A 55565-nucleotide genomic window follows, 5' to 3' on the forward strand; every position below is an offset into this window, starting at 1 on the left:
AGCTGGTGGGCCACCGAACCGGCCAGCCGGGCGCCCGAGGCACCGAGCGGGTGCCCGATCGCGATGGCCCCGCCGCGCGGGTTGACCACGGCCGGATCCAGCTCGGGCCAGGCGGCCAGGCACCCCAACGCCTGCGCCGCGAAAGCCTCGTTGAGTTCGAAGGCGGCGAGATCGGCGAAACCGCGGCCGGCCTTGGCGAGCGCCCGCTCGACGGCGTCCACCGGCCCCAGGCCGAAGAGCTGGGGCTCGATCCCGGTGACGGCCGAAGCGCTGATCCGGGCCAGCGGCTCCCGCCCGGTGGCGGCGAGGCCCTCCTCGTCCGTCAACAGCAGTGCGGCGGCACCGTCGTTGAGCGGCGAGGCGTTGCCCGCCGTGACCGTGCCGGTGCCGTCGCTGCGGAAGGCGGGCTTCAGACGGGCGAGCGCCTCCGGGCCGGAACCCTCGCGGATGCACTCGTCGCGCAGCAGATCCACGCCCGCGTACGGGACCACCTCGGCGTCGTACCGGCCTGCGGCCCAGGCGGCCGCGGCCTTGCGGTGGCTCTCCAGCGCGAAGGCGTCCTGCGCCTCGCGGGTGATGCCGTGCTTGTCGGCGACGAGCTCGGCGCCCTCACCGAGGGACCCGGCCCACTCCGCGGGCATCCGGGGGTTGGTCATCCGCCAGCCGAGCGTGGTGGACCACATCTGCTGGTGCCCGGCCGGGAAGGCGCGCTCCGGCTTCTGCACCACCCAGGGGGCCCGGCTCATGGACTCGACACCGCCCGCGATGGCGACGGAGGCGTCGCCGAGCGCGATGGCGCGGGCCGCCTGGACGACGGCTTCGAGCCCGGAGCCGCAGAGGCGGTTGACGGTGACCCCCGGAACGGTCACGGGGAGCCCGGCGAGCAGCACCGCCATGCGGGCCACGTCGCGGTTGTCCTCGCCCGCGCCGTTGGCGTCCCCGAAGACGACGTCGTCGATGCGGGCCGGGTCCAGTGCGGGCGTACGGTCCACGAGCGCGCGCACCACGTGGGCGGCCAGGTCGTCGGGGCGGACCCCGGCGAGGGCGCCGCCGAACTTCCCGATCGGGGTGCGGACGGCGTCGACGACATAGACGTCGCGGACGGTACGGATGCTCATGGAGTCCCTCCGGAGCGAACGGGAGGCGGCGCGGCACACCGACACCGCTGTCCGGTCCGGCGCACGCTCCGCCCGCGCCCGGGTGGGGCGCGCCCGAAGTCTCCGTCGCCCCGACCTCGCTGTCAACGGCCCCCGGCCCTCACCGGGGCCCGGACCTGCGCCTGCCGTACGTCCGAGCCGGCGGGCCGGATTGCCCGTCGGGCCATTTCAGCCCCGCCGGCCTTGGAGGCGCGGGGTCCGGGGCGGAGCCCCAGCAGCCCGGGCGCAGCCCCGGGCCGTCACCCGCGCGACGAGCCGGCAGCCGGGTCAGATCCGCAGCCCGCCGGAGCAGAGCGGCACGGCAGGCTCAGGTCGAGTCCCGCGGCACCGCCACCGCCGCCATCAGGTCGTGCCTGCGCACCGCCGCCGCGGGCTCCCGTACCGCCTCGTCCACCAGCGCCGCCAGCCGCTCGCCCGTCGGCATCTCGATCTGCACCGTGCTGAGCCTCGGCCGCAGCAGCCGTCCGATGAGCAGATCGTCCGCGCCCATGACGGCCACGTCCTGCGGCACCCGCAGGCCCACGTCCTGGAAGGCCCGCATCAGCAGCATCGCGTACTCGTCGTTGTAGGCGAACGCCGCGTCCAGGCCCAGGGGCCCCCACCGTTCCGCCAGCTCCGCCGCCGACTCCTCCGAGTAGGCCATCCGCAGGGGCACGATCTCCGCTTCCGCCACGGACCGCGCGCCCTCCAGCCGGGGCGTGGAGAAGAGACCCAGCCCCTCCTCCTGCGGAACGACCACGCCGATCCGCCGCCGGCCCCGCGCCACCAGGTGCTCGGCCGCCCGCGCGCCGACCTCGGCCTGGTCCATGAGCAGCGCGTGCGCCCCCGGAACGGCTTGCGGCCCCATCGTCAGCACCGCGCGCGCCCCGGCCCGCTTGAGCGTGGCCACGTTGTGCGCGGACAGGGCGATCTCCCCGAGGGAGAGCACCGCGACCGGACGCAGTTCGGCCCAGGCCCGCGCGGCCTCGTCACCGGTGAGACCGAGGCTGCCGTACTGGACCACCGTGTAGTCCAGGCCGCGCAGCGCCCACTGGAGCTCGTTGAGGAAGGTGCTGTACAGCGGGCCGATCGGCACGTGCGAGGTGGGCAGCAGCACGATGCGCGTGTGCCCGGCGCGCAGACTGCGGGCGGCCGCGTGGGGGACGTAGCCGAGCTCCTCGGCGGCCTCGCGCACCTTGCGGCGGGTCGGCTCGCTGATGCGTACGGCCTCCGCGTTGTTCAGGACGTACGAGACCGTCGCGCGCGACACTCCGGCGAGACGGGCCACGTCCGCGCTGGTCGGGACGGGCACCGGCGACGGGGACGGCGGCGTGGGAGGCTTCGGCGGCTTCGATGACTGAGACATTGCCGTGGCATCTTTCCAGACCGTTTGTACCCAGGGGCTAGCGGATGGCCGGAAACCAATGCTACACAGTGGTTACACGATTCACTGACACGTGTAACCACGGCGTCACCCGAGCTTCATCAAAGGTGTCTCCCCACGTGCCCGTGCCGTGCCCCGTCGTGCCGCCGCCCTGCCGTGTTCCGTCGCACCCCCGCCGTCGCGACAGGGCGGCGCGCACTCCTCCCCACACCCCTCAGTGCACCCCTCCGTCTCCCTCGCCCCTTACCAAACTGCCCAGGAGGGCACCGTGGCCCTTTCCTCCCCCGGCACCGGCACCGCCGCCGCCACCACCGACGCTCCCGCCCCCCGGCGCGGCCTGCTCCCCTTGCTGCTCGTCGGCAACGGCGCCATGTACGCCCTCTACATCGGCGTCGCCGGCGTACTCCTCGCCCTCCAGGTCGAAGACATCGACGCCGCGAACAAGGTCGCCAATTTCGGCCTGATCGCGGGGGTCTCCGCGATCTTCGCGACGGTCTTCAACCCGGTCGCCGGCGCCCTGTCCGACCGCAGCGGACGGCGCAACCCCTGGATCCTGGGCGGTGGACTCGCCGCGATACCGGCGATGTTCCTGCTCGGCGCCGCGGACACGATCCTCCTCATCACCATCGCCTGGTGCCTCGGCCAGGCCGTGATGAACATCTACCAGGCCGCCATCACCTCCGTGGTCCCCGACCGGGTGCCCATGAGCGCCCGCGGCAAGGCCTCCGCGGCCGTCGGCCTCGGCCTGCCGCTGGGCTCGACCGTCGGCGCCCTGATCGGCGCGGCCTTCTCGGACGACTACCGCACCGGGTACCTGGTCTTCGGCGCGATCGTCGCCGGCGCCGCCGTCCTGTTCACCACCTGCACCCGCGAGGAACGGCGCCCGGCCAAGCCCTCCATGCCGGTCAAGGCGCAGCTGGCCGCGTTCGCCAGCGCCCTGAAGGACCACGACTTCCGCTGGGCGTTCATCGGGCGGGCCCTGCTGGTCCTCGGCTACTTCGCGGTGAGCGGCTACCAGCTGTACATCCTCCAGGACCACACCGTGCTGCCCGAGGGCATGAAGCCGGAGGCGGCGGTGGCCATCATGATGCCGCTGACGAGCGTGGCGATGGTCGTCTCCACCGTCCTCGGCGGCTGGCTCTCGGACAAGTACGACCGCCGCAAGCTCTTCGTCGGCGCCTCCGCCCTGCTGTCCGCCGTCGCGCTGGTGATCCCGGCCCTGTCGACCAGCTGGACGGCCATGCTGGCCTTCGCCGTGATCAACGGCCTCGCGTTCGGCTGCTACATGGCCGTGGACACCGCGCTGGTGACGATGGTGCTCCCCAAGGCCGAGGACGCCGCCCGCGACATGGGCGTGCTCAACATCGCCAACGCCGGCCCGCAGATCGTCGCCCCCTTCATCGCCTCGGTGATCGTGTCCCTGAGCGGCGGCTACACGGCCCTGTTCATCGTGGCCGCCGTCCTGGCGGTGGCCGGCGCCCTGGCGGTCAAGCCGATCCGCAGCGTCCGCTAGCCGAGGCGGTGGCCGCACCCCGAGCTCCCTCCCCTTCCTCACCCCTGACACCGAAAGGCACCACCGTGCAGCTCCACACCCACACCTGGGGCGAAGGCGACCGCATCGCCCTCCTGATCCACGGGATCATGGCCGACCACCGGACCTGGCGCCGGGTCGGTCCCGCCCTCGCCGAGCGCGGCTACCGCGCCATCGCCGTGGACCTGCGCGGCCACGGCGCCAGCGGCCGGGGCGAGTACAGCCCGGAAGCCTTCGCCGACGACGTGGTCGAAACGCTCCCGGCCGGCGCCGAACTCGCCATCGGTCACTCCCTCGGCGGCCTGACCCTCTCGAAGGCCGTCGACCGCCTGAAGCCGAAGCGCGCCGTGTTCTCCGACCCGGCCTGGCACCTGGCGGAGCTCGGCGAGGGCTTCGGGCCCGAGATGTTCGCCCAGTTCAAGTCCGCGCCCAAGGAGCAGATCCAGGCGATGAACCCGCGCTGGGAGGAGGCCGACGTGGACGTCGAACTGGCCACCCTGGCCGTCTGGGACGAAGCGACCGCCCTGAGCCTGACTCCGCTGATGGGCACGGACCTGCTGCCGGCCGCGCCGGTGGTCCCGTCCCTCGTGCAGCTGGCGGACCCGAGCTTCCTGATCTCGCCGGAGCGCGCGACGGTCCTCAAGGAGCGCGGCTTCGAGGTCCGCTCGGTGACCGGCGCCGGCCACACCATCCACCGCGACGACTTCGACGGCTTCATGGCATCGCTGGAGGGCTGGATCTGAGGTCCGGCGCAGACCTCCCGCCCTCGCGGCTGAGCCCTCCGTTCAGCCGGGAGGGCGGGAGGCTCGGCCTCGGCAGCACGAGCAGGGCGCGACCACAACACCCCTTACTGCTTAACTCGGTTGCATGATCATCAGGACACTCATCGACCACACAGGACGACTCCTGACGCACGAGCGGCGGCAGTTGGCGAGCCTCGGCTTATGGATGACTCGGCGCACACACGGGGTGAGGGGCCCGGACGTCGCCGTCGGCTATGCGCGGGCCCAGGCGCCGACGGCGTACGGATTGGTGTTCTTCTTCGTGGTCGAGACGGTCGGCGTGTCCATCATGCTCGCCCCGTATCCGGTCGCCCACATGATCATGCTGCCCGTAGATCTCTACACGGTGCTGCTCGCACTCGGGCTGCACGCCGCCGCCGTTACGCGGCCTCACGTCGTGGGACCGGGTGCGGTGCGGATACGCCGCGGCGCACGGCTCGACCTGCTCATACCGTTGGAGCACATCTCGTCCGCCCGGTACGACCTTCGTTTCCCGAACGGGAACAAGACCGAGGACGGCGTGTTGGACGTGGCCATCGCTTCGCAGACCTCGATCACCGTCGAACTGTCCCGCCCGGTCACCCACGTGAGCTTCTTGGGTCGGCGCAGGACGATTCACGCGGTCCACTGGCACGCCGACGACCCCCGGGCCGCCGTCGCGGCGATCAAGGACCTCCTGCCGAGCGACCGGTGACCTCAACCCACCGTCCCCCCAAATCCGCCGTCGCCCGCGTCAGTCGAGGACTGCCGTGGCTTCGACCTCGACCAGGAGATCGGGCTCCGCCAGGGCCGCGACACCCAGCAGGGTGATCGGCTTGACGGGGTCGACGCCCAGCTTGGCAGCGGCCCGCGTCACGCCCTCGCCCAGGAGCGGCATCTTCTCAGGGCTCCAGTCGACGACGTAGACGGTCAACTTCGCCACGTCGTCGAAGGATCCGCCGATCTCGGCCAGGGCGGTCCCGATGTTGAGGTAGCACTGCTCGACCTGAGCGGCGAGATCCCCTGCACCCACCTGGCCTCCCTCCGCATCGCGCGCGACCTGACCTGCGAGGAACACCAGCTGCGACCCGCTCGCTATCGACAGTTGGCGGTACACGTCGGGCTTCGGCAGTCCGTTGGGATTGACCAGCTTCACGGTCATGACAGCTCCTTGTCGTCGGGGCGCAGGTTCCGGCGCCTCCTCAAACCATAGCGCTGCTATGTATTGTGTGGGCATGGCACGAACGAAAGACTCGGCGATCCGCTCCCTCCTGATCGAGCGGGCCGCGATGATGCTGCGCACCCGTCAGCCGGTCACCCTCCGTTCGCTCGTGGCCGGTACCGGCGTATCGACGATGGCCGTCTACACCTACTTCGGAGGCATGGACGGCCTGTGGACGGCCATGCGCCAGGAAGGCTTCAAGCTGCTGGCAGCCAGGCTCGACGCGGTGTCGATGTCCGCGGATCCGGTACGGGACCTGGCCGCCCTCGGAGCCGCCTACGTGGCCAACGCCCTCGCCGCCCCCGACCTCTACCGGGTCATGTTCGACGCCGGTTTCGCGCTCGAAGACGCCAAGGCCGCGGACGAGACGCTGCATTGCCTGGTCCGCGCCGTCGAACGCGCCAAGGCGGACGGCCGCTTCCACCTCGACGTCGACCCCCTGACCCTGGCGACGAACAGCTGGGTGATCGGCCACGGGCTCGCGTCCCTGGTCGCGACCGGCCCGCTGCCCCACCAGGTCCTCGCCCAGGGCGTACCCATGCTGACCGCACTGTTCACGAGCTCCGGCGACACGGCCGAGCGGTGCCGCCGCTCCGTGGAGCAGGGCTGGCACACGACGCTCGCCCCCACCCCGGACGGCCTCTAGGCCGTCGCGCCCACCGGTCCCCAAGGGCCCGTCACCCGGTAACCTCGCCCGAATGACGGCACTTTCCCACCACAGCAATGGTCACGTCGAGCAGCCGGGCCGCGACGGGCACACCGCGACCGCCGAGGCCGATCCGCACGCCATCGGGCCGGTGCAGACCTCGTACGCTCCCGATCGCGACGGGGATCCCGACCCCGGCGAGATCGTGTGGACCTGGGTTCCCTACGAGGAGAACGACGGGCGGGGCAAGGACCGGCCGGTGCTGGTCGTCGCCCGGGAAGAGGGCGGCACCCTCCTGGCCGTGCAGCTGTCCAGCAAGCGGCACGACCAGGACCGGGAGTGGGTCCCGATCGGGACCGGTCCGTGGGACAGCGCGGGACGGGAGTCCTGGGTGGACGTGGACCGGGTGCTGCGCGTGCACGAGGACGGCATGCGGCGGGAGGCGTGCGCACTGGACCTGGGGCGCTTCCGGCTCGTCGTGGACCGGCTGCGCGAGCGGTACGGCTGGCGCTGAGCCACCGGGACCGGGCGTACGCCTAGGGGGTCGGCAGCGGCAGTCGGTCCGCGAGCAGGGCCAGGCCCCTTCTCAGGCGGCGGAAGTACGTGGCGCGGCTGACGTGCACCTCGCGGGCCGCCTGGTGGTGCGTACGGGGCCGGCCGCTCAGGTAGTAGGCGCGCAGGATGGCCCCCGCCTCCGCGTCGGCGGGGGCGTCGGCCAGCGCCAGTTCCAGGACGGCGTTGTCCAGCCAGTCGCGCAGGGCCTGCGCGGTGGCCAGGCCCGGCCGGGCCAGCAGCGGGCTGCGGGCCAGGGCGCGGGGGTCGCGGACGCGGGCCAGCGCCCAGGCGACGGCGTCCGGGGCGCCCGCTTCCGTCCGGTCCGCAGGGCGCCCGCCGGGGGCGAGGGTCCGCATCCAGGCGGGGAGCCCGGCGGGGGTGAAGTCGTGGCTGTAGACCTCGGGCCGGCGCCCACAGCGGTAGACGTCGTCGCGGATGCCGCCGTGCGGGCGGAAGCTCAGCGCGCGCAGCAGCGTCTGGTAGTCGGGGCTGGCCGTGGACACCACCAGGTGCCCGGCGAGCACCGCCCGGCCCAGGATGTCCCGCAGGATCTGCGCGTGGGCGACCGGGTCCGCGGCGTACGCGGCTCCGAGGAACAGCCCGCCGGGGTGGTCGCGGTCGCCGTCCAGGAGGCCGGTGGCGTGCTGCTGGAGGAGGGGTTCGATGCCGGCCTGCGTGCCCTGCACGACGGGCAGCAGCGCGGCCAGTCCCACGGGCCGGCCGTCCCGGTCGCGGGCCAGCCGGAAGGCGGCGGGGCCGGCGGCGTCCAGCCACTGGCCGGTGATCCGCTCGCAGCGCCGTACGTCGAAACCCCCGCGCACCGCCCACTCGCGCATCAGCCGGCCGATGTCCTCGGTCTCCCCGGCGCGGGCGGGTCCGATCGCGGCGGATTCCTCGGCGGGCGGGAACAGCGAGCCGCGCAGGGTCGGGTCGCCTGACAGGAACAGGCCCTGTTCCACCAGCCGGGCCCGCTCCTGCGGGTCGCGGCGTTCGGTCAGCAGGGCCCGCCGGTAGTCGGCGGCGCGGGCGCGGAGCCCTTCGTGGTGCTGCGGTCGCCGCCACTGGTAGGCGAGCTCGAACAGGGTGCGGAAGGGTTCGCGGACCGCCAGCCCGAGCCGTTCCCTGCGGACGAGGCTGAGCCCGGCCAGCGCCGAGAACAGTTCCGGGCCGCCGCTCAGCAGCCGCTCGTCCCCCGCCCGTACGGTCGCCAGCAGGCGCAGCGCGTGCCGCCAGCGCCCGCTCCCCGGGGCGGCCCCCGGGCGTTCGCGGTCGAGGCGGAGCAGCACCTCCTCGGTCATGGCGTCGGCTACGGCCCCGGGGGCGTCGGCCGGGGTGCCCGCGAGCAGCGTCCGGGCGGCCAGCTGTGCCAGCAGCGGGTTCCCGCCGGCCAGCCGGACCGCGAGGGCCACCGCCTCGGGGTCCTCGAGGCCGCTCGCGCGGACCTGGGCCTCGACGTCCCGGGCCCGTGCGGGTCCGAGGGTCAGGGTGGTCAGGGGCCGGTCCGTCCAGTCGGCGACGGCCCGCAGGGGGCGCCGGCCGACCAGCAGCAGCGGCCTGCCGGGTCCGTCCGTCCCGGCCCGGTGTCCTTCGAGGGCGGCGGCGACGGCTTCGGCCTGCCCGGGCCCGTCCACGCTGTCGACGAGCAGCAGTCCCCCGCCCGACCCGGCCGCCAGCGCGGCGCGGATCCGGGAGGCCGCCTCCCCGGCCCGTAGCCCGGCCAGGTCGACGGCGTCCGCAACGGGCAGCCGCCGGGCCAGCCGGGACTTGCCGCTGCCGAGCCCCCCGCCGAGATGGACGGGCGGTCCCGCGGCCAGGGCGGCCCGCAGCGCCGCGAGCTCCTCGGTTCTCTCCACGGTCCCGGGACGATACCGACCCGGCGTCCTGCCTGGTCAGCAGGCAACCGGCCGTTCTCTGGCCGGAGTTGACACCACGGTGAGACTGTCCGGCCGCGCCGCGTGGCTACTGTCGAACCGACCGCGGGCCCGGCGGCACGTTCCTTGTCCGTCCTCCTCCATCCTTCTCCGCCCTTCTCCGCCCTTTCCATCCTTCTGCGTTCGACCACCGAACCCCTCTCCCGAAAGGAGCCACGCGTGAAGCTGGCTCGATGGATGTCGGCCGCCGCCGCCGCGCTGTTCACCGTCACGGCGCTGTTCGCCTCCCCGGCGGGCGCCGCTCCGGCCGCCACCCCGGCCGCCGCGCCCGCCGCCGTCTCGGCGGCCCTGGCCCCGACCGCCCCCAAGTACTTCGCCGGCCTGGGCTACGGCCCGTACAACATCGCCGTCGAAGGCGCCTGGAGCAGTGCCTACGGCGCGGCCGTGAACGAGGGCTACGAGACGTTCCGCTGCTCCAAGAGCAACGGTCCGCGGGCCATGGAGATCGGCAGCGGGTACTACCAGGTCGCCGTGGAGATCTACTGCAACCCGGCGCCGCCGGCCGGATCGGGTCAGATCGTCGGCGTGCACTCCGGCAAGTGCCTGGACGTCAAGGCCGCGGGTACCAAGGACGGCACGCCGATCCAGATCTACCAGTGCAACGGCACGGACGCGCAGGCCTGGAAGCTGGAGAGCGACGGCACCGTCCGCGCGCTCGGCCGGTGCATGGACGTCCAGTTCGCCAAGACCGAGAACGGCTCGCTGATCGGGCTCAACTCCTGCCACCAGGGCCTGAACCAGAAGTGGGAGGCGATCCCGGGCGGTCTGCTGCGCAGCGTCCACTCGGGCAAGTGCCTCGACGCCCTGGGCTGGGCCACCGCCAACGGCGCCCGGGTCGGGCTGTGGGACTGCATGCCCACGGCCACCAACCAGCAGTGGCGGGGCGGGGCGCTCGGCACCTGATCCGCGCTCGGCACCTGATCCGGTGCGGGGGCCGGGGCCTGAGCCCTGGCCCCCGCACCGCCATGTGCCCTCACCCACGACGGGACGACGCCGTCCGGTGCCGGCTGGTTACTCCGGGGTAGGCCTGCTCCGTGCGGGTGTTGTACGGTCCCTCCCGTCGGGAGAACGTCAACGGAACGTCTCCCGATCGTCAGTGGAAGAGCGGAAGAGCGGTGCCGTGCGTCGCGCGTCGTCCCTCGCGTGCGCCACGGCCGATGAGTGAGGCGGTCGCCCATGACGGACCATGACCTGTCGGGCTTCGAACACGACGCGTTCACCCACGGGGGCAGCACGCGTCCGGTCCTGCGGCGCGGCAGCGGGCCCGCGGTCATCGTGATCGCGGAGATTCCCGGGATCACCCCGAAGGTGCTGGAGTTCGCCGAGCGGGTGGCCGCGCTGGGCTGCACCGCCGTACTCCCGGTGCTCTTCGGCACGCCCGGCCACGACCCCCACCCCACGGCCCACGGCCTGCTGCGGGGCGCGCTCTACACCGCGTCGAGCATGTGGAACGTGTGCGTGAGCCGGGAGTTCACCGTCCTGGCCACCGGCCGGAGTTCGCCCGTCGTGAGCTGGCTGCGCGCACTGTCCGCGTACGAGCACAAGCGCTGCGGGGGCCCGGGCGTGGGCGCCGTCGGCATGTGCCTGACCGGCGGCTTCGCCCTCGCCATGGCCGTCGACGAGCACCTCCTCGTGCCCGTCCTGTCGCAGCCGTCCCTCCCCCTGGGCCTCACCGCCCGCCGGCGGGACGGCATCGACATCTCCCCCGCGGACCTCGCCACCGTCCGGGGACGCTGCGAGCGCGAGGGCCTGCAGGTGCTGGGGCTGCGCTTCAAGAGCGACCGGCTCACCCCCGGCGCCCGTTTCGCGTTCCTGCGCCGTGAGCTCGGCGACGCCTTCGTCGCCGTCGAGCTGGAGGACGAGGACGCCCATCCCGAAGCCGTGCTGCCGCCGCACTCCGTCCTCACCGAGCACCTCGTCGACCGGCCCGGGCAGGCCACCCGTGCGGCGCTGGACCAGGTGCTCGACCTCTTGCATGCCCGCCTGCTCCCGGACGCGGCCTAGGTGTATTGCCCTGTGAGGTTGGGGACGCGGCTGGCGGGTGGTTTGCCTGCGAGTGCGGTGTGTCCGCGGTGGTGATTGTAGGTGTGGAGCCATCGGGGGAATGCGTCGCGTCGTTCCTGCTCTGAGCGGTAGGGGCGGGCGTAGGCCCACTCCTCGGCGAGGGTGCGGTTGAGGCGTTCGACCTTGCCATTGGTCTGGGGTCGGTAGGGCCGGGTTCGCTTGTGGGTGATCCCGGCTGCTGCCAGGGCGTCCCGCCAGAGGTGGGATTTGTAGCAGGAGCCGTTGTCGGTCAGGACGCGCTCGACGGTGATCCCGACGCTGGTGAAGTAGGCGTGTGCCCGCTGCCAGAAGGCGGTCGCGGTTTCCTTCTTCTCGTCGGTGAGGATCTCGCTGTAGGCGAGGCGGGAGTGGTCGTCGACGGCGGTGTGGATGTAGCTGTAGCCCAGGCGGGGCCGCTTTCTGCGGCCGGCCTGGCGGCCGAGGGTCTTGTGGCCGCCGCCGTCGGGGATGTTGCCGAGCTTCTTGATGTCCACGTGGACGAGCTCGCCGGGCTTGGCGCGTTCGTAGCGGCGGATGACACGGCCGGTGGCCCGGTCCAGGTGGGACAGGCGGGCCAGCCCGAACCGGGTCAGCACGCGGTGGACGGTCGAGGGCACCAGGCCCAGCAGGTGGGCGATACGGGCCGGTCCCCACCGCCGGGTGAGTCGGACCTTGATGATCCGGCGTTCAGTGCGGGTCGGGGTCCGGCGTGGGCTGTGGTGCGGGCGCGAGGACCGGTCGCTCATGCCTGCTTCAGCGTGGGAGCGGTAGCGGTCGGCCCACCGCTGGGCGGTCGTCGGCGAGACCTGGAAACGCTCGGCGGCCCGCCGAAGCGGCCAGCCGTCCACGACCACACAGCGGGCAAGGCGCAACCGTCCGGTCTCGGTCAGGGGTGCATTACGGTGGGGCATGAGGGCCTTCTGTCGTTCGGTGTAGACGTCGCAATCCACACCAAACCCGGAAGGCCCTCACCCGTTCAAGATCCCTCAGCCGAGACCTGCATCACCCGTCCACAATCTCCCGGGACAGAACACCTAGGCCACCCCCGCCAGCACCCGCTCGAAGGTCTCCCGCGTCTCCGGCTTCCGGTCGAGCACGCCGAACACCACCCGCTCGAACACGCCGGCGAACCGTCCCGCCAGCAGCCCGCGGAAGGCCTCCGCCACCTGGGCGGGGTCGTTCTGGAAGACCCCGCACCCCCAGGCGCCCAGTACCAGCCCCCGGTACCCGTGCAGCGCGGCCACCTCCAGGACCAGCTCCGCGCGGCGCGCGAGGGCGGCGGGGATCTCCGGCACGCGGTCCGGCTCCTGGCGGCGGATGGTGCCCGCGTTCGGGGCCGGTGAGGTGAGGAATCCGGCCCGGAAGGGGGTGTCCAGCAGGTTGCCCCGGTCGTCGCGGAAGACGGGCACCCCGGGCGAGTGAATCACCCGGTCGGTGTAGAAGGTGCTGACCTCGGCGCGGTGGATCTCGTAGTACTCCGGGGCCTCCAGCAGGGTCTCGTACAGCGCCGAGGCGCGGCAGAGGGCCTCCTCCTGAGCCTTGGCGCCGCGGACGTAGCCGCCCCCGGGATTCCGGGCCGAGGCGAAGTTCAGGACGGCCACGGAGAGGGTCCCGGGGTGTTCCCCGGGCTCGCCGACGAGCCTGCGGGCGGCGACCGTGCTGCTCTCCCCGGTGACCTCGACGGCGGTCCGGAGGGCGTCCCGCCCGTCCGGGTCGCCTGGAATGACCCGGTTTGGGCCATATATCCTGGTTCCTGCCTTGGCCTCCGCCACGGCGGCGGCAAGCGAGACCTGCCGTCCCGACCGCGTCCGGTACCCGCCGGCCGCCACGATCTCCGCGTTCTCCCGCGCGATCTCGCGCAATCTGCCGCTCATGGTGTGATCTTCGGCGCTCCGGCACGGCGCCCGCAATGGATTTGTGCCCCAACGGACGGGTAGGCACGGGTGATGTCACAGCCGACGACAGGAGACGAGGGCCCCGTCATGCCCCAGGACTCACTCACCCGACTGACCGAAGCCACCGCCGAGGAGCTGATCCACGGCATCTGCTTCAAGACCGGCCCGCCCCGGCTGCTGGGCGCGGAGCTCGAATGGCTGGTGTTCGACGCCGAACAGCCCGGCCGGCCCGTTTCCCCCGACCGCCTGGCCGCCGCGCACGACGCGGCCCGCGTCCTCCCCCTCGGTTCCGGCGTCACGGTCGAGCCCGGCGGCCAGCTGGAGCTCAGCTCGGCCCCCGCGACCTCCCTGACCGGCTGCGTCGACGGCCTCCAAGCCGATCTGACCGCCGTCCGGGGCGCCCTGCGCGACCAGGGGCTGGTACTGCGCGGACTCGGCCAGGACCCGCGCCGGCCGCTGCGGCGGATGCTGTCCAGCCCGCGGTACGAGGCCATGGAGACCTACTTCGACCGCACCGGGCCGGCCGGGCGCGCCATGATGTGCGCCTCGGCCTCCGTCCAGGTCTGCGTGGACGCCGGTCACGAGGAGCCCGGCCCGCTGGGCCACGGCCGGCGCTGGCGCCTCGCACACCTCCTCGGTGCGGTGCTGGTCGCCGCCTTCGCCAACTCCCCCGCCCGCGAAGGCCCGTACGCCGGCTGGCGGTGCGCCCGCCAAGGTGTCTGGGCCGACCTCGACACCCGGCGCGCCCTCGCCCCGCCGCTGGAGGCGGAGCCGCGCGGTGCGTGGACCCGGCAGGCGCTGGACACCGAGGTGATGTGCGTGCGGGCGGACGAGGAGGACGCGCCCTGGGCGGTACCGCGCGGGCTGACCTTCCGCGACTGGCTGCGCTCCGGCGGCGGCCACCGGCCGCCGACCGCCGCCGACCTGGACTACCACCTGACCACGCTCTTCCCGCCGGTACGGCCCCGGGGCCATCTGGAGCTGCGGATGATCGACGCCCAGCCCGGCGAGGACGGCTGGCTGGTCCCGGTGGCCGTCGTGCACGCGCTGTTCGACGACCCGGAGGCCGCGGAGACCGCGTACCGGGTGGCGAAGGGGCTGGCCGACACCTACGGCGCCGGGCCCGCGCCGCGCAACCCGCTGTGGCGGTCCGCCGCCCGCGACGCCCTGTCCGATCCGGAGCTGCGGTCCGCGGCCCGCGCCTGCTTCCGGGCCGCCGTCTCGGCGCTGCCCCGACTGGGAGCGAGCGGCCGTGTCGTCGACACCGTCGGCGAGTTCACCGAACGCTACGTGTCCCGCGGCCGCTGCCCGGCCGACGACCGGAACGGACCGCAGCAGCCGCACGGGCAGGCCCCGGCGCGCCCGCACCCGCGAACCCGGCCCCAGCCGGCCGGCGAGGAGGCACGCTCATGACCGCCGACCCGGAGCTCCTGCGCGAGCGGGCCGCCGCCGCCCTGACCGCGGCGCGCGTCCGCACGGCCGGACTCACCGACGCCGTCACCGAAGCGGAACTGACCGCCCAGCACTCCCCCTTGATGTCCCCGCTGGTCTGGGACCTCGCGCACATCGGGAACATGGAGGAGCTCTGGCTGCTGCGCAACGTGGCGGGCCGCGAGTCCATGCACCCCGAGATGGACCCGCTCTACGACGCGTTCGAGCATCCCCGTGCGGAGCGCCCGAAGTTGCCGCTGCTGAGCCCTGACGAGGCCCGCCGGTACGCGGCCGAGGTGCGCGGCCGGGTCTTCGACCTGCTCGACCGCACCCCACTGGAGGGCACGGCCCTGCTGGACGGCGGCTACGTCTTCGGGATGATCGCCCAGCACGAACAGCAGCACGACGAGACGATGCTGATCACCCATCAGCTGCGCCAGGGCGCGCCGGTGCTGACGGCTCCCGACCCGGATCCTCCGCAGGGACCTCCACCGGCGGCGGCCGAAGTGCTCATACCGGCGGGCCCGTTCACCATGGGAACCTCCGCGGAGCCCTGGTCGCTGGACAACGAGCGGCCGGCGCACCGGCGCGAGGTCGAGGCGTTCTGGATCGACACCGTTCCGGTGACCAATGCCGCGTACCAGGAGTTCATGGCGGACGGCGGGTACCACGAGGAGCGGTGGTGGGAGGCGCCCGGCTGGTCGGAGATACGCCGGCACGGGATCGAGGCCCCGCTGTTCTGGCACCGCGAGGGCGGCACCTGGCTGCGCCGCCGCTTCGGGGTCACCGAGCCGGTACCCGCGGACGAGCCGGTGCTGCACGTGAGCTGGTACGAGGCCGACGCGTACGCCCGCTGGGCGGGGCGGCGGCTGCCCACCGAGGCGGAGTGGGAGAAGGCCGCCCGCCACGACCCGGCGGCCGGGCGCTCCACCCGCTACCCGTGGGGCGACGCGGACCCCACGCCCGCGCACGCCAATCTCGGCCAGCGCCACCTGCGGCCGGCCGCGGCGGGCGCCTATCCCGCCGGGGCCTCCCCGCTCGGGGTGCGCCAGCTCATCGGCGACGTGTGGGAGTGGACGGCTTCGGACTTCCTCCCCTACCCCGGCTTCCGGGCGTTCCCCTACCGCGAGTACTCGGAGGTGTTCTTCGGCCCCGAGCACAAGGTGCTGCGCGGCGGCTCCTTCGCCGTGGACGCCGTGGCCTGCCGGGGCACCTTCCGCAACTGGGACCTGCCGGTGCGCCGGCAGATCTTCTCGGGGTTCCGCACCGCACGCGGCGCCGCCCCCGCGGGCTCCGCCGCCGGGCAGGCCTGATGTGCCGTCACCTCGTCTACCTCGGGGCGCCCGTGAGCCTCGGCCGGGTGCTGAGCGAGCCCGAGCACTCGCTGGTCCGCCAGTCGTGGGAGCCGCGCCGCCAGCGCTCCGGCACGGTCAACGCCGACGGCTTCGGCGTCGGCTGGTACGCGGAGGGGGACCCGGTGCCCGCCCGTTACCGGCGGGCCGGGCCGATCTGGGGCGACCTGGCCTTCAGCGACCTCGCCCGGGTGGTCCGCAGCGGGGCCGTACTGGCCGCCGTACGGGACGCCACGCGTCCGGGGGCGGACGGGGAGGCGGCGGCCGCGCCCTTCGCGGAGGGGCGGTGGCTGTTCAGCCACAACGGTTCGGTGCGGGACTGGCCGGACGCCGCGGCCCCGGTTGCCGCCCGCCTGCCGCCCCAGGAACTGCTGTCGCTGGCCGCCCGCACGGATTCGGCGCTGATCTGGGCGCTGGTCCTGCACCGGCTGCGGGCGGATCCGGACCTCGGCGCGGCGCTGGCCGGGACGGTACGGGAGCTGGCCGGGGCCGCGCCCGGATCCCGGCTGAACCTGCTGCTGACCGACGGCCGGGCCGTCGCGGCGACGGCCTGGGGGGATTCCCTGTGGTACCTGGCCGATGCCTCGGCGCAGCGCACGGTGGTGGCCTCGGAGCCCTACGACGACGATGCGCGCTGGTGCGAGGTCCCGGACGGGACCCTGCTGACCGCCACCCGCACCCGGGTCGACCTCGTCTCCCTGAAGGAGCCCCGCACCGGCGCACCGCACGCACGGCACGCACCGCACGTACACCACGCACCGCACGCACACCACGCACCGCAGCAAGGAGACGAAGGCAAGTGAACGACTTCCAGCTGACCCGCACCCTCGACGAGCACGCCGCCGAGACGGCGCTGCGTACGGATGTGCACGACGGGCTGACCCGGTCCCCCAAGTCGCTGCCGCCCAAGTGGTTCTACGATGCCCGGGGCAGTGAACTCTTCGAGGAGATCACCCGGTTGCCCGAGTACTACCCGACGCGCGCCGAGCGGGAGATCCTGCTCGAACGGGCCCGGGAGATCGCCTCGGTGAGCGGGGCCCGCACCTTGGTGGAGCTGGGTTCCGGCTCCTCGGAGAAGACCCGGCACCTGATCGAGGCGCTGCCCGCGCTGGACACGTACGTCCCGGTGGACGTGAGCGAGAGCGCGCTGACCGGGGCGGCGAAGATCCTGCTGGAGGAGCATCCGGGGCTGCGCGTCCACGCGTTGCTGGCCGACTTCACGCGCGCGCTGCGGCTGCCGGACTCCCCCGGACCCCGGCTGGTGGTGTTCCTGGGCGGCACGATCGGGAACCTGCTGCCGCCGGAGCGGGCCGTGTTCCTGGCGGACGTACGGGCGATGCTGTCACCCGGGGACGCGCTGCTGATGGGGACGGACCTGGTGAAGGACCCGGCCGTCCTGGTGTCGGCGTACGACGACGCGCAGGGGGTGACGGCCGAGTTCAACGCGAACGTGCTGTCCGTGGTGAACCGGGAGCTGGGCGCGGATTTCCACACCGCCGACTTCGCGCACGTGGCGGTGTGGAACCGGGAGCACGAGTGGATCGAGATGCGGCTGCGGGCCCGCAGGCCGTTGGTGGTGAAGGTCCGGGCGCTGGATCTGGAGGTGCCCTTCGAGTCGGGTGAGGAGATCCTGACGGAGATCTCGGCGAAGTTCCGTCAGGACGGCGTCCGCAAGGAACTCGCAGCTGCCGGGCTCGAGTTGACCCATTGGTGGACGGACGCCGCGGGCCGCTTCGCCCTGTCGCTGTCGGTGGCGGACGGCATCGGAGCCGACGGCTGGGAGGGTACGCCGGGCAGCAGCGGCGCCGCCGGTCGGGACACGGGTACCGGTTCGGCGAGCACGGCGGCCTGAGCCGCGGCCGCGAGGTCCCGCCGGTGCGCGTACCGGCCCGGCGGGATCCGCGGCAGCAGCCGGACCTCGGCGCGCACCCCGCGGGCCCGCGCGATCCGCCACAGCGAGGCGGTCAGCGGATCGTCCCCGACGAAGGCGGGCGCCCCGGCCGGCCCCCCGTCATCGAGCAGGTAGCTGATCCGTACGGGCTGTACGGGCACCCGCGCGTCCAGCGCGGCCTGGAACGCGGCCCGGCGAAAGGGGCCTTGGGCGCGCCCGCACCAGGTGGAGCCCTCGGGGTAGACGGTGACCCGGTCACCGGCGAGCAGGGCCCGGGTGAGCTGGTCGACGGTGCCGGGCAGGCTGCGGATCCGGTCGCGTTCGATGTAGAGGGTGCCGGCCTGCCGGGAGAGCGGTCCGAGGACCGGCCAGCCGCGGATGTCGCTCTTGGCCAGCATCCGGGAGGGCAGGACGGCGGCGACGAGCGGGATGTCCAGCCAGGAGATGTGGTTGGCGACGATCAGCCGGCCGCGGCCGGGGCCGGGTGTCCCGTGCACGGTGATCCGCAGGCCGAAGGCGCCCAGCAGGGCGGCCGCCCAGGCCCGTACCAGCACGTGCCGGGGCCGCTCCGGCAGCAGCCGCAGCGGCGGGGCACCCACGATCCCGAGCAGGACCAGGGCGATGGCCGCGGCGAGCCGCAGGACCGCACGCGGCACGCTCGCGGTGCGCCCCTCGTGGCCGGCGCAGTCCGCGGGCGTACAGGGCGAGGTCGGGAGCCAGGCGCTCATGCGGACGGGGCGAGCGACAGGAAGTGCTTGAGGTAGCGGGGGTTGGTGCGCCGCAGGGAGAGCAGGACGTACAGGTCGGCGCAGCCGAACTCGGCGTCCAGGGCGGGCTCGCCGCAGACCCAGGCGCCCAGGCGCAGGTAGCCGCGCAGCAGCGGGGGCAGTTCCATCCGGCCGGGGAAGTCGATGCCTTCGGGGCTCCAGGGAAGGTGCGGGGTGACCCGGTACTCGACGGGGGCGAGGCTGCGGGTGAGGACGTTCTCCCGGGTGGCGGCGGCCAGCACCCCGCCGTCGGAGAGCGGTACGGAGCAGCAGCCGGCGAGCCAGTTGTGCCCGGAGCGGTCCATGTAGCGGGCGAGGCCGGCCCAGATGAGGGCGATGACGGCGCCGTTGCGGTGGTCGGGGTGGACGCAGGAGCGGCCCACCTCGACCAGGTCGGGGCGGATGGGGGCGAGGGCGGAGAGGTCGAACTCTCCCTCCGAGTAGAGGCGTCCGGCAATGGCGGCGCGTTCGGGGGGCAGCAGCCGGTAGGTGCCGACGACCTGCTCGGTCTCCTCGTCCACGACGAGGAGGTGGTCGCAGTAGGCGTCGAAGGGGTCGGCGTCCAGGCCCGGCTCCGGGCCGTCGAGACGGGCGCCGAGCTCGCCGGCGAAGACCTGGTGGCGCAGCCGCTGCGCGGCGCGCACCTCGTCCTCGTCGCGGGCGAGGCGGACGGCGTAGCGGGGTGCGGGGGCGTCCGGGGCGTCCGCCGGGCGCCGGGCGGGCGCCGGAGCGGGGAGGAGGGTGGGGGACGCGGACGGGGACAGGGCGGACGGGGACAGGGGGGCGATGGTCATGACGGCTCCTGGTCCGGCACGGGAAGCCAGGCCGGCAGGTGTGTGGCCTGGCTTCTTTACTTCTTCCGTGACCGGCTGGATTCGACATGGCCGCTTCGCGGCCCTTGGATGTGCGGACGCTGAACTTGGCGGGCGGACCCCTCCGGGATCCTCTCCCGCGTCCTCCTGGATCTTCTCCCGCGCTCCCCGGGATCCTCGCCCGCGCTCCCCGGGCCCTCTCGCGCGCTCTCCGCCCCCGCCCGCCCGGTTGCCCGCTCGCTCGCCCCGGGGTCAGCGGTCGGAGCTGAGGACCTTGCTGATGGTGTCGGAGGCCGCCTTCGCCGCCGTCCGGGGGTCCTGGCCGGTGAGGACGGCCGTCATGAACGGCTTGATCGGGTTCTTGGCCTCCACCTCGGCCCAGCGGGGGGACTGCGGGGTGGCGCGGCCCTGGGCCGCGCCGGGGGCCATCGCCGTGGCGCCGTCGTTGCCCTCGACCACGTGCGCGAGGGTGGTCTTGTTGGGTACGTAGCTCATCGTGCGGGCGAGCTCGGTCTGCCACTTCTCGCTGACCAGGGCCGTGATCACGTCGACGGCGTGCTTACGCTGCTTCGTCTTCTCGGGGATGATCAGGTCCGAGCCGCCGGTGAAGACGGAGCCCACCTTCTCGGCGGTCTTGCCGGGGATCGGGAAGAAGCCGAGCTTGCCCTTGAGCTCCGGGTTCGCGGCCTCGATGGCGGCGGCCTGGCCGGGCGGGGCGATGATCTGGGCGATCCCGCCCTGGGCGAAGACGTCGGACTGCGGGGGCGTCTCCTCGTCGGCGTCCTTGGGGCCGTCGCCGAGGGCCTGGAGCTGCTTGTAGAACTCCATTCCCGCCAGGGCCTTCTCCTCGTCGAGGGTGCCGAGCCACTGGCCGCTGCTCTCGACGGCGAGTTCGCCGCCCTCGTCCCAGACGAACCCGGCGAGGACGTACCAGTTCTGCCCGGCGAGGTAGATGCCCTGCTGGGTGCCCTTGTCGAGCTTCTGCGTGGCCTGGATCCATTCCTGGCGGGTCTTGATCGGCGCCTTGACCCCGGCGTTCGCGAAGAGGTCCTTGTTGTAGATCACCACACGGTTGGCGGCGTACCACGGGACGCCGAACTGGGCGCCGTTGACCTTGCCCGGTTCGGAGAGACCTTTCAGCCAGTCCTTGCCGTCCCACTCGCGCAGGGCTTCCAGGGTGAGTTCGGAGACCCCGCCGCCCTCGACATACTGGGCGACCTGGGTGTTTCCGACCTCGATGACGTCGGCGCTCTCCTCGCTCTTGCCGGACAGGACGGCATTGACCTTGTCGCCGATGCCCTTCCACTCCTGGATCTTCACTTCGAGGTCCACGCCCGGGTGTTCCTTCTCGAAGCTGCTGGTGAACTGGCCTATGAAATCCTCGGAGGCGCTGCCCTTCATCAGCCAGAGCGTCACCTTCTGCGTACCTCCGCCCGACCCGGCGAGGCTGCAGCCGGTGAGGGCGGTCGCGGCCGCGAGAGCGGTGGACACGGCAAGGAAGCGCATCTTCACGAAGGTCACCTTCTGGGGGATGGATCGCAGATGGCTTGAAATTGGCATAGACCAATGGGTGGGTCAAGGGGGTATCGCTATGGATTGTTCACGCAAAGTTCGCGGACCAGGACTTACTGGGGCACCGTAGAACAAGGCAACAGCCACCCAGTGTCGGGAGACCCCCATGTCCAATCACACGTACCGGGTGACCGAGATCGTGGGCACGTCCCACGAGGGCATCGACCAGGCCATCCGCAACGGCATCGCCCGCGCGGGCGAGACCCTGCACCATCTCGACTGGCTCGAAGTCGTTCAGATCAGAGGACACATCGAGAACGGCGAGATCGCGCACTACCAGGTGGGGATCAAGGTCGGTTTCCGTCTCGACGGTGAGGCCTGAGGCCCGCTCCCTCGGGGCTCCGTGCGGCTCCCACGGCCCCCACGCGCCTCCGCAGGCTCCGGGGCTCCTCGGGCCCGCCCGTGGAGCCCCGGACGGCCCACCCGGCGCACCTGGCCCACCCGGCACGCCTGACCCGTTCGGCGCGCCTGACCCGTTCGGCTGCCCGGCCACCAGAGGGACACGGGGGGCCGACGGGGGCGTGGCGCCTCAGGTGCGGCCCTCGCCCTCCTGGGCGTCCTTGAGCTCCGGCGCGTCCGCCGCCCAGTCCGCCAGCACCACGCGGAAGCCCTCCGCGCGCGCCGCCCGGCACACCAGCTCGTCGTCGTCCACCAGCATCCGCACCTCGCGGCCCCGCGAGATCCGCCGCAGGACCTCGAGCTTGGTCGTCCGGGCGGGCCGCCGGTCCTGGTTCCCGCGCATCCACAGCCGCCCCTCGGGCAGCCCGTTCCGGGCGAGCCAGTCCTCCGTGTCCGCGCGGCACCGCTCCGGGCGGCCGGTGAGGTACGTGACCTCGCAGTCGGCCGCGCTCTCCACCGCGAGCGCGATCCCGCGGGCCAAGGGCGGATCGGCCGGGGCCGCGCCGAAGAACCCGCTCCAGTCGCGCGGCCGGCGCTCCAGGAAGTGCTGGCGGTGGGCGGTGTCGGCCAGCGTGTTGTCGATGTCGAAGACGGCCAGGGGCCTTCGGTTCTGAGTCTCGGTCACCCCGCCAGCCTAAGCAGCGCCGGCCTGCGCACGGGGCGGGAGGGACCGCCGCGGAGCCGAGGCGGGCCGGTCAGGTCGTCGGGGGCTTCGGTATCCTCGGCCGGAACCGGGCGGTCCCCCGTACACAGGCCCACACACGCGCAAGAGAACGGCTGACCGCATGACGGCTCCAACCCCGCGGCCCCTGGCACGCCGCCGGCTGATCGGCGCGGCAGCGGCGGCCCTCCTCGCGGCGACGGGCTGCGCCGGTCGCCGCGAGGAGGGCACGGGGGAGGGAACGGCCATGTCGGCGGGAGCGCGCGGGTACCTCACCGGCGCGCTGGACGTCATGGAGGGCAATTCGCTCCTCGCGGCGGACATCGACTGGCCGACCGTACGCCGGGAGGCCCTCGCCCGGGCGGGAAGCGCCCAGGTCCCCGCCGATACGTACGGGGCCATCAGGGAGGCGTTGCGGGCTCTGGGCGACCGGCACAGTCAGTTCATGACCCCGCAGGAGGCCGAGCGGGCACTGGACCCGGCGTCCGGCGCCTCCGCACTGCCGGAGGTACGGGTGCTCGCCGGTTCCCTCGGATACCTGTCCCTGCCTGCGGTGTCCTCCGACCGCGCCGCCGCGGCCTACGTGAAGCAGGCCCGGCAGGCCGTCGCGGAGGCCGACGGACAAGGGGCCCGCGGGTGGATCGTGGACCTGCGCGGCAACGCGGGCGGGGACATGTGGGGGCCGCTGGCCACGGTGGGGCCCATCCTGGGCGACGGGGACGCCGGAGCGTTCGTGGAGGCCGACGGAAAGCGGACTCCGTGGACGATCGAGAAGGGCACGCCGCGCCAGTTCCTCGCCACCTGGGGCCCCGCCACGCCGCTGGCCCGCGCCGCTCCCCCCGTGGCGGTGCTCACGAGCAGCCGGACGGCGAGCGCGGCCGAAGCCGTCACCATCGCCTTCCGCGGCCGCCCCGACACCCGCAGCTTCGGCCAGGCCACCCGAGGCGTCCCCACGGGCAACGACTCCCACGCCCTCCCCGACGGCGCGCTCATCCTCCTGACGCAGGCCCGTGAGGCCGATCGCACGGGCCTGATCCACAACGGCCCCCTCCTGCCCGACGAAGCGCTCCCGGACGACGCCCGCGACCTCGGCAGCGGCCAGGACCGGACGCTCGAAGCCGCGGCCGGCTGGCTCCGCGGCCGGACTACCCCACCTGCCTGATGCGGCGCGTGCGCGATTCAGCGGCGATGCGCCGACGCCCGGGGAATCCTGGCGCCGTCCGCGCGTTGACCCCAGTGTGATCCGCACACTCTCGATACTCGACCGGTCCCGCACCCGCGAGGGGCACCCCGCCGCCCAGGCCCTGCGCGACACCGTGGAGCTCGCGCGCGCCGCCGAACGGCTCGGCTACCACAGGTTCCTGGTCTCCGAGCACCACAGCGTGCCCGGGGTCGCCGGCTCCGCGCCCACGGTGCTCGCCGCCGCCGTGGCCGGGGCGACCTCCCGGATCCGCGTCGGCACCGGCGGCGTGATGCTGCCCAACCACCGGCCCCTGGTCGTCGCCGAGCAGTTCGGGGTCCTGGAGTCGCTGTTCCCGGGCCGGATCGACATGGGACTCGGCCGCTCGGTCGGCTTCACCGGCGGGATCCGCCGCGCGCTCGGGCGGGACACCGCCGACGCCGACCGGTTCGAGGAGCAGCTCGCGGAGCTGCTGGGCTGGATCGACGGCTCCCAGCGGGCCCACCCCGACGTGCACGCCCGCCCGGCGGAAGGGATGCGGATCCCGGCGTACGTGCTGGCCACCGGGGAGGGGGCGGGCATCGCGGCCCGCGCCGGGCTGCCCCTGGTCGTGGGGGACCTGCGGAACCGGGCCCGGGTCGCGGAGATCATCACGGCCTACCGCGAGGAGTTCCGGCCCTCTTCCCGGGGCGCGCGGCCGTACGTGGTGGCCTCCGGGACGGTCGCGGTGGCCGCCACCGCCGAGGCCGCCCGGCGGATCCTGGTGCCGGAGGCCTGGGCCGTCGCGTACTCGCGGACCCGGGGCAGCTTCCCGCCGCTCCGTCCGGCCGAGGAGGTCGAGGCCCTCCCCATGAGCCCCAAGGAGCGGGAGCTGTACGAGGGCGCCCTCGCCGGGCACATCCACGGCACGGAGGAGCAGGTCGCGGCGGAGCTGTCCGCGGTCGCCGAGCTGACCGGGGCGGACGAGCTGCTGGTCACCACGTCCACGTACGACCGGACGGCGCTCCTGGACTCCTTCGGGCGGCTCGCGCGGCTCGCCGGCCTCACGGAGACCACGGACGGCCACACGGGCGGGCGCGGGGACGGCCGTGTGGACGGGCATGCGGACGGCCGCGTGGACGGGCATGCGGAGAGCCGCGCGGACCCCGTCGGGCAGTCCTCCGGACCCGGACACTAAACTAGGACGAATGCACCAGCCCGCCACCGCGCACGCCCACGATCCCTACGTCCGCGTCCGCGGTGCCCGGGAGCACAATCTGCGCGGGGTCGACGTGGACATTCCGCGGGACGCGCTGACCGTGTTCACCGGGGTCTCCGGTTCCGGGAAGAGCTCGCTTGCCTTCGGCACGCTCTTCGCCGAGGCCCAGCGCCGGTACTTCGAGTCCGTGGCCCCGTACGCCCGCCGGCTGATCCACCAGATCGGCGCGCCGAAGGTCGACTCCGTCACCGGGCTCCCGCCGGCCGTCTCGCTGGAGCAGCGGCGCTCCTCCCCCGGCTCCCGGTCCTCGGTCGGGACGGTGACCACGCTGTCCAACTCGCTGCGGATGCTGTACTCGCGGGCGGGCTCCTACCCACCCGGTGCCGAGCGTCTGGACTCCGACGCCTTCTCCCCCAACACCGCGGCCGGTGCCTGCCCTTCCTGTCACGGTCTCGGCCGCGTGCACCACACCAGTGAGGAACTCCTGGTCCCCGATGCCGGTCTGTCGATCCGTCAAGGTGCCATCGCCGCCTGGCCGGGCGCCTGGCAGGGCAAGAACCTGCGCGACATCCTGGAGGCCCTCGGCCACGACGTGGACACCCCCTGGCGGGAACTTCCGGCGGCGGACCGCGAGTGGATCCTTTTCACCGAGGAGCAGCCGGTGGTGACGGTGCATCCGGTGCGGGAGGCCGATCGGATCCAACGCCCCTACCAGGGCACGTACATGAGCGCCCACCGGTACGTGATGCGGACCTTCTCCGACAGCAAGAGCCTCACCCTGCGGGCCCGCGCCGAGACGTTCCTGACCGATGCGCCGTGCCCGGTGTGCGAGGGCAGGCGGCTGCGCCCGGAGGCCCTGGCCGTGACCTTCGCGGGCCGCACCATCGCGGAGTCGTCGGCGCTGGCGCTGACGGAGCTGGACGGCGTACTGGCCGCCGCGCGCGGCGGCGGCGAGGCGTCCCGGGTGCTCACCGAGGACCTGCGCTCGCGGATCGGCCCGGTCACCGAGCTGGGGCTGGGCTACCTGAGCCTGGACCGCGCCGCCCCGACCCTGTCGGCGGGCGAGCTGCAACGACTGCGGCTGGCCACGCAGTTGCGTTCGGGGCTGTTCGGGGTGGTGTACGTACTGGACGAGCCGTCGGCGGGGCTGCACCCGGCCGACACCGAGGCGCTGCTCGGCGTCCTGGACCGGCTCAAGGAGGCCGGGAACACGGTGTTCGTGGTGGAGCACGACCTGGCCGTGGTGCGGCACGCGGACTGGCTGGTGGACGTCGGCCCGCTCGCCGGGGAGCACGGCGGACGGGTGCTGCACAGCGGGCCGCCGGAGGCTCTGGCGGCGGTCGCGGACTCGGCGACGGCCCCGTACCTGTTCGGGGCCCGGCGGCCGGACGAATGGCGCTCGGGGCCCGCGCGGAAGGCGACCGGGTCCGTCCGGCTCAGCGGTGTCGACCGGCACAACTTGCGGGACGTGGCGGCGGAGTTCCCGCTCGGGGTGTTCACGGCGGTGACCGGGGTGTCGGGGTCCGGGAAGTCCACGCTGGTGGGCCAGGTCCTCGCGCGGGAGGTCCACGAACGGCTGGCGGAGCCGGAGTTCCCGGTGCGGCGGCTGGTGGAGGTGGACCAGAAGCCGATCGGCCGGACCCCGCGCTCCAACCTGGCCACGTACACGGGGCTGTTCGACGTGGTGCGCCGGCTCTTCACGGCGGCGCCGGAATCGAAGGCGCGGGGCTGGAAGGCGGGCCGCTTCTCCTTCAACGTGCCGGGCGGGCGGTGCGAGTCCTGCCAGGGCGAGGGCTTCGTCTCGGTGGAGCTGCTGTTCCTGCCGAGCACCTACGCCCCGTGCCCGGAGTGCGCGGGAGCCCGGTACAACTCCGAGACGCTGGAGGTCCGCTACTCGGGGCTGACCATCGCGGAGGTGCTCGCCCTGACGGTGGAGTCGGCGGCCTCCTTCTTCGCCGGGGTCCCGGCGGCGGCCCGCAGCCTCGGCGCGCTGTCGGACATCGGCCTGGGGTACCTGCGGCTCGGTCAGCCCGCCACGGAGCTGTCGGGCGGCGAGGCCCAGCGCATCAAACTGGCGACGGAGCTCCAGCGCGTGCGCCGCGACCACACCCTGTACCTGCTGGACGAGCCGACGACGGGGCTCCATCCGGCCGATGTCGCGGTGCTGCTGCGTCAGTTGCACGGACTGGTGGACGCCGGGCATTCGGTGGTGGTCGTGGAGCACGACATGGCGGTGGTGGCGGGCGCCGACTGGGTCATCGACCTGGGGCCGGGCGGCGGCGCGGAGGGCGGCCGGGTGGTGGCCGCGGGCACCCCCGCCGAGGTGGCCCGCGCCACGGGCAGCCGTACGGCGGCCCATCTGGCGCGGGCCCTCGCTGCGGGCCGGTAGCCGGGCCGGTAACCGGGCCGACAGTCGGACAGACGGTCACGAGTGGGGCAAGCGGTCACGCGTCCTTGGGCTTGGCGAAGTCTCGGTATCCCTGCCAGTCGAGGACGACGCACTGCTCGTCGCCGAGTACCCAGGCGTCGTGGCCCGGGTCGATCTGGATGAAGTCTCCGGGCTGCGCCTCGACGCTGTCGCCACTGTCCATGACGATCTTCATCCGGCCACTGATGATGTAGGCCACGTGAGCGGCCTCACAACTGTCGGTTCCCGCAATGGGCTTGATGTGCTGCGACCACTGCCATCCGGGCTCGAACACGGCGCGGCCCACCGGCCCGCTGTCGGTGTTGAGCAGATCGAGCCTGCCCTTGCCGTCCTCGAACCGACGTGTCTCGTCAGCGGAATCGAAGCCCCTTCGGACGATTCCCGTCATGATCGTCGACCTCCCGGCGCACGACTGCCCCGAGTCCACTTCTCAGCGTACGCCCGTACCGCCCGGTCCTCGCGGCATCCCGGCGCGGCCGTGCGCCGGCGCTACGCGTCGCCCTGGAGCAGGTGCTGCGGAAGCTCGCGGAAGGTCCAGACGCCCTGCCTGCGGGTGAAGGTCCACACCAGGTCGTAGCGGTCGGGCCAGACGGCCGGCAGTCCCAGCACGTCCTGCGCTCCGAGGCCCCGGATCAGGCGGGGCATCCCCTGGTGCTCCCAGCAGACCAGGACGGGCGTCCGCGCCGCCAGCACGGCTGCGGCCAGGGCGGGCTCGGCGCCGACGGCGAACTCCGCGCGGACGGGCGTACCCAGTGCCGTGGCGAGCGTCTCCACGGTCTGGCGGCACCGGGCGGGCGCCCCCGCCTTGCCGCCGGCCGCGAAGACGGCCCCGGGCCGGGGCAGGCGGGCGCCCCGGGTCGGTGGGAAGAGGGCGGGCAGCTCCTGCGCGCGGCGCCGGCCCCGGACGGCGAGGAAGCCGGGGTCCTCGTTGCCCTCGTCGTCCTCGCCGGTGTCCCCGGCGTACGGCTTCTCCGCGTGCCGGATGACCATGACCAGCGCGTCCTTGACGGCCTCGGGGCCGGGGCGCGGCGTCGGGGGCCGTTCCTCCCCGGCGCAGCCGGCCACCGTCAGCGGGGCGAGGGCGGCGGCCAGCACCGTACGGCGGCGCGGGCCGGATCCGGCGGGGGTGGGACGGCCTGGAGACATGCGCCCACTGTCACCCACGCCCGGGAGGGCGGCCGGTCACGGCGCGACGGGGGCCGCTCCGATCATCCGATCGGCGGACCCGGCGTGGTCGTGTGCGGACGGGTCGTGGCCGGGCCCGGCGGACCGGCCCTTCACGGCGGCCCGGCCCGGAGCCTCGTACGGCGAGGCGACGGGGAAGTACGCCTCCAGGAAGGCCTTGAGCTCGCGCTGCTGCACGTCGGGGGGCACCTCGGTGCCCGAGTCGTCGGCGAGGCAGAACGCGTCGGTGCCCCGGTCGCGCAGGAGGCCGCCCAGCCGCTGGAGCTCCTTGGTCCCGGCGGTGGACACGTACGCGGTGGCCAGGTCGCCTTCCACCGCGCGCCCCTGGGCGAGTGCCAGGTGCAGGGCGAGGGTGACGGGGGCGAGGTCGGTGGCACTGCGGAACACGGACCGGCTGGTCGCGTCGAGCCCGCCGGGCAGCGCCTCTTCCAGCCGGGCGTAGAGGGAGCGGCTCTGCGCGTACGGGGCGTGCGCGAGGATGCGCGGGTACGTGCGTCCCGCGAGCGCCTCCACCGTGCGGCGGGTGGCCCGCTGCGAGGTGGTGTAGACGTCGTCGTGGCTGTCCGGGGAGCTGGGCGGGACGGCCCGGGTGTCGTGGAAGACCTTCGGCAGACCGGACGGCAGGAAGTAGTTCTGCGGGCGCTGGGGGCGGCCGAGGAAGATGTCGTCGTTGAAGTAGAGGTAGTGCTCGGCGAGGCCCGGGATGCGGTGCAGCTGGGTTTCGATGGCGTGCGAGTTGAAGACGGGCAGGGCGTCCGGGTCGGCGAACAGCTCCCGGTGGTGGACCACGGTGAGCCCGGGGTGCTCCAGGGCCAGCCAGTCGGGGACCTGGTCGTCGGTGACGAGGAAGACCCGGCGGATCCAGGGCGCGTAGGCCGCGATGGAGCGCAGGCAGGAGCGCAGCTCGCCGCGGTCCCGGAAGCGGTGGTCGCCGGTGTCGGCGGCATCGGAGGTGTCGGCAGGGGTGTCGGCATCGGCACCGGCAGGGCTGTCGGCGGCGTCCGCGCCGGCCGCGCCGGCCGCCCCGTCCGCGAGGCCGGCGGCGGCGGCCGCGGCCCGGTCCCGGCGGCGGCGCCACTGGGGGTCCGAGCCGTCCACCCAGGTGACCACGGCGTCGATGGGGAAGTCGATGTCCTCGGGGAAGCGCCGGTCGAGGGCCGTCAGTACCGGGTAGTCGCGGTCGCCGATGCGCCGGTGGGCCGTGGCGGCCATGGAGGGCACCCACCAGCCGAAGGGCGTCTCCCGGAGCGAGGCGACCCCGCCGGGTCCGTTGGCCGGCTTCCAGAACTCCAGGTCACAGCCCTGCTCGGCGCCCATGTGGAGGGTGTACCCCGAGGTGACCACGGGGATGTAGAGCCGGATCCCCGCGACGACCGCGCCGGGCTTCTCGGCCTCCGCGGCGGCGACCGCCTCGGGCAGGTCCTCGGCGAGGGTGGTGCCCAGCGCGGTGCGGTGGCCGAGGAGGTCGGCGTAGACGGGCCGGCCGGCGAAGCCCTTCGCGCAGGCGGCGAGCGCCTCGGCACGGGTGCCGGGGGCGAGGGCCACCCGGTGGACCAGTTCCCCGTCGGGGGCCAGGCCGTAGGGCACCGAGGCCGCTTCCAGGACCTCGGCGACCTCGCGGAGGTTCATCTCGGCGAGTTCGGCGGGGAGCAGGTCGTCCCGTACGACGGCCAGCCGGCCCTCGCGTTCGACGATGCTCCCGGATTCGGACGCCTTCGCCAGGATCTCCTGTTCGCGGACGGCCCGCCGGGCCTCCCGCGCCTGCGCCGGGGTGCGGGACCCGCGTCCGCGCTCCGCACCTCTCGGCTTCGACGGCAACGCGGTCCGCTGGAACGGCATCCAGCTCAGATGCCGACGGATGCCGCTCATGATCACCTCAGGGCTCGTGGACGCAGAAATCGACCCCACCGTGCCCGACGGCCCCCGGTGGCCGAAACTCACCTTACGGGTCGGTGTCCGAAAGGTGAACAGGATCTTCCGCTCCTGCCCGCATTCTTATGAAATCCACAGGTCAGCGGGGGCCTCGACGGACCGCCCTCAACCACTCTTTGTTCATGGCGGCGATCGACGGCAGCGGGATCCCCTTGGGGCAGGCGGTGGCGCACTCGCCGGTCAGGGTGCATCCTCCGAAGCCCTCGGCGTCCATCGTGGCGACCATGTCCAGGACCCGGGTCTCGCGCTCCGGCGACCCCTGCGGGAGCACGTTCAGGTGGTTGACCTTGGCGGAGGTGAAGAGCATCGCGGAGCCGTTGGGGCAGGCCGCCACGCACGCCCCGCAGCCGATGCACTCGGCGTGCTCGAAGGCGTAGTCGGCGTCGGGCTTGGGGACCGCCGTGGCGTGCGCCTCGGGGGCGGCGCCGGTCGGGGCGGTGATGTAGCCGCCGGCCTGGATGACCCGGTCGAGGGCCCCGCGGTCGACGACGAGGTCCTTGACGACGGGGAAGGCCGAGGCCCGCCAGGGTTCGACGTCGATGGTGTCGCCGTCGGCGAAGGAGCGCATGTGGAGCTGGCAGGTCGTGGTGCGCTCCGGCCCGTGGGCGTCGCCGTTGATGACGAGGCTGCACGCGCCGCAGATGCCCTCGCGGCAGTCGTGGTCGAAGGCGACCGGGTCCTCTCCGCTCAGGATGAGGTCCTCGTTGAGGGTGTCGAGCATTTCGAGGAAGGACATGCCCTCCGAGATGCCGTCGACCTCGTACGAGGCCATCGCGCCGGGGGCGGCGGCGTTCTGCTGGCGCCAGACGCGCAGGGTGAGCTTCATGCGTAGCTCCGCTGGGTGGGGTGGACGTACTCGAAGACGAGGTCTTCCTTGTGCAGGACGGGCGCGGCGCCGGTCCCGGTGTACTGCCAGGCTGCCGCGTACCCGAACTCCTCGTCGCGGCGGGCGGCTTCGCCGTCCGGGGTCTGGGACTCCTCGCGGAAGTGGCCGCCGCAGGATTCGGCGCGGTGGAGGGCGTCGAGGCACATCAGCTCGGCGAGCTCCAGGTAGTCGACGATGCGGTTGGCCTTCTCCAGCGACTGGTTGAACTCCTCGCCGCTGCCCGGCACCTTGATCCGCCGCCAGAACTCCTCGCGGATCTCCGGGATCCGGGCGAGTGCCTTGCGCAGGCCCTCCTCGGTCCGGGCCATCCCGCAGTACTCCCACATCAGTTCGCCGATCTCCCGGTGGAAGGAGTCGGGTGTGCGGTCCCCGTCGACGGCGAGCAGCTTGGCGAGGCAGTCGCGGGTCTCGCGGACGGCGGCCGCGGCCTCGGGGTGGGTGTCGTCGACGGTGTCCCGGTGCGGATGGCGGGCCAGGTAGTCGTTGATGGTGGAGGGAAGCACGAAGTAGCCGTCGCCGAGGCCCTGCATGAGCGCGGAGGCGCCCAGGCGGTTGGCGCCGTGGTCGGAGAAGTTGGCCTCGCCGATCGCGAACAGGCCGGGGACGGTGGTCTGGAGGTCGTAGTCGACCCACAGTCCGCCCATCGTGTAGTGCACGGCGGGATAGATCCGCATGGGGACCTCGTACGGGTTCTCCGCGGTGATCCGCTCGTACATGTCGAAGAGGTTGCCGTACTTCTCGGCGACCTTCTCCCGGCCCATGCGGCCGATGGCGTCGGCGAAGTCGAGGTAGACGCCCTGGCCGCCGGGGCCGACGCCGCGGCCCTCGTCGCAGACGTTCTTGGCGGCGCGGGAGGCGATGTCGCGGGGCACGAGGTTGCCGAAGGAGGGGTAGATCCGCTCCAGGTAGTAGTCGCGCTCCGCCTCCGGGATCTCGGCGGCGGGGCGGGTGTCGCCCTTGGCCTTGGGGACCCAGATGCGGCCGTCGTTGCGCAGCGACTCGCTCATCAGGGTGAGCTTGGACTGGTGGTCGCCGGTGCGCGGGATGCAGGTGGGGTGGATCTGGGTGAAGCAGGGGTTCGCGAAGTACGCGCCGCGCCGGTGGGCCCGCCAGACGGCCGTCGCGTTGGAGTTCATGGCGTTGGTGGAGAGGTAGAAGACGTTGCCGTAGCCACCGCTCGCGAGGACGACGGCGTCCGCGTAGTGGGTGTCGATCTTGCCGGTGACCAGGTCCCGGGCGACGATGCCGCGGGCCACGCCGTCGACGGTGATCAGGTCGAGCATCTCGGTGCGGGCGTGCATCTCGACGTTGCCGGCCGCGATCTGCCGCGAGAGCGCCTGGTAGGCGCCGAGCAGCAGCTGCTGTCCGGTCTGGCCGCGGGCGTAGAAGGTGCGGGAGACCTGCACGCCGCCGAAGGAGCGGGTGTCGAGGAGGCCGCCGTACTCGCGGGCGAAGGGGACGCCCTGGGCCACGCACTGGTCGATGATCTCGACGGAGATCTGGGCGAGGCGGTGGACGTTGGACTCGCGGGCGCGGAAGTCGCCGCCCTTGACGGTGTCGTAGAACAGCCGGTGGACGGAGTCGCCGTCGTTGCGGTAGTTCTTGGCCGCGTTGATGCCGCCCTGGGCGGCGATCGAGTGGGCGCGGCGCGGGGAGTCGGAGAAGCAGAACTGGACGACGTGGTAGCCCTGTTCGGCGAGGGTGGCGCCGGCGGCGCCGCCGGCCAGGCCGGTGCCGACGACGATGACGGTGTGCCCGCGCCGGTTGGCGGGGTTGACCAGCTTGGCCTCGAAGCGGCGGCGGTCCCAGCGCTCGGCGATGGGGCCTTCGGGGGCCTTGGCGTCGGCGATCGGATCCCCGGTGGTGTAGTCGGCGTAGTCGTTGCTCATGTCAGCTCACCACTCCGGTCATGACGGCGACGGGCACGGACACGAAGCCCGCGAAGAGGACGAGGGCGAGGGCGTTGGCGAGGAACTTCAGCGTCCTGTCCCGCCGGGCGTTGCCCGCGCCCAGGGTCTGGGCGGCGCTCCAGAAGCCGTGGCGGACGTGCAGTCCGAGGGCGGCCATCGCCACGAGGTAGATGGTGTTGCCGTACCAGGTGGAGAAGGTGGCGAGGACGTTCTCGTACGGATGCCCGGCCCAGGCCCGCTCGTTCACGGTGAGCGTGGTGAGGTCGAGCAGGTGCCAGACGATGAAGAGGGCGAGGATGATGCCGCCCCAGCGCATGGTGCGGGTGGCGTAGCTCGCGCGGCGGCGCTTGTGGACGTACTTCACCGGGCGCGCCTTGATGTCGCGGCGGCTGAGCTGGTAGGCACAGACCCCGTGCGCGACGACGGCGGCGAGCAGGGCCACCCGGACGATCCACAGGGCCCACTCGTGGTGCAGGAAGGGCGAGCCGAGGGTGCGGAGCCAGTGGGCGTAGCCGTTGAACTCGTCCGCCCCGAAGAAGATCTTGAGGTTGCCGAGCATGTGCACGACGAGGTAGCCGAGCATGATCAGGCCGGATACGGCCATCACGGACTTCTTGCCGACGGAGGAGTCCCAGAGCGTTCGCGTGGTGGACGGCCGTCGATCCGTCCGCGTTGCCAGAGCCATGACATTGACCGTAAGGACGAAGGTCCCGAAAGGTCCAAGACATGACGGAGCTGAAGTCGATAGGCCCTGCCTATGCAGGCTGGGTCGTCTCGGCCTAGCCTGGGGTGATGCAGTTCCAGCAGCTGGTCTACTTCGTCGCCGTCGCCGAGACCCGGCACTTCACGCGCGCGGCCGAGCGCGAACACGTGGCCCAGCCTTCCCTGTCGCAGCAGATCAAGGCGCTCGAACGGGAGCTGGGCGCCGAGCTCTTCAGCCGGGCGCGCGGGAACATCACGCTCACCGACGCCGGCGAGACCCTGCTGCCGCTGGCCCGGCGGATCCTCGCGGACGCGGACACGGCGCGGCTGGAGGTGCAGGAGCTGGCGCAGCTGCGGCGCGGCCGGATCCGGCTGGGGGCCACCCCGAGCCTGTGCACCGGCCTGCTGCCGGGCGTGCTCCGTGCCTTCCACACCGCCCATCCGGGGATCGAGCTGCTGATCGAGGAGAGCGGTTCGCTGGACCTCGTACGGGAGCTCGCGCGCGGCTCCCTGGACCTCGCGCTGATCGCCCTGCCGCTGCCCCCTTCGGCGCCGGCGCTGACCACGGTGGAGCTGCTGACGGAGGACCTGGTGGTGGTCTCCTCCGCGGCTCTGCCGCCTCCGGCGGGCGGCAGTTCGCTCACGGTGTCCGCGCTGCGCGACGAACCGATGGTCATGTTCCGGCACGGCTACGACCTGCGGGACCTGACGGTGGCGGCCTGCCGGGCGGAGGGCTTCGAGCCGGCGTTCACGGTGGAGGGCGGCGAGATGGACGCGGTACTGGGCTTCGTCCGCGCGGGGCTCGGCATCGCGGTGGTCCCGGCGATGGTCGTCGACCGCGCGGGCTCCGGCCTGCGCGCCACCCCCCTGGCGGGCTCCCCCCTGCGCCGCACGATCGCCCTGGCCCACCGCACGGACGTGGCACCCCCGCGCGCGGCCCGCGAACTGAAGCGCATCCTGCTGGGCTGAGGCCCGTCATCGGGCCCTGATTCGGCCGCCGCGGCCACGACCGTGGCGTCCACGAATCCGGCTCCGACTGCGGGTCCCAGACCATCACGACCTCTTGCCCGTGGAAGTCCCGGGCGAGCCCCTGCACCATCTCGACGGCGGCCCGCTGCGCCTCCTCCGGGGCCGCGCCGGAAGGGACGTGGGGCAGCCCGCCACACAGCGTTCCGCCGGGGTTCTCGCTGTGCACCCCGGTGCGCCAGCCGTTCATCCCCACGCCGCCCCGGCCTGCCAGGAGGATCAGGCCGGTGGGCATGCCGAAGGGCGGCCACCGCTTCTTGGCCTTCCGGTTCGTCCGGGCCGTGACGTCAGGGCCGGCGGACGGGCAGCGCCCGGTCCAGGCCGGCGGACAGGAGGGCGAAGGCGCGCTCCGCGTCGGCCACGGCCGCGGGGTGGGCCTCGTCGGCGCTCTGGCCGGCGTCGATGCGGCGCCAGTTCTCCCGGCCGAGCTCCTGACGGGCCGCCACCAGGTATCCGGCCGCCAGCCGGGCCGTGAGCGGATCCACCGCGTCGGCTTCGAGTACGGCGGCGAGCAACTCCACCTCGCGGGCCGTGTAGTGGGCCAGCCGGGAACGCAGGCTGGCGGTGCCGTAGAGCAGCCGCTCGAAGGCGAGCACGTTCGGGTGGTCGCAGAGCCCGGTGATCGGGTCCCGCTCGGCGAGCGCCGCCAGGAAGTGCGCGCGCACCGCCGCCACCGGGGTCTGCCCCGCGGCCCGGTCGCGCACGATGCGCGCCGCCTCGTCCTGATGGTCGGCGAAGCGGTCGAGGACCAGGTCCTCCTTGCTCGGGAAGTAGCGGAACAGCGTGGGCTTGGAGATCTCGGCAGCGGCCGCGACATCGGCCACCGAGACGGCGTCGAAGCCCCGCTCCAGGAAGAGCTCCAGCGCCGTGGCCGCCAGTTGTTGGCGCGTGCGGAGCTTCTTGTTCTCGCGCAGACCCCTCGTGTTCTCCATGCGTCCAGCCTAACACGAATGAGTGACCCAGTTAGTTTTGTAACCAGGTTGCTTTTTCTCTCGGGAGCCGCTTTCCTTGAGATACCGACGACGAGGGGACGTCTCATGACGAATGCAGTGGATGTACTGATCGTGGGCTCCGGCCCGACCGGTCTCACGCTCGCCTGCGACCTGGCCCGCCGCGGCATCGCGGTGCGGATCGTCGAGGGCTGCACGGGCCCGCACCGCGAGTCCCGGGGCAAGGGGCTCCAGCCGGACAGCCTCGCGCTCTTCGAGGAGCTCGGCGTGGCCGGATCCGTGCGGGGCAAGGGACGCGAAGGCGTGGTGCTGCGCAAGTACTTCGACGGGGAACCCGTCAAGGACACCGCCGTGGAGGGGGGCCTGCTCATCGGGCAGTGGCAGGTGGAGGAGACCCTGCGCGACCGGCTGGGCGAGCTGGGCGTGCGGGTCGCGTACGCGTCCCGGCTCGCCGGAATCACCCAGGACGCGGACGGCGTCCGCGCGCGGCTGGAGGACGGCACCGTGATCCGCGCCGGCTATCTGGCGGGGTGCGACGGCGGGCACAGCACCACCCGCGGACTCCTCGCGATCCCCTTCGAGGGGAGCGGGGAGCGGGAACCGGCGATGGTCCTCGGGGATGTCAGGGCGCCGGGGCTCAGCCGCGAGTTCTGGCACCAGTGGTTCACGTCGGACGGGGGCGGGATCCTGCTCTGCCCGATGCCGGGGACGGACACCTTCCAGCTGCAGGCCAGTCCCGAGACGGACGAGCGGGGCGAGGCACTGCCGCCCTCGCTGGAGAGCTTCCAGCGGCTCTTCGACCGGCACGCCCGGATGCCGGGAATACGGCTCACCGAGCCCACCTGGCTCTCCTCCTGGCGGGTCAACGTCCGCATGGCCACCCGGATACGCGAGGGCCGGGCCTTCCTCGCCGGGGACGCGGCGCACGTCCATCCCATAGCCGGCGGGCTCGGCATGAACACCGGCATCCAGGACGCCGCCGCCCTCGGCCGGACGCTGGCCGCCGTCCTCTCCGGGGCGGCCGGGGAGGAAGCGCTCGACGGGTACCAGGCGGAGCGGCTGCCGGTGGCCGCCCAGGTCCTGGCCGACACGGCTCGGCGCTACGAGCGGGTGGTGGCGGCCGTCCGCGAGCCGGGCCGGGGCACGGAGGCGGGCCTGGAGTGACCCCGGCCCCGCTCGCGGACCGTGCTCAGAGGGTGGGTACCGCGTCCGACAGGGACAGGGTGTGGATGCGGTCGGCGGTGCCCGGGCGGGCGTAGTACCAGCCCTGGGCCGTATCGCAGCCGAGGGCTCGGAGCTGGGCGGCCTGCGCGCCGGTCTCCACGCCTTCGACCGTGACGGCGAGTTCGAGACTGTGGGCCAGGGCGACGATGCCCTCCACGATCTTGACGTCGACCGGGTTGGCCGGGTGCTGCTGCATGCCCTTGGTGAAGGAGCGGTCCAGCTTCAGGACACTGACGGGCAGACGGCGGAGGTTGGCCAGGTTCGAGTAGCCGGTGCCGAAGTCGTCGAGGGCGATGTCCACGCCCAGGGCGGCGAGCCGGCGCAGCGGTTCGAGGAGTTCGTCGTCGGCGCCGATCAGGGCCGACTCGGTGACCTCCAGGCACAGCGTGCCGGGAGACAGGCCCGAGGACTCCAGGACGCGGATCGTGTCGGCGACGAGGCCGGGGTGGTGCAGTTGGGTCGGTGACAGGTTGACGTTGATCCGCAGGGTGGCGCCGCCCTGCTGGTGCTGCCAGGCGCGGGCCTGGCGGACGGACTCCTCCAGGACCCAGCGGCCGAGCGGCACGATCAGTCCGGTGCGTTCGGCGAGCGGGATGAACCGGTCCGGCCCGAGCACGCCGTGCTGCGGGTGCGACCAGCGCACCAGCGCCTCGGCGCCGTGCACGCTGCCGTCGTGCATGTGGACCAGCGGCTGGTACTCGATGAAGAACTCGCCGCGTTCCAGCGCTGCCGGGAGGGCGTTGGTCAGTCCGTGCCGGGTGATGGCGCGCGCGTCGGCAGCGGCGTCGGCGAACTCGAACCGGTTGCCGCCGGCCGCCTTGGCCCGGTACATGGTGATGTCGGCGCTGCGCAGCACCTCCGCGGGGGTGCGCTCGCGGGCCGGGCCCTCGACGATGCCGATGCTGCCCCGGACCGTCAGCTCGCGGCCTTCCAGCCGGATCGGGACCGAGAGGGCGGAGAGGATCCGGACGGCGAGTTCGGTGGCCTTCTCCTCGGTGTCGGGGCCGGTGGTCAGCGCCACGAACTCGTCGCCGCCGAGCCGTGCGACCACCTCGCCCGGTCCCGTCGCACAGCTCTGCAGGCGGTCGGCGACCTCCACCAGCAGCCGGTCGCCGGCCGAGTGGCCGAGGCTGTCGTTGACCGCCTTGAAGCCGTCGAGATCGAGGTAGCACAGGCCGAAGCGCGAACCGCCGGAGCCGCTCAGGGCCTTCTCCAGACGCTCGAAGAAGAGCGTCCGGTTGGGCAGGCCGGTCAGGGCGTCGTGGGTGGCCTCGTAGCGCAGGCGCAGGTTCAGCAGCCGGCGCTCGGTGGTGTCCTCCATCAGGGCCAGCTGGTACTGCGGGACGCCCTCGGCGTCGCGCAGCAGCGAGACCGTCAGGTTGGTCCACAGCACGGTCCCGTCGTGCCGGTAGTACGGCTTCTCGACGCGGTAGCTCTCGCGTTCGCCGCGCACGAGCTCCCCGTACATCCGCCAGACGTGCGGGGTGTCGTCGGGGTGGCTCCATTCGCTGACGTTGCGGCCGCGGACGTGCCCGTCCATGCCGCCGAACATCTGCAGCAGCGCGTCGTTGATCTCCAGGACGTTGCCCTCCAGGTCGGCGATGCCGATCCCGATGGCCGCGCCCTCGAAGACCGCCCGGAAGCGCTCCTCGCTTGCGTGCAGCGCCTGCTGGGCGTCGATGCGGGCGGTCAGCGCGGAACGGGCGATGGCCTCCTGCTCCTTGAGCGTGCGCTCGCGCAGCGCCCGGGCGAATCCGGCCGCGATGCCGTGCTGGAGCCGGGCGCAGCGGGACCGGTACTCCTCGGTTCCCTCGACGCTCTCGGCGTCGGGGCCGTCCGGGCCGCAGTACAGCACCAGGTAGGACTCGACGACGCCGAGCGTGCCGGCCAGGGCCTCCGGGTCGGTGCAGTGGACCGCGACGAGCTCCTCCCCGACCCGCTGGCCGACGGAGGAGTCGAAGGGGCGGGCGCGCAGGGCCTCGACGAGGGTGCGGGTGAGCGGTACGAGGTGGCGTTCGAACTCGCCGCGGGTGAGCGAGGTCGCGGTGACCGGGAAGATCGCCCTCCCCCAGATGGTCGCGAACCGCCCGATCCGGTCCTCCAGACCGCCCTGGGGCGCGGCCGGGTCGTCCGCCGTCTGCGTCGGCAGTCTCACGTCTTGCGTCCCACTCCTGCGAAGCCCGAGAAGGCATAGGGGTCTTCGTCCACGGCGTCGCCCTCTTGCCCACCGGTGGTGTCGGGCCGCCAGTCGGGCATGGACACCAGTCCGGGCTCGATCAGGCCGAAGCCGTCGAAGAAGCGCCGGATCTGCTCCGCGTCCCGCATGACGAGCGGGTTGCGGATCTCGCGGTAGACGCCGACGGTTCCGCTCGCGACCTCCTCCGAGAGCGGGATCCCCTCGTACGAGGCGTGCGTGAGGATCAGCAGGCTGCCGGGGGCGAGGGCGTCGCACAGCTGGGCGACGGCGGCGTAGGGCTCGTCCGAGTCCTCCAGGAAGTGCAGGACGGCGACCAGCATCAGGGCGACCGGGCGGCTCAGGTCGAGCCCCTGCGCGACCTCGGGGGCGGTCAGGATGTCCTGGGGCTTGCGCAGGTCGGCGGCGACGACCCCGGTCCGCTCGGTGCCGGCCAGGACGGCCTGGCTGTGGGCGACGGCCACCGGGTCGTGGTCGACGTAGACCACGCGTGCCTCGGGGCTGGCGGCCTGGGCGATCTCATGGACGTTGCCGAAGGTGGGGATGCCGGAGCCGATGTCGAGGAACTGCGTCACGCCCTCGGCGACGGCGTAGCGGACGGCACGGCGCATGAATGCCCGGTTCGCCTGCATGATCTTGGGCAGGCCCGGCATGAATTCCATGGCCCGACGGGCCGCCTGCCTGTCGACCTCGAAATTGTGGGACCCGCCCAGGTAGTAATCGTAGATGCGGGACACGCTCGGCACCGATATGTCGATGCCTTGCGGGGCCCAGGCGGGGCGCTCCATCGGGGTCTCCAAGCCTTGGTCTTGCAGCGGTCCGGACGGATCGGACTCCTGTCCGAGCCGAATGTACTGATCATTGCCCAACGGAGCGAGCGAAAGCGGAAATTGGCGATCCGTTCTTCGTCACACGCCAAAGGCCGAACGGTCGACGCCCGGAGAATGATCGAAACCGACAAATACCTTTTGGGAAAAGGTCGGTGACCGATCGCGCACGACGCGAATCTGGCTCAAACCTCCATAGCCAAAGCCTCACCCGTTCAGGCGAACGAAGGTCAACCTTCCCGCGCGCGAGCGCGCGCGACCCCATGATCCCCGGGTGAAAAGAGCCTCTTCCAGGCGCCTGCTGACAGTCCCGGTCCTCCTGTGGGCCGCCCTGTCCGCGACACCGGCCATGGCCGATAGCAGCGCATACGCGACGATCGACGCCGGCGACGGGGCGAGCGCCGTCAGGCAGGTCGTGTCCGCCTCGGGCGGCGCGACCGGGGGCATCCGAGGTGGCGGACGTCACGGCGACCAGGGCCGCCAGAGCGACCACGGCAACCGGGGCGGCCGGGGTGATCGCGGGAACCAGGGCGGCCCCGGCAACCACGGCAACCCGGGCAACCCCGGTCAAGGCCACGGACACGGCCACGGCCACGGCGGCCACCACGGCCACCCGCCCTGCCCGCCGCCGCCTCCCCCTCCGTGCCCGCCCAAGCCCACCCCGAAGCCCCCGCCCCCGCCCCCGCCACCCCCGAAGCCCCTGCCCATCCCGAAGCCCCCGCCCCCGCTTCCTCCGCCACCGCCCGCTCCGAAGCCGGTACCGAAACCCCCCGAGCCGGCCCCGCCCCCCGCGCGCCCGGCACCCGCTCCCCCGGCCCCCGAGCCGGCCCCGAGGCCGGTTCCGAAACCCGCCGCCGAGCCCCCCGCACTGCCGGCGCCGCCCCGGGCGATCCCCGCGGCCGCGCCCAGGAAGCCGGTCGCACGCCCCGCGTACCACGCGGCGGCCCGCAAGCCGGTGGAGCGCCACATCTCACCGGTGACCTTCACCTTGATGACCGCGGCCCCCGCGGTGCTCGCGATCGTCGCGCTGCGCCCGCGCTAGAGCCGCCGCATTCCACCCCGTAATCGATTGGGAGTCATCTTGTCGGAATGGCTCGTCCTGTCCCTCGCGATGGCCGCGGCGTGTGCCGTGGTGCTGTCCATCGCCTTCTTCAATCAGCGCCGGATCGGTGAGGACGACGATCCCAGCGAGACCCCGGACGTCATCGAGTACATGACGATGATGATCGGCGTCATCTACGCGATCGTGCTGGGCCTGGCGATCGCCGGCGTCTGGGAGGGCCGCGGGGCCGCCCAGGAATACGTGCGCCAGGAATCGCAGGCCCTGCACGAGATCAGCGTCCGCTCCGAGGTCTACCCGGCGGACGTGCGCAAGAAGATCAGATCCGACGTCGACGCCTACGTGACCTACGTCGTCGACACCGAATGGAAGGAGATGGCCGAGAACGGCGAGCTGACGGACCGCAGTGGGGAGCTGCTGGAACGTATCCGCCGCGATGTGACGGACTACGAACCGCAGACCGACCACGAGGGCCAGGCCTACCAGCCGCTCGTGGACCAGGTCGCCGTGGTCGACGACGCGCGCAACGCGCGCGGCCAGAGCGCCGGGGCCACCATGCCCGGGGTGGTCTGGTTCGGCCTGATCGCCGGGGCCCTGGTGACGGTGGGGCTGATCTTCACCCTCCAGATCAGGCGCTCCTTCCGGGAACTGCTGCTGGCCGGACTGTTCAGCGCACTGATCGCGTTCCTGCTGTTCCTCATCTGGGACTTCGACGCACCCTTCGGCCGGGGCATCGCCGCCACCGCCGAGCCGTTCCTCTCCCAGTTCCCGTATCTGGGCCTGGGCGACTGACACCGCGTCGCCCGCGGCCGGGCCCGGCGACCCCGGGACGGTGACCCGGCGACCCGACGACCCGGCGACCCGACGGCGGTGACCTGGCGGCGGCAAACCGGGGACGGGCCTCCCGTCCCCGGTTCGGCCTACCGCCATGCCCCATTCGCCCGTTCCTGATCGCGGGTCACCGCGCCCGGACCTAGCGTGGCGGACATCGAGGCGCACGACCCCCCACGTGCGGAAACCGTTCCGCGGCTGCTCCTCGGGGATCCGGAGACTCCACCATGGGCGCGATACCCACCTCCCCCACAGCCCTGTTGGGCGCCGCCGCGGCGGGCGCCCTCCTGATGTTCGGCGCGGCGGCCGCGCCCGCCGCGCGCGCGGCCGAGGCCGCGCCCATCACCTCGTTCGGTTTCGCCATCGCCCCCTCGACGGTCGCCCCCGGCGGCCAGGTGGTGCTGTCCGTCACCGGCTGCAACGCCGCCTTCGCCACCGTCTCCTCCGGCGTCTTCGACACCGTGAGCATCGACCGGGGCAAGACCGCACGGGTCACCGTGGACCGGGACGCGCGGCGCGGAGCCCAGTACTCCGTCTCCTTCACCTGCGCCGGCGAGACCGGCTCGGCGGACCTCACGATCACCGGCGGCACCGGCAGGCCCACGACCAGTTCCACCGTCGGTGCCCGCAAGAGCCCGAGCGCGGTCGCCGGTACGAGTACGGGTACCAGCGCCGGCACCGGTACGGGCGCTTCGCGCCCCGCCACCCTCGGCGTCCGCGGAGGCCTCGGCGGCAGCATCGCCGGGCTCGATCCCCTGGAACTCGGCGCCGGCGCGGGGCTCGTCCTCGGCGGGCTGGTCGGTCTCGGCTACGCCCTGCGCCGCCGGGACATCCGCCGCATCCACTGACCGCGCGGCACCGCCGGCGCACCCCATCTGCCCCAACCTGCCCCCAGCTGGGCCCCCTCCCGCTCGATCTCTCCGGAAACGCCGGTCGCCCCGTGTCCTGGCCAGGACACGGGGCGACCGGCGGTTGTCCGGGCCGACCGGGGAGGTCGGCCGGTCAGGCCCGGCCGCGGATCGGGCGCCGGCGGCGCATCACGTGGGCGCCGGCACCGAGGGCCGCCGCACCGACGAGGCTCGCGCCGATGGCGGTCTCGGCGGTGGACGGGCCGAGGGAGCCGCCGAGGCCTCCCTGTGCGCCGCGGCCGTCCAGGATCGTGAAGCGGTGCGTGGCGACCAGGCTGTTGTCGTGGCACTTGACCGACAGCGTGTGGTGCCCGGGCGAGGCGTGGTTGAAGATCCGGACGGTCGCGAAGCCGATGGAGCCGGCCGACAGGTTCGTCTGCGGAAAGTTGCCGTGCGAGAAGACGATGCCGCCGTGGCCGCAGCCGGCCGCGCTGACCTGCATCGTGGAGCCCTGGTGCACGGAGTACGGGTTGACCGTGACATTGCTGGGCCCGCCGTTTCCTCCCGAGGGCGGACCGCCCGCGGGGTTCGCGGAGGCGAAGGGGGCACTGAGGGCGATGGCGGCGCAAGTGGCCGCCGCGGTCACGGTAAGAGCGCGGAGAACACGCATGGTGGAACCTCCAGCGGGAAGCGCCCCGGAGCGGTGGCCCGGGCAGATCGACGAGAACGCCTCCCATCACGAACCCTCGGCTCGGTCCGCAACCAGCGCATTTCCGCCTTTGGGCCGCAAGGTTGAGCGACACGCCGATGCGCGGACGCGTTCGCTGACGGATCCGCAGGTCACGACCCGTCAGGCATTTATGTGACGATTACCTGGATGGGCGCACCCCTTCCGGCCCCACCACCCGTTCGCCCTTCCCCGATCGCCGTCCCGCACGCACCGCCTTAGCGTGCGTGAAGTAGGGCGTGAAGGGGTGGGACAGGAACGCGGGTCGGGACCCCCGCGTCGGGAAGGGAGAACCATGCTCGAGGACGAGAGTGAGAGGCCGCCGAGGAGACGCTCCCCCTGGGGTGCGATCGCGCTGGTCATGCTCACCGGCCTCGCCATGATGCGCAACGGAGCCGAGGCCGGCGACGGACCCCCGCAGCCGGCCGCGGCCGCGGCGGTGAGCGCACCGGCCGGGACGGCGGTCGGGCCGGAGGCCCACCAGGCGCCCGGCGAGCCGCCCGTGCCGCCGCCGGACATGGAGGTGCTGGGCCACTCGTCGGTCCAGCGCATCCGGATCCCGTCGATCAGCGTGGACGCACCGGTGATGACGGTCGGGCTGGACGCGCAGGGATGGATCGACGCGCCGCCCCCGCAGGACAAGAACCTGGCCGGCTGGTACCTCAACGGCATCTCGCCCGGCCAGCAGGGTTCGTCGGTGATCGTGGGCCACGTGGACAACGCGCAGGGCCCCGCGGTCTTCTACGGGCTGGGCTCGGTCCAGAAGGGCAGCCGCATCGAGGTGGCGCGCTACGACGGCCGCACGGCGGTGTTCGAGGTGTACGGCGTGGAGGTCTTCTCCAAGAACACCTTCCCCGGATCCCGGGTGTACGGGGACACCGGACACCCGGAGCTCCGGGTGATCACCTGTGGCGGCGGCTACTCGAAGGGGCGCGGCTACGACGGCAACGTCGTCGTGTTCGCGCGGATGGTGGAGGCCCGCTGACCGGCCCACCCCGCGCGGCGGCGGACCGTGCCGCCGCCGCACGGGGTCCGGCCCCTCAGCGCGGCGGCAGCTCCGGCAGCGTCATCCGGAATCCCCGTCCGAGCAGTTGCGGCAGGTAGCTCGCCAGCGCCTGCACGCTCTGCGAGCGGTTGCCGCCCGCGTCGTGGTTCAGCACGATCACCCCGGGCGCGGCCTGCTTGAGGACCCGCGACACGATCGCGGTGGTGCCCGGCTCCTTCCAGTCCAGGGTGTCCACGGTCCAGGCGAGCGGTTCCATGCCGAGCTCCGCGCCGATCTCGAAGGCGGCCCGGTTCCACGCCCCGTAGGGCGCCCGGAACCACTGCGGAGCGGTGCCGACGGCCTTCTGTACGACCTCGCTCGTGCGGCCGATCTCGGAGGCCATCGCCGGCCTGCTGATCTTGGTGAGCTGCGGATGGGTCCAGGTGTGATTGCCGATGACGTGTCCCTCGGCCACCATCCTGCGCAGCAGGTCCTGGTTCTCCACCGCCATCTCCCCGCAGACGAAGAACATGCCCCGGACGCCGTGGCGCGCGAGGGTGTCCAGGATGCCCGGGGTGTAGCGGGGGTCGGGGCCGTCGTCGAAGGTGAGGGTCATGGCGCTCGCCGACCCGCTTCCTCCTTGGGCGCCGGCGGGCAGTTCCAGGATCGGCCGGGTCCGTACGGCGGGCTGCGCCGCGGGCACGCGCTCCGGGACCCCTTCGGAGGTCATCGGCTCGAGCCGGTACGGGGATCCGCGCGGGAACTGCGGCACGCCGCCGGGGGCTCCGGTGAGGGGGCCGGGCCCCGCGGCCCCGCCGGGTGCCGCCCCGGGGCCGGCGCCCGCGGCGGGGGTCCCCGCGCCCGATGTCGGCAGATCGGTTTCGCCGCCCGTCAGCAGCCCGGCGGCGGCGGCGACTCCGAGGAAGACGGCGGAGCGCAGGAGCACGCGTCGCCCTACTGTCGGCTCGTCATTTTTCATTACTACTACGTATCAACGACATCGCCGCAGATGTCGAGGGGCACGGACGCGGCCCCCACCGCTCACCCGGTCGGAGCAGTCCTGCCGGTCACCCCCGCCTCACCAGCGGGAACGGCAGCGTCTCCCGGATCGTCAGACCCGTGAGGAACATGACGAGGCGGTCGACGCCGATGCCCAGCCCGCCGGTCGGCGGCATCGCGTACTCCAGGGCGTCCAGGAAGTCGTTGTCGAGCTCCATCGCCTCCGGATCCCCGCCCGCCGCCAGCAGCGACTGCGCGGTCAGCCTGCGCCGCTGCTCGACGGGGTCGGTGAGTTCCGAGTAGGCGGTGCCCAGTTCGGTGCCGAAGGCCACCAGGTCCCAGCGCTCCGCGAGCCTGGGGTCCTTGCGGTGCTGCCGGGTCAGCGGGGAGACGTCGGTCGGGAAGTCCTTGTAGAAGGTGGGCAGCTTGGTCCGCTCCTCGACCAGTCGCTCGTACATCTCCAGGACCACGTCGCCCCGGGTGTTGTCGGGCGTGTGCGGCACGGCCGCGCGGTCGCACAGCCGCCGCAGGACGTGCTCCTCGGTGTCGGCGTCGACCTCCTCGCCCAGTGCCTCGCTGATCGCCCCGTACATCGTCTTGACCGGCCAGGGTCCGGAGATGTCGTGGACGACGAGCTTTCCGTCCGGTCCGGCCTTGTGCGCGATCGGCGAGCCGTAGGCGGCCGTGGCGGCGCCCTGGATGAGCTCGCGGGTCAGGTCGAGCATCACGTCGTAGTCGGCGAAGGCCTGGTAGGCCTCCAGCATCGTGAACTCGGGGTTGTGCTTGTAGGAGACGCCCTCGTTGCGGAAGGTGCGGCCCATCTCGAAGACCTTCTCCATGCCGCCCACGCACAGCCGCTTCAGGTACAGCTCGGGTGCGATGCGCAGGTACAGGTCGAGGTCGTAGGCGTTGATGTGGGTGCGGAACGGGCGGGCGTTGGCCCCGCCGTGGATCTGCTGGAGCATCGGGGTCTCGACCTCCAGGTAGCCCCGGTCCAGCAGTCCCTGCCGCAGGGCCTGCACGGCGCTGGAGCGGGCCCGTACGACGTCGCGCGCCTCGGGGCTGGCGACCAGGTCGAGGTAGCGCTGGCGGACCTTGGCCTCGGGGTCGGCGAGGCCCTTGCGCTTGTCGGGCAGCGGGCGCAGGCACTTGCCGGTGAGCTGCCAGGAGTCGACGACCACGGACAGTTCGCCGCCCTTGGAGGCTCCGACCTCGCCGCTCGCGACCACGTGGTCGCCGAAGTCCACCTGGGAGGTGAAGGAGTCGAGCACGGCGGCGCCCGCCTCGTCCCGGGTGAACATCAGCTGGATGTCCCCGGACCAGTCGCGCAGCACCGCGAACACCACGCCGCCGAGGTCGCGTACGACCATCACGCGTCCGGCGACGGTGACGGGCGAGCCGGTGCGGGTGCCGGGCGGGTAGCCGGGGTGCGCGGCCTTGAGCTCGGCGACGGTGTGGGTGCGCTGCGGGATGCCGACGGGGTACGGGTCGGTGCCGGCGGCCCGGATCCGCTCCAGCTTGTCGTGCCGGACCCGGACCTGTTCGGGCTGCCGCTCGGCCCGTGCGGCACCACCGTCCTCCTCCCCTACGGATTCCAGCCCGAGGGACTCGATGGGAGGCAGGCCCGCGGTGGTGGCGGGGGCGGTGAGCCCGCGCGGGTGGCCGTTGCCCCACAGGGTGCGCATGCTCGGCACGGAGACGAACCCCTCGGCGATGCCGGAGGCGAGGCTGACCCGGGCGAGCGAGCCGGCGTCCTGGAAACAGAGGAACCGCGGGTACCACTCGGGGCCGTACTTGACGTTCGAACGGTACAGCGCCTCCAGCTGCCACCAGCGGGAGAAGAAGAGCAGCAGCTTGCGCCACACCTTGAGGACGGGACCCGCACCGATCCGGCCGCCCTCCTCGAAGGCGGAGCGGAAGACCGCGAAGTTGAGGGAGATGCGGCGCACGCCCAGGCCCGGGGCGGCCGCGCAGAGCTCGGCGACCATGAACTCCATGACCCCGTTGGGGGCGGCCCGGTCGCGGCGCATCAGGTCGAGGGAGATGCCGTCCTTGCCCCAGGGCACGAAGGACAGCAGGGCGATCAGCTCGCCCTTGTCGTCGAAGGCCTCCACGAGCAGGCAGTCCCCGTCGGCGGAGTCCCCCAGCCGGTCCAGGGCCATGGAGAAGCCGCGTTCGGTCTCCGTGTCGCGCCACTTGTCGGCCCGGTCCACGATCATCTGCATCTCGTCCTCGGAGAGGGCGGAGTGGCGGCGGATGACGGTACTGGCCCCGGTGCGCTTGACGCGGTTGACGGCCTGGCGGGTGACGCGCATGTCGCGGCCGTCGAGGTCGAAGTGGGCGACGTGCAGGATGGCCTCGTCGCCGAGCTGGAGGGCGCCGAGTCCGGAGCGGGCGTAGGCGGTCGCGCCGTCCTCGGAGGCGCCCATGACAGCGGGCTGCCAGCCGTAGCGCCGGGCGACGGCGAGCCAGGCGTCGATGGCGGGGGTCCACGCGGCCGGGTCGCCGACGGGGTCGCCGCTGCCGAGGCAGACGCCGGCCTCGACCCGGTAGGTGACGGCGGCCTTGCCGTTCGGGGCGAACACGACGGCCTTGTCCCGCCGGGTGGCGAAGTAGCCGAGGGAGTCGTTGCGCCCGTAGGCGCCCAGCAGCGCCCGGATGCGGGGCTCCTCGTCCCCGTGCAGGGCGGCGGTCAGCCGCTGGGAGCGGAAGAGGGTGGCGGCGGCGTTCAGCAGGGCGAGGGCGCCAAAGAGGCCGAGCAGGAAGTACAGGGGCCTCGCCGGGTGGCCGTCGAACTGCCGGGCCGAGAACAGCCCGCCGAAGACCTGCTTGGCGGACCAGTCCAGCCACTGCCCCTTGGGCAGGGTGCCCGGGAACAGCGCGACCAGGCCCCAGCCGAGGAAGACGGCCGCGAGCAGGCCGAGGCCGAGCACGAGCATGGCCCGCCACAGGGCCCCCGGCCGGGAGGCGGCGTTGAACTCCTTGCGCGCGGCGATCAGGATCGCGAGGGCGGCGACCGCGAGGGCCATGGAGGAGAAGCCCACCCAGTAGTCCTCGGCGGCGATGGTCAGTACGTCGACCAGGACCAGCAGGGCCAAATAGGTGACGACGATCCACCAGGCGATCTTCTTGCGCATGCCGAGTGCGGCGGCGAGGAGGAAGAGGAAGACGGCGTAGGCGAGGTTGGCGCTGACCGGCACGACGACGGCGTCGAGGAAGCGCACGACGGGCCGCAGCAGGCGGCGCAGCGCCGGGGAGAGGGCCAGCAGGGCGCAGAGCAGCCCGAGCGTTCCGAAGAACGCTCCGAAGGCGTCGGGCACCCGGTTCAGGAAGTGGCTGCGGCTGCCGCGCGTCCCGCGCGTCTCCTCCACGGTGGCACTCATGGTTCGCACTGTAGGGAGGGCCGCGCGGCTTCGCGCGGTGAGCGGGTCTAGCCTCGGAAGGGTGACGGAGCACGCGGGTACGGGATTCGAGCGCGGTACGGACGGGCCGAAGGTGATCCTCGCCGGAGTGGACGGCTCGCAGTCCTCGCTCCGCGCGGCCGCCTACGCGGCGGGGCTGGCCCGGCGCCAGAACGCGCTGCTGGCGCTGGTGTACGTCCAGCCGGTGATGCCGGCCGGGGCCTCGCTGGGAGCTCCGGTGTCCGAGGCCACCGAGGAGATCGCGGAGGGGCTGGTGGCCGAGATCCGCGAGTCCGCGGAGCGGCTGAAGGGCGTCTACGACGTCCGCTGGCAGTTCCACACCTTCCGCGGGGATCCGTACGCGGGGCTGGTGAGCGCGGCGGAGGAGCTGACGGCGGACGCGGTGGTGGTCGGGGCCTCGGAGCAGGCCGGGCACCGGATCGTGGGCTCGGTGGCGATCCGCCTGGTGAAGGCCGGGCGCTGGCCGGTCACCGTCGTTCCCTGATCCTTCGCCCCTGCAACTCGATCTCTGTAGACGTCGGGCACGGGCATGGCCTATCTTCATGCGATTCGGGCCGCCCGTGAGGCGGCCCGCTTTCGTGTCACACGTCGCACATGTTCCCGTGGGGGGTACTTCGTCATGTCTTTGCACGCACCCGGTCCGTCGCGGGCCGGCCACGTCCTGCAGTCCCCGCAGTCGCTGGCCACGGCCACGACCGTGCTGTTGTCCGTGGGGGCCGTCGCCGATCTCTTCACGTCCGGGGTCAACCTGTACAGCTGGAACCTGATGAAGAACTTCATCAGCGCTCCCACGCCCGACGACCCCGGCGACCTCGCCACCTCGGAAGCCCTCGGCTTCGCCGACTCCCTCGTCGCCGGTACCAGCCTCATCCGGGGCCTGCTCTACCTGGCCACCATGGCGCTCTTCATCGCCTGGTTCCACCGGGTCCGCTGCAACGGCCAGGTGTTCCGGGCCGATGGTTTCAGCCAGTCCACCGGCTGGGCCATCGGCGGCTGGTTCGTCCCGATCGCGAACGTCTTCCTCCCGTACCGGACGGCTCGGGAGACCTGGGACGCCAGCACGCAGTACGCACCGGACGGCTCCTACCGCCAGGTGTCGGGCGCCCCGGTGGTCGCCTGGTGGGTGGTGTTCGTCGCCGGCCAGGTGCTGGGCCTGGTCGGCTCGTGGAAGCTCCGGGCGTCCTCGACGGCCGAGGAGATCCGCGGCGTCGACCTCTACGCCGCCCTCGCGGACCTGACCACCGCCGTGGCCGCCGTGCTGGCCGTCGTCTTCGTGCGCAAGCTCACCGCCATGCAGCACGTGAAGGCCGTCCAGGGACCGAACGCCGCGGCCTGAGGCGCCCGCGGCCCTACTTCGCTTCCGTCAGGCCGTCCTTGGCCGCGCCGCGGCCGAGGACGGCCTCGGTGATCTCCTCGCGGGCGTTCTCGTAGTCCTCGCGGCCGGGCGACTGGGCGAGGGCGGCGGGGAGGTTCACGACCCGGCCCGCTCCGAGGTCCATCATCTGCGGGAGGAACTCGGCCTTGGTGACCTGCCAGCGCTGCCCGGGGGCGGCCGGCGGGGCGAAGGTGAACCGGCCGATGGAACCGTAGTTGCCGCGCAGGTCCCGTGCACCGCTGTAGTTGAACATCTCGCCGGCGACCTGGTCGCCCATGCCGTAGACGATCCAGGTCCCGTTGACCTTCTCGTACGCCTGCGGGATGTGGGCGTGCGTGCCGAGGATCATGTCCACGTCGGGGCGGCCGCCGGTCTGCGAGGCGGTCAGCGCCTTGCCGAGCGCGAGCTGCTTCTCGTCCGGTTCGGTCTGCCATTCCGTGCCCCAGTGGAGGCTGACGAGGACCACGTCGGCGCCCGCCGTGCGGGCCGCCCGGGAGTCCGCGACGATCTTCTCCTGCTCCATCAGGTTGACCGCCCAGGGCTGGCCCTCGGGCATCGGGTAGCCGTTGGTGTCGTACGTGTACGCGAGGTGCGCGACCTTCGCGGAGCCCGCGGTGTACATCGTCACGGTGCCCGCCTCGGCCGCCGTACGGGCCGAACCCGCGTGCTTCAGACCGACCTTGTCGAACCGGTCGAGGGTGCGCTTCAGACCGGCGCCGCCGCCGTCGAGGGTGTGGTTCGAGGCCGTGGAACAGCCGTCGTACCCGGCGTCCTTGAGGCCGTCGGCGACCTCGGGCGGGGACTGGAAGGCGGGGTAGCCGGTGAACGGGCCGCCGTCCGGCCCGTAGATGGTCTCCATGTGACAGAGCGCCAGGTCGGCGGCCGAGACGATCGGCTTGACCGCGGAGAACATCGGCCGGAAGTCGTGGCCGTCGCCGTCCGCGTCGGAGGCCGCCCGCCGGATCACCGACTCGTGGGGCAGCACGTCGCCGCTCGCGACCAGGGTGAACCCCTTCATCGAGCCGGCGGCGGGGGCCGTGGTCGATCCGGGGGCACCCGAGGGCGCCTGGGCGGACGGGGAGCCGGCGAGGCGGGCCGGCGCGGGGTCCCCGCCGGCGGAGCATCCGGCTACGGCCGACAGCACGACGGCGGTCAGGAGTGCGAGGGCGTGGCGGGTGCGCGCGGTCATCTGTCCCGGCTCTCCTTGATGAGCTCGCTCGACGAGCTTGCTTGATTAGTACGACTACCTGATCTTCTGTCAATCCATAGAAAGAGACGCCTGAAGTCAAGGAACGGCTCCGTCGGCCGGCCGCTCACTCACTCCAATGGCCGTTCGGCGTGCCGTTCGACCGTTCACCGCCCGGCGCGGCCGCCCACCGGATGACCCGGGTGCTTGGGCGCACCGTCCGGACGGGACGGTTCCCGGGCGGCCCGGTGCAGGTCAGGGTGGATCCGTCGACCCCGACCGCCCCCGCACCGACCCCCGGAAGGAGCCTCCCGTGCCCCTTGCCCCCACCCTCCGACGCACCGACCCCGAGGCGCTGGCCGAACTCCAGCGCGAACACGGACGGGCCCTGTTCGGTTTCCTGCTGGGCCTCACGGCCGGGGACTCGCAGCGCGCGGAGGACCTCGTACAGGAGACCCTCCTGCGGCTCTGGCAGCACCCGGAGGTCCTGGGCAGCTCCTACGAGTCCCTGCGGCCCTGGCTGTTCACGGTGGCCCGGCGGCTCGCGATCGACGCCCGGCGGGCGCGCCTGTCCAGGCCCCTGGAGGTCGACCCGGAGGGGCTGGACCAGGCACCCGCGCCGGGGGACGCGGTGGCGGGCTCGGTGACGGCCATAGACGTACGGCGGGCCGTGGGATCGCTGGGCCCGGAACACCGGGACGTGCTGGTGCAGGTCTACTTCCAGGACCGCTCGGTGGCCGAGGCCGCGGCCGAGCTCGGCATTCCGGCGGGGACGGTCAAATCCCGTACGTACTACGCCCTGCGCGCCCTGCGGAAGGGCCTCCAGGGCTACGGATACGGACTCGGCGCCTGAGCACGGGCAGGCCGGTGTCCGGGGGCGTTGTCCGTGCCGGCTGCGAGACTCGGCGGATGCCGCGCTCCACGAACACCGCCGCCATCGCCGCCTATTGGGACACGGCCGCGTCCCGGTTCGACGAGGAGCCGGACCACGGCCTGCACGCCCCGCAGACCCGCGACGCCTGGGCCGGCCTCCTCGGCTCCTGGCTGCCGGCCGGACCGCTCGACGTCCTCGACGTGGGCTGCGGCACCGGGTCGCTGTCCCTGCTGGCCGCCGAAGCCGGACACCGGGTCACCGGCGTGGACCTCTCGGCGCGGATGGTCGGGCACGCCCGGGCGAAACTGGCCGCCGCCGGCCTGACCGGACGGTTCCTGGTCGGCGACGCCGCCGCACCGCCCACCGGCGACCAGCGGTTCGACGTCCTGCTCTCCCGCCACCTGGTGTGGACCCTGCCCGCCCCCGGGGCCGCGCTCGGCGACTGGATCGGCGCCCGGCTGCGTCCCGGCGGCACCCTCGTCCTCGTCGAGGGCCGCTGGCGCGAATCCGGGGAGGGCGCGGCGCCGTACGTACCGGGCGCGGAGACCCTGCCCTGGGCGGGCGGCGTCGGCGCCGACGAACTCGCCGCCGCCGTACGACCGCTCGTCAGCGCCCTGCGCGTGGAGCCCCTCGGAGACCACGCGGCCCTGTGGGGACGGGCGGTGACCGACGAACGCTACGCCGTGATCGCCACGATCTGATCGTCACGGTCCGATCGTCACGGTCCGAGGTACGGCGAACGCGTCAAAGAATGGCCTGAACGCCCGCGAAGCGGACACGAACCGCATCGAAACCGGCAACGGACCGTTCAAGTTGAGTAAACATCCCCCGCTCGGCGAGCCGCGCAAGGAAGGCTCGGCGCTGACGGCGGGAAGACGCGACGCATGCGGGAGAAGGTGGAACGGTGCAGCCCGAGGGTACGAACGGCACCAGTGACGGTGGGCTGGCGGTGCCCATGGCATGGCTCTACGCGGAGTACATCGCCGACGAACTGCTGCGCACGGGCCGGCTGATCCCGGTCAGCACGCTGGAGTTCCGCGCCGGACGCGACACGCTCGCGCTGACCATCTACCTCTCGGACGCCGCCGGCGAACTCTCCGGGATCCGGGTCGTCTCGCAGCTCGACGAGTGGATGTCGCTGACGGCGTACGGTCACCCCTGGCGCGACTGGGTCCACACCCGGTTCCTCGCACTGGGTGAGGAGGCCCGCGAGCGCGGCCGGGGCGAGGACCCCGACCTGGAACTGGCCCGGGCCGCCTGGCGCTGGCTGGACCACACGGAGCTGTTCGCCACCAACCTCGACCCGGGACGCCACGGCCACGCCGACACCCCGCCGGGCCTGGACGAGAACGCCCGGGTCTGGACCCCGGCATGGCAACTCGGCCTGCCGCTGGGGCATTTGGCGATGCACCTGTTCTGAGCGCGAGCGGCCCGCGGCGGCGTGCTGCCCCGGGCCGCCGCTCCGGGCCGCCGCTCCGGGCCGCCGCTGCGGCCCGCTACTCCGACCGGCGCGGTCCCGGCGGCTCCGTCGGGTCGGTGACCAGCCCGGTGAAATCGGCCTCGTTGCGCTCGGCCCGGATCACGTACGCACGGGCGACGCACCACAGCACCGGGTACACCAGCACCCCGAGCACGACCCAGACCAGCGGGCCCGACGCGACCCGCGGGATCAGGAACAGCAGCGGAAGCAGGCCCACCAGGAGGACGAGCGCGGCCAGGGCGGCGAGTCCGGCGCGCAGCTGGCTGCGCATGAGGGCCCGTACGTAGGTGGCGCCCAGGGTGGTCTGCTCGGAGATCTCGGACCGGGCCGGCGCGTGCGCGGGGGGCCTCCTGCGGCTGCCGCGCGGAACCCCGGTGACGACCTCCCGCCGGGGCGGCTGCGCCTGCTGCTCCTCGGCCATGGGCCGGAGTCTAACCGGAGCCGGGCCCGCCGGCCCCCTCCCGGGCAGGGCCCGGTGGCCTACTTCAGCAGCTTCGACAGCCTGCGGTCGGCGAGCGGCTTCCCGCCGGTCTGGCAGGTCGCGCAGTACTGGAGCGAGGAGTCGGCGAAGGAGACCGAACGGACGGTGTCCCCGCACACCGGGCAGGGCTCGCCCGCGCGGCCGTGGACCCGCATCCCGCTCTTCTTCTCGGCCTTGAGCCGTCCGGCGGCCACCCCGTGGGCCCGCTCGACGGCCGTGCGCAGGGTCTCCTCGACGGCCGCGTACAACTGGTCCGCCTGCGCCTCGTCGAAGGAGGCCGCCAGCTTGAAGGGCGAGACCTTGGCGTGGTGCAGGATTTCGTCGCTGTAGGCGTTGCCGATCCCCGCGATGACGCTCTGGTCGCGCAACACGCCCTTGATCTGCCGTCGTTCCCCGGCGAGCAGCGCGCCGAAGGCCTCCCGGTCGAAACCCTCGGCGAGCGGGTCCGGGCCGAGCCGGGCGATGCCCGGGACCTCCTGCGGATCGCGGACCACGTACACGGCGAGCCGCTTCTGGGTCCCGGCCTCGGTGAGGTCGAAGCCGCCACCGCCCTCCAGGACCAGGCGCAGGGCGAGCGGCCCCTTGCCGGGGCGCGGCGGCCGTTCGGGAACGGTGTCGATCCAGCGCAGCCAGCCGGCCCGGGCGAGGTGGGTGACGAGGTGCAGTTCGCCGATGCGCAGGGCGAGGAACTTGCCGTACCGGGCCGTGGCCCCGGCCCGCTGCCCTTCGAGCGCGGTCAGGGGCGGGTCGTACGTCTTGAGCACGCTCACGGCGAGCGGGAGGACGCGCTCGACCACCCGCCCGGCGAGGTGTTCGTCGAGGAACTCCCTCAGGGCCTCGACTTCGGGCAGCTCGGGCATGCCCCCAGCCTGCCGTGGCTCCGGGCGGGGCGCGAGCCGTGGACGGGTCCGTACGGGCTCACGGCATCGTGAACTCGCACCACACGCACTTGCCGCTCCCCCGCGATTCCACGCCCCAGACGTCCGCCAGCCGGTCCACCAGCATGAGGCCGCGTCCCGAGACCCCGGAGTCGCCCGCCTCCCTGCGGCGGGGCAGGGCGCTGGAGCGGTCCTCGACCTCCACGCGGAGCCGGCGTTCGGGGCCGGTCAGGACCCGCAGCGTCACGATGGCGGGACCGTCGGTGTGCATGAGGGCGTTGACGATGAGCTCGTCGGCGACCAGTTCGATCTCGTCGGCCCGGTCCCGCGCGCCCCACGCCCGCACCGCCGCGCCGATCATGTGGCGGGCCGATACGAGGGCCTCCGGGTCGCCGGGCGCCACGTGCTGCTGGAGCCGGCCGCCGGCCTGCTGGACCTCTTCGGCATCGCGGCGGAGCAGCAGCAGCGCCATGTCGTCGTCGCCGCCCCGGTCGTCGACGACCTCGCACAGCCGGTCGGCGAGCAGGGCCAGGTCCGACGGTCCGGTGCGGACGAGGGAGGCGAGGAGCCGGACGCCGTCGTCGAGGTCGGCTCCGGGCTGTTCCACCAGGCCGTCCGTGCACAGCAGAAGCGTTTCCCCGGGTCCCAGCTCGACCGTGGTCACCGGATACTCCAGCAGCCCGAACTCCGCGGACAGCCCCAGTGGCATCCCGCCCTCCAGGGCGAGGCGCTCGCAGCCGCCGTCCCGGGTGCGCAGCAGGGGGTCGATGTGGCCGGCCCGGACCAGT

General features: G+C 73.0%; 50 protein-coding genes and 1 pseudogene (2 of these 51 cut by a window edge). 25 read left to right on the forward strand and 26 right to left on the reverse strand.

Annotation, left to right across the window (positions count from 1 at the left end; all coding sequences use genetic code 11):
• Both AC3IX6_RS03440 and AC3IX6_RS03445 read right to left on the reverse strand, forming a co-directional pair.
• Positions 1–1118: the 5' portion of a thiolase family protein gene (locus tag AC3IX6_RS03440; RefSeq protein WP_489368717.1), read on the reverse strand. It extends 82 nt beyond the left edge of the window; 1118 of the gene's 1200 nt are visible here — the first part of the coding sequence; the start codon lies at positions 1116–1118; the stop codon falls past the left edge of the window.
• 346 nt (positions 1119–1464) lie between these two features.
• Positions 1465–2502 carry a LacI family DNA-binding transcriptional regulator gene (locus tag AC3IX6_RS03445; protein WP_489368718.1) on the reverse strand — a complete coding sequence of 346 codons (1038 nt, stop codon included), beginning with the start codon at positions 2500–2502 and terminating at the stop codon, positions 1465–1467.
• Between the two features lie 286 nt (positions 2503–2788).
• On the opposite strand from AC3IX6_RS03445, the gene AC3IX6_RS03450 reads away from it, so the two are divergent.
• From AC3IX6_RS03450 to AC3IX6_RS03460, 3 genes are all read left to right on the forward strand, one after another.
• A complete protein-coding gene (locus AC3IX6_RS03450) occupies positions 2789–4033 on the forward strand; it encodes an MFS transporter (protein WP_489368719.1) in 1245 nt (414 codons plus the stop codon).
• Between the two features lie 65 nt (positions 4034–4098).
• Positions 4099–4794, forward strand: coding sequence for an alpha/beta fold hydrolase (locus AC3IX6_RS03455; protein WP_489368720.1), 696 nt, complete (start codon positions 4099–4101; stop codon positions 4792–4794).
• Between the two features lie 205 nt (positions 4795–4999).
• On the forward strand, positions 5000–5527 hold the full coding sequence (locus AC3IX6_RS03460; RefSeq protein WP_489368722.1) for a hypothetical protein: 528 nt from the start codon (positions 5000–5002) through the stop codon (positions 5525–5527).
• A 39-nt stretch (positions 5528–5566) separates the two neighbouring features.
• Here AC3IX6_RS03460 and AC3IX6_RS03465 read toward each other — a convergent pair whose 3' ends face one another.
• A complete protein-coding gene (locus AC3IX6_RS03465; RefSeq protein ID WP_489368723.1) occupies positions 5567–5974 on the reverse strand; it encodes a RidA family protein in 408 nt (135 codons plus the stop codon).
• Between the two features lie 73 nt (positions 5975–6047).
• Between AC3IX6_RS03465 and AC3IX6_RS03470 the strand changes: the two genes are divergently transcribed.
• Both AC3IX6_RS03470 and AC3IX6_RS03475 read left to right on the forward strand, forming a co-directional pair.
• A complete protein-coding gene (locus AC3IX6_RS03470; RefSeq protein WP_489368724.1) occupies positions 6048–6680 on the forward strand; it encodes a TetR/AcrR family transcriptional regulator in 633 nt (210 codons plus the stop codon).
• Between the two features lie 52 nt (positions 6681–6732).
• Entirely contained in the window at positions 6733–7194 is a 462-nt protein-coding gene (locus AC3IX6_RS03475; protein WP_489368725.1) for a type II toxin-antitoxin system PemK/MazF family toxin, read from the forward strand.
• A 22-nt stretch (positions 7195–7216) separates the two neighbouring features.
• Here AC3IX6_RS03475 and AC3IX6_RS03480 read toward each other — a convergent pair whose 3' ends face one another.
• Positions 7217–9088, reverse strand: a complete 1872-nt coding sequence (locus AC3IX6_RS03480; protein ID WP_489368726.1) for a hypothetical protein — start codon at positions 9086–9088, stop codon at positions 7217–7219.
• Positions 9089–9325: 237 nt separating this feature from the next.
• Between AC3IX6_RS03480 and AC3IX6_RS03485 the strand changes: the two genes are divergently transcribed.
• Together AC3IX6_RS03485 and AC3IX6_RS03490 are read left to right on the forward strand one after the other, a co-directional pair.
• Complete coding sequence (locus tag AC3IX6_RS03485; RefSeq protein ID WP_489368727.1) at positions 9326–10069, forward strand: ricin-type beta-trefoil lectin domain protein; 744 nt, start codon at positions 9326–9328, stop codon at positions 10067–10069.
• 273 nt (positions 10070–10342) lie between these two features.
• Positions 10343–11170, forward strand: coding sequence for a dienelactone hydrolase family protein (locus AC3IX6_RS03490; RefSeq protein ID WP_489368728.1), 828 nt, complete (start codon positions 10343–10345; stop codon positions 11168–11170).
• Here AC3IX6_RS03490 and AC3IX6_RS03495 read toward each other — a convergent pair.
• Both AC3IX6_RS03495 and AC3IX6_RS03500 read right to left on the reverse strand, forming a co-directional pair.
• Entirely contained in the window at positions 11167–12120 is a 954-nt protein-coding gene (locus AC3IX6_RS03495; protein ID WP_489366900.1) for an IS481 family transposase, read from the reverse strand. The two genes, AC3IX6_RS03490 and AC3IX6_RS03495, sit on opposite strands and share 4 nt — an antisense overlap.
• Positions 12121–12243: 123 nt before the next feature.
• Positions 12244–13083 (reverse strand): TIGR02452 family protein, encoded by an 840-nt coding sequence (locus tag AC3IX6_RS03500; protein ID WP_489368729.1) that lies wholly within the window; start codon positions 13081–13083, stop codon positions 12244–12246.
• A gap of 72 nt (positions 13084–13155) precedes the next feature.
• On the opposite strand from AC3IX6_RS03500, the gene egtA reads away from it, so the two are divergent.
• From egtA to egtD, 4 genes are read left to right on the forward strand one after another with little or no spacing between them, the layout of a single operon-like run.
• A complete protein-coding gene (gene egtA, locus AC3IX6_RS03505) occupies positions 13156–14517 on the forward strand; it encodes an ergothioneine biosynthesis glutamate--cysteine ligase EgtA (RefSeq protein WP_489368730.1) in 1362 nt (453 codons plus the stop codon).
• Positions 14514–15848, forward strand: a complete 1335-nt coding sequence (gene egtB, locus AC3IX6_RS03510; RefSeq protein WP_489368731.1) for an ergothioneine biosynthesis protein EgtB — start codon at positions 14514–14516, stop codon at positions 15846–15848. The genes egtA and egtB overlap by 4 nt, the downstream gene beginning before the upstream one ends.
• Positions 15848–16690, forward strand: a complete 843-nt coding sequence (egtC, locus tag AC3IX6_RS03515; protein ID WP_489368732.1) for an ergothioneine biosynthesis protein EgtC — start codon at positions 15848–15850, stop codon at positions 16688–16690. Before egtB ends, egtC begins: the two co-directional genes overlap by 1 nt.
• Positions 16687–17739, forward strand: coding sequence for an L-histidine N(alpha)-methyltransferase (gene egtD, locus AC3IX6_RS03520; protein ID WP_489368733.1), 1053 nt, complete (start codon positions 16687–16689; stop codon positions 17737–17739). The genes egtC and egtD overlap by 4 nt, the downstream gene beginning before the upstream one ends.
• A gap of 185 nt (positions 17740–17924) precedes the next feature.
• On the opposite strand, the pseudogene AC3IX6_RS03525 reads toward egtD, so the two are convergent.
• The 3 genes and pseudogenes from AC3IX6_RS03525 to AC3IX6_RS03535 all read right to left on the reverse strand — a co-directional run.
• A pseudogene (locus AC3IX6_RS03525) lies at positions 17925–18506 on the reverse strand (lysophospholipid acyltransferase family protein); the annotation flags it as partial.
• Complete coding sequence (locus AC3IX6_RS03530) at positions 18503–19339, reverse strand: GNAT family N-acetyltransferase (protein ID WP_489368734.1); 837 nt, start codon at positions 19337–19339, stop codon at positions 18503–18505. The gene AC3IX6_RS03530 and the pseudogene AC3IX6_RS03525, both read right to left, overlap by 4 nt.
• Before the next feature lie 270 nt (positions 19340–19609).
• A complete protein-coding gene (locus tag AC3IX6_RS03535; RefSeq protein WP_489368736.1) occupies positions 19610–20869 on the reverse strand; it encodes an extracellular solute-binding protein in 1260 nt (419 codons plus the stop codon).
• 166 nt (positions 20870–21035) lie between these two features.
• On the opposite strand from AC3IX6_RS03535, the gene AC3IX6_RS03540 reads away from it, so the two are divergent.
• Positions 21036–21251 carry a dodecin gene (locus AC3IX6_RS03540; RefSeq protein WP_489368737.1) on the forward strand — a complete coding sequence of 72 codons (216 nt, stop codon included), beginning with the start codon at positions 21036–21038 and terminating at the stop codon, positions 21249–21251.
• 207 nt (positions 21252–21458) lie between these two features.
• Here the strand turns inward: AC3IX6_RS03540 and AC3IX6_RS03545 are convergent, their stop codons facing one another.
• Positions 21459–21953 (reverse strand): phosphatase domain-containing protein, encoded by a 495-nt coding sequence (locus tag AC3IX6_RS03545; protein WP_383953491.1) that lies wholly within the window; start codon positions 21951–21953, stop codon positions 21459–21461.
• A gap of 160 nt (positions 21954–22113) precedes the next feature.
• Here AC3IX6_RS03545 and AC3IX6_RS03550 point away from each other — a divergent pair, with 160 nt between their 5' ends.
• The 3 genes from AC3IX6_RS03550 (at position 22114) to AC3IX6_RS03560 (ending at position 26756) form a co-directional block, all read left to right on the forward strand.
• The gene (locus AC3IX6_RS03550; RefSeq protein WP_489368738.1) at positions 22114–23151 is read left to right on the forward strand and encodes a S41 family peptidase; all 1038 of its coding nucleotides are present in this window, start codon (positions 22114–22116) and stop codon (positions 23149–23151) included.
• A gap of 76 nt (positions 23152–23227) precedes the next feature.
• Complete coding sequence (locus AC3IX6_RS03555; RefSeq protein WP_489368739.1) at positions 23228–24346, forward strand: LLM class flavin-dependent oxidoreductase; 1119 nt, start codon at positions 23228–23230, stop codon at positions 24344–24346.
• Positions 24347–24356: 10 nt separating this feature from the next.
• Positions 24357–26756 (forward strand): excinuclease ABC subunit UvrA, encoded by a 2400-nt coding sequence (locus AC3IX6_RS03560; RefSeq protein ID WP_489368740.1) that lies wholly within the window; start codon positions 24357–24359, stop codon positions 26754–26756.
• A 55-nt stretch (positions 26757–26811) separates the two neighbouring features.
• Here the strand turns inward: AC3IX6_RS03560 and AC3IX6_RS03565 are convergent, their stop codons facing one another.
• The 6 genes from AC3IX6_RS03565 to AC3IX6_RS03590 all read right to left on the reverse strand — a co-directional run bounded on the left by AC3IX6_RS03565 (position 26812) and on the right by AC3IX6_RS03590 (position 33393).
• Positions 26812–27183: a cupin domain-containing protein gene (locus AC3IX6_RS03565; RefSeq protein WP_489368741.1), complete on the reverse strand. Its 372-nt coding sequence runs from the start codon at positions 27181–27183 to the stop codon at positions 26812–26814.
• A gap of 101 nt (positions 27184–27284) precedes the next feature.
• Positions 27285–27941, reverse strand: a complete 657-nt coding sequence (locus AC3IX6_RS03570; protein ID WP_489368742.1) for a hypothetical protein — start codon at positions 27939–27941, stop codon at positions 27285–27287.
• A gap of 36 nt (positions 27942–27977) precedes the next feature.
• Complete coding sequence (locus tag AC3IX6_RS03575; protein ID WP_489368744.1) at positions 27978–29849, reverse strand: Stealth CR1 domain-containing protein; 1872 nt, start codon at positions 29847–29849, stop codon at positions 27978–27980.
• A 142-nt stretch (positions 29850–29991) separates the two neighbouring features.
• A complete protein-coding gene (locus AC3IX6_RS03580) occupies positions 29992–30738 on the reverse strand; it encodes a succinate dehydrogenase/fumarate reductase iron-sulfur subunit (RefSeq protein WP_489368745.1) in 747 nt (248 codons plus the stop codon).
• Positions 30735–32687, reverse strand: a complete 1953-nt coding sequence (locus AC3IX6_RS03585; protein WP_489368746.1) for a fumarate reductase/succinate dehydrogenase flavoprotein subunit — start codon at positions 32685–32687, stop codon at positions 30735–30737. The genes AC3IX6_RS03580 and AC3IX6_RS03585 overlap by 4 nt, the downstream gene beginning before the upstream one ends.
• A 1-nt stretch (position 32688) precedes the next feature.
• Positions 32689–33393 (reverse strand): succinate dehydrogenase cytochrome b subunit, encoded by a 705-nt coding sequence (locus tag AC3IX6_RS03590; protein WP_489368747.1) that lies wholly within the window; start codon positions 33391–33393, stop codon positions 32689–32691.
• A 107-nt stretch (positions 33394–33500) separates the two neighbouring features.
• On the opposite strand from AC3IX6_RS03590, the gene AC3IX6_RS03595 reads away from it, so the two are divergent.
• A complete protein-coding gene (locus AC3IX6_RS03595; RefSeq protein ID WP_489368748.1) occupies positions 33501–34379 on the forward strand; it encodes a LysR family transcriptional regulator in 879 nt (292 codons plus the stop codon).
• Positions 34380–34723: 344 nt separating this feature from the next.
• Here the strand turns inward: AC3IX6_RS03595 and AC3IX6_RS03600 are convergent, their stop codons facing one another.
• Positions 34724–35368 carry a TetR/AcrR family transcriptional regulator gene (locus AC3IX6_RS03600; RefSeq protein ID WP_489368749.1) on the reverse strand — a complete coding sequence of 215 codons (645 nt, stop codon included), beginning with the start codon at positions 35366–35368 and terminating at the stop codon, positions 34724–34726.
• 105 nt (positions 35369–35473) lie between these two features.
• Between AC3IX6_RS03600 and AC3IX6_RS03605 the strand changes: the two genes are divergently transcribed.
• Positions 35474–36550 (forward strand): FAD-dependent monooxygenase, encoded by a 1077-nt coding sequence (locus AC3IX6_RS03605; RefSeq protein ID WP_489368750.1) that lies wholly within the window; start codon positions 35474–35476, stop codon positions 36548–36550.
• A gap of 25 nt (positions 36551–36575) precedes the next feature.
• Here the strand turns inward: AC3IX6_RS03605 and AC3IX6_RS03610 are convergent, their stop codons facing one another.
• Positions 36576–38765: a putative bifunctional diguanylate cyclase/phosphodiesterase gene (locus AC3IX6_RS03610; protein ID WP_489368751.1), complete on the reverse strand. Its 2190-nt coding sequence runs from the start codon at positions 38763–38765 to the stop codon at positions 36576–36578.
• Positions 38762–39592, reverse strand: coding sequence for an SAM-dependent methyltransferase (locus AC3IX6_RS03615; RefSeq protein WP_489368753.1), 831 nt, complete (start codon positions 39590–39592; stop codon positions 38762–38764). Before AC3IX6_RS03615 ends, AC3IX6_RS03610 begins: the two co-directional genes overlap by 4 nt.
• A gap of 1120 nt (positions 39593–40712) precedes the next feature.
• On the opposite strand from AC3IX6_RS03615, the gene AC3IX6_RS03620 reads away from it, so the two are divergent.
• Together AC3IX6_RS03620 and AC3IX6_RS03625 are read left to right on the forward strand one after the other, a co-directional pair.
• Positions 40713–41483: a bestrophin-like domain gene (locus tag AC3IX6_RS03620; protein WP_489368754.1), complete on the forward strand. Its 771-nt coding sequence runs from the start codon at positions 40713–40715 to the stop codon at positions 41481–41483.
• A 266-nt stretch (positions 41484–41749) separates the two neighbouring features.
• Entirely contained in the window at positions 41750–42370 is a 621-nt protein-coding gene (locus AC3IX6_RS03625) for a hypothetical protein (RefSeq protein ID WP_489368756.1), read from the forward strand.
• A gap of 154 nt (positions 42371–42524) precedes the next feature.
• On the opposite strand, the gene AC3IX6_RS03630 is transcribed toward AC3IX6_RS03625, so the two are convergent.
• Entirely contained in the window at positions 42525–43040 is a 516-nt protein-coding gene (locus tag AC3IX6_RS03630) for a hypothetical protein (RefSeq protein WP_407836024.1), read from the reverse strand.
• 352 nt (positions 43041–43392) lie between these two features.
• On the opposite strand from AC3IX6_RS03630, the gene AC3IX6_RS03635 reads away from it, so the two are divergent.
• Complete coding sequence (locus AC3IX6_RS03635) at positions 43393–44082, forward strand: class F sortase (protein WP_489368757.1); 690 nt, start codon at positions 43393–43395, stop codon at positions 44080–44082.
• 55 nt (positions 44083–44137) lie between these two features.
• Here the strand turns inward: AC3IX6_RS03635 and AC3IX6_RS03640 are convergent, their stop codons facing one another.
• Together AC3IX6_RS03640 and lysX are read right to left on the reverse strand one after the other, a co-directional pair.
• Entirely contained in the window at positions 44138–45061 is a 924-nt protein-coding gene (locus AC3IX6_RS03640; RefSeq protein ID WP_489368759.1) for a polysaccharide deacetylase family protein, read from the reverse strand.
• A gap of 88 nt (positions 45062–45149) precedes the next feature.
• The gene (lysX, locus tag AC3IX6_RS03645; RefSeq protein ID WP_489368761.1) at positions 45150–48464 is read right to left on the reverse strand and encodes a bifunctional lysylphosphatidylglycerol synthetase/lysine--tRNA ligase LysX; all 3315 of its coding nucleotides are present in this window, start codon (positions 48462–48464) and stop codon (positions 45150–45152) included.
• Between the two features lie 61 nt (positions 48465–48525).
• Between lysX and AC3IX6_RS03650 the strand changes: the two genes are divergently transcribed.
• Positions 48526–48987, forward strand: coding sequence for a universal stress protein (locus AC3IX6_RS03650; RefSeq protein ID WP_489368762.1), 462 nt, complete (start codon positions 48526–48528; stop codon positions 48985–48987).
• Positions 48988–49122: 135 nt separating this feature from the next.
• Positions 49123–49839: a DUF4328 domain-containing protein gene (locus tag AC3IX6_RS03655; protein WP_489368763.1), complete on the forward strand. Its 717-nt coding sequence runs from the start codon at positions 49123–49125 to the stop codon at positions 49837–49839.
• Between the two features lie 13 nt (positions 49840–49852).
• Here AC3IX6_RS03655 and AC3IX6_RS03660 read toward each other — a convergent pair whose 3' ends face one another.
• Positions 49853–51067: a CapA family protein gene (locus tag AC3IX6_RS03660; protein ID WP_489368764.1), complete on the reverse strand. Its 1215-nt coding sequence runs from the start codon at positions 51065–51067 to the stop codon at positions 49853–49855.
• Positions 51068–51377: 310 nt separating this feature from the next.
• Here AC3IX6_RS03660 and AC3IX6_RS03665 point away from each other — a divergent pair, with 310 nt between their 5' ends.
• From AC3IX6_RS03665 to AC3IX6_RS03675, 3 genes are all read left to right on the forward strand, one after another.
• Positions 51378–51917 carry a sigma-70 family RNA polymerase sigma factor gene (locus AC3IX6_RS03665; RefSeq protein ID WP_489368765.1) on the forward strand — a complete coding sequence of 180 codons (540 nt, stop codon included), beginning with the start codon at positions 51378–51380 and terminating at the stop codon, positions 51915–51917.
• A gap of 56 nt (positions 51918–51973) precedes the next feature.
• Positions 51974–52639, forward strand: a complete 666-nt coding sequence (locus AC3IX6_RS03670) for a class I SAM-dependent methyltransferase (protein ID WP_489368766.1) — start codon at positions 51974–51976, stop codon at positions 52637–52639.
• Between the two features lie 254 nt (positions 52640–52893).
• Positions 52894–53358 (forward strand): hypothetical protein, encoded by a 465-nt coding sequence (locus AC3IX6_RS03675; RefSeq protein WP_243341408.1) that lies wholly within the window; start codon positions 52894–52896, stop codon positions 53356–53358.
• 76 nt (positions 53359–53434) lie between these two features.
• On the opposite strand, the gene AC3IX6_RS03680 is transcribed toward AC3IX6_RS03675, so the two are convergent.
• The 3 genes in view from AC3IX6_RS03680 to AC3IX6_RS03690 are tightly spaced (at most 59 nt apart) and all read right to left on the reverse strand, a layout consistent with a single transcriptional unit that may run on beyond the window.
• Complete coding sequence (locus AC3IX6_RS03680) at positions 53435–53839, reverse strand: hypothetical protein (RefSeq protein ID WP_489368767.1); 405 nt, start codon at positions 53837–53839, stop codon at positions 53435–53437.
• A 59-nt stretch (positions 53840–53898) separates the two neighbouring features.
• Positions 53899–54759, reverse strand: a complete 861-nt coding sequence (locus AC3IX6_RS03685; RefSeq protein ID WP_489368768.1) for an Fpg/Nei family DNA glycosylase — start codon at positions 54757–54759, stop codon at positions 53899–53901.
• Between the two features lie 58 nt (positions 54760–54817).
• Positions 54818–55565: the end of a SpoIIE family protein phosphatase gene (locus tag AC3IX6_RS03690; protein ID WP_489368769.1), read on the reverse strand. Its footprint extends 1316 nt past the window's final position; only the last 748 of its 2064 coding nucleotides appear in the window; its start codon lies off the right edge, out of view — the gene reads right to left on this strand; the stop codon is at positions 54818–54820.

The organism is Streptomyces sp. GL_141, from assembly GCF_057834385.1.

Coding starts and splice junctions, on each gene's coding strand:
- AC3IX6_RS03625 (WP_489368756.1), top strand. CDS start 41,750: ATGGGCGCGATACCCACCTCCCCCACAGCCCTGTTGGGCGCCGCCGCG.
- AC3IX6_RS03635 (WP_489368757.1), top strand. CDS start 43,393: ATGCTCGAGGACGAGAGTGAGAGGCCGCCGAGGAGACGCTCCCCCTGG.
- AC3IX6_RS03465 (WP_489368723.1), bottom strand. CDS start 5,974: ATGACCGTGAAGCTGGTCAATCCCAACGGACTGCCGAAGCCCGACGTG.
- AC3IX6_RS03605 (WP_489368750.1), top strand. CDS start 35,474: ATGACGAATGCAGTGGATGTACTGATCGTGGGCTCCGGCCCGACCGGT.
- AC3IX6_RS03595 (WP_489368748.1), top strand. CDS start 33,501: ATGCAGTTCCAGCAGCTGGTCTACTTCGTCGCCGTCGCCGAGACCCGG.
- AC3IX6_RS03580 (WP_489368745.1), bottom strand. CDS start 30,738: ATGAAGCTCACCCTGCGCGTCTGGCGCCAGCAGAACGCCGCCGCCCCC.
- AC3IX6_RS03670 (WP_489368766.1), top strand. CDS start 51,974: ATGCCGCGCTCCACGAACACCGCCGCCATCGCCGCCTATTGGGACACG.
- egtA (WP_489368730.1), top strand. CDS start 13,156: ATGTCACAGCCGACGACAGGAGACGAGGGCCCCGTCATGCCCCAGGAC.
- AC3IX6_RS03470 (WP_489368724.1), top strand. CDS start 6,048: ATGGCACGAACGAAAGACTCGGCGATCCGCTCCCTCCTGATCGAGCGG.
- AC3IX6_RS03685 (WP_489368768.1), bottom strand. CDS start 54,759: ATGCCCGAGCTGCCCGAAGTCGAGGCCCTGAGGGAGTTCCTCGACGAA.
- AC3IX6_RS03495 (WP_489366900.1), bottom strand. CDS start 12,120: ATGCCCCACCGTAATGCACCCCTGACCGAGACCGGACGGTTGCGCCTT.
- AC3IX6_RS03585 (WP_489368746.1), bottom strand. CDS start 32,687: ATGAGCAACGACTACGCCGACTACACCACCGGGGATCCGATCGCCGAC.
- AC3IX6_RS03445 (WP_489368718.1), bottom strand. CDS start 2,502: ATGTCTCAGTCATCGAAGCCGCCGAAGCCTCCCACGCCGCCGTCCCCG.
- AC3IX6_RS03540 (WP_489368737.1), top strand. CDS start 21,036: ATGTCCAATCACACGTACCGGGTGACCGAGATCGTGGGCACGTCCCAC.
- AC3IX6_RS03570 (WP_489368742.1), bottom strand. CDS start 27,941: ATGTCTCCAGGCCGTCCCACCCCCGCCGGATCCGGCCCGCGCCGCCGT.
- AC3IX6_RS03475 (WP_489368725.1), top strand. CDS start 6,733: ATGACGGCACTTTCCCACCACAGCAATGGTCACGTCGAGCAGCCGGGC.
- AC3IX6_RS03565 (WP_489368741.1), bottom strand. CDS start 27,183: ATGACGGGAATCGTCCGAAGGGGCTTCGATTCCGCTGACGAGACACGT.
- AC3IX6_RS03680 (WP_489368767.1), bottom strand. CDS start 53,839: ATGGCCGAGGAGCAGCAGGCGCAGCCGCCCCGGCGGGAGGTCGTCACC.
- AC3IX6_RS03590 (WP_489368747.1), bottom strand. CDS start 33,393: ATGGCTCTGGCAACGCGGACGGATCGACGGCCGTCCACCACGCGAACG.
- AC3IX6_RS03500 (WP_489368729.1), bottom strand. CDS start 13,083: ATGAGCGGCAGATTGCGCGAGATCGCGCGGGAGAACGCGGAGATCGTG.
- AC3IX6_RS03640 (WP_489368759.1), bottom strand. CDS start 45,061: ATGAAAAATGACGAGCCGACAGTAGGGCGACGCGTGCTCCTGCGCTCC.
- AC3IX6_RS03675 (WP_243341408.1), top strand. CDS start 52,894: ATGGCATGGCTCTACGCGGAGTACATCGCCGACGAACTGCTGCGCACG.
- AC3IX6_RS03615 (WP_489368753.1), bottom strand. CDS start 39,592: ATGGAGCGCCCCGCCTGGGCCCCGCAAGGCATCGACATATCGGTGCCG.
- egtC (WP_489368732.1), top strand. CDS start 15,848: ATGTGCCGTCACCTCGTCTACCTCGGGGCGCCCGTGAGCCTCGGCCGG.
- AC3IX6_RS03550 (WP_489368738.1), top strand. CDS start 22,114: ATGACGGCTCCAACCCCGCGGCCCCTGGCACGCCGCCGGCTGATCGGC.
- AC3IX6_RS03560 (WP_489368740.1), top strand. CDS start 24,357: ATGCACCAGCCCGCCACCGCGCACGCCCACGATCCCTACGTCCGCGTC.
- AC3IX6_RS03600 (WP_489368749.1), bottom strand. CDS start 35,368: ATGGAGAACACGAGGGGTCTGCGCGAGAACAAGAAGCTCCGCACGCGC.
- AC3IX6_RS03490 (WP_489368728.1), top strand. CDS start 10,343: ATGACGGACCATGACCTGTCGGGCTTCGAACACGACGCGTTCACCCAC.
- AC3IX6_RS03460 (WP_489368722.1), top strand. CDS start 5,000: ATGACTCGGCGCACACACGGGGTGAGGGGCCCGGACGTCGCCGTCGGC.
- AC3IX6_RS03655 (WP_489368763.1), top strand. CDS start 49,123: ATGTCTTTGCACGCACCCGGTCCGTCGCGGGCCGGCCACGTCCTGCAG.
- AC3IX6_RS03575 (WP_489368744.1), bottom strand. CDS start 29,849: ATGAGCGGCATCCGTCGGCATCTGAGCTGGATGCCGTTCCAGCGGACC.
- lysX (WP_489368761.1), bottom strand. CDS start 48,464: ATGAGTGCCACCGTGGAGGAGACGCGCGGGACGCGCGGCAGCCGCAGC.
- AC3IX6_RS03530 (WP_489368734.1), bottom strand. CDS start 19,339: ATGACCATCGCCCCCCTGTCCCCGTCCGCCCTGTCCCCGTCCGCGTCC.
- egtB (WP_489368731.1), top strand. CDS start 14,514: ATGACCGCCGACCCGGAGCTCCTGCGCGAGCGGGCCGCCGCCGCCCTG.
- AC3IX6_RS03630 (WP_407836024.1), bottom strand. CDS start 43,040: ATGCGTGTTCTCCGCGCTCTTACCGTGACCGCGGCGGCCACTTGCGCC.
- AC3IX6_RS03660 (WP_489368764.1), bottom strand. CDS start 51,067: ATGACCGCGCGCACCCGCCACGCCCTCGCACTCCTGACCGCCGTCGTG.